This window comes from Amycolatopsis sp. NPDC057786, from assembly GCF_042797905.1.
GTDB lineage: Bacteria > Actinomycetota > Actinomycetes > Mycobacteriales > Pseudonocardiaceae > Amycolatopsis.
In genome coordinates this window covers 146,350-204,020 of record NZ_JBHVKW010000001.1, presented here as the reverse complement: position 1 = coordinate 204,020, position 57,671 = coordinate 146,350, and the positions used below count along the sequence as shown (strand labels likewise).

General features: G+C 66.4%; 46 protein-coding genes (2 of these 46 only partly in view). 34 read left to right on the top strand and 12 right to left on the bottom strand.

What is annotated here, in order from left to right; translation table 11 throughout:
- Both ACFVM3_RS00990 and ACFVM3_RS00985 read left to right on the top strand, forming a co-directional pair.
- On the top strand, window positions 1-1,262 hold the 3' portion of the coding sequence (locus ACFVM3_RS00990) for a M1 family metallopeptidase (RefSeq protein ID WP_378434374.1). The gene continues 259 nt to the left of window position 1, outside the view; only the last 1,262 of its 1,521 coding nucleotides appear in the window; the start codon falls outside the window, past its left edge; the stop codon is at window positions 1,260-1,262.
- Window positions 1,263-1,284: 22 nt separating this feature from the next.
- A complete protein-coding gene (locus ACFVM3_RS00985; protein ID WP_378434372.1) occupies window positions 1,285-1,737 on the top strand; it encodes a DUF3592 domain-containing protein in 453 nt (150 codons plus the stop codon).
- 200 nt (window positions 1,738-1,937) lie between these two features.
- Here ACFVM3_RS00985 and ACFVM3_RS00980 read toward each other — a convergent pair whose 3' ends face one another.
- Window positions 1,938-2,768 carry an inositol monophosphatase family protein gene (locus tag ACFVM3_RS00980; RefSeq protein ID WP_378434370.1) on the bottom strand — a complete coding sequence of 277 codons (831 nt, stop codon included), beginning with the start codon at window positions 2,766-2,768 and terminating at the stop codon, window positions 1,938-1,940.
- Between the two features lie 159 nt (window positions 2,769-2,927).
- Here ACFVM3_RS00980 and ACFVM3_RS00975 point away from each other — a divergent pair, with 159 nt between their 5' ends.
- The 21 genes from ACFVM3_RS00975 to ACFVM3_RS00875 all read left to right on the top strand — a co-directional run bounded on the left by ACFVM3_RS00975 (window position 2,928) and on the right by ACFVM3_RS00875 (window position 25,910).
- A complete protein-coding gene (locus ACFVM3_RS00975; protein WP_378434368.1) occupies window positions 2,928-3,998 on the top strand; it encodes a glycosyltransferase family 4 protein in 1,071 nt (356 codons plus the stop codon).
- Window position 3,999: 1 nt separating this feature from the next.
- Window positions 4,000-5,103 (top strand): glycosyltransferase family 4 protein, encoded by a 1,104-nt coding sequence (locus tag ACFVM3_RS00970; RefSeq protein WP_378434366.1) that lies wholly within the window; start codon window positions 4,000-4,002, stop codon window positions 5,101-5,103.
- A 69-nt stretch (window positions 5,104-5,172) separates the two neighbouring features.
- Window positions 5,173-5,943 carry a BTAD domain-containing putative transcriptional regulator gene (locus ACFVM3_RS00965; RefSeq protein ID WP_378434364.1) on the top strand — a complete coding sequence of 257 codons (771 nt, stop codon included), beginning with the start codon at window positions 5,173-5,175 and terminating at the stop codon, window positions 5,941-5,943.
- A 68-nt stretch (window positions 5,944-6,011) separates the two neighbouring features.
- Window positions 6,012-6,716, top strand: a complete 705-nt coding sequence (locus ACFVM3_RS00960; protein ID WP_125678879.1) for a demethylmenaquinone methyltransferase — start codon at window positions 6,012-6,014, stop codon at window positions 6,714-6,716.
- Window positions 6,713-7,999: a geranylgeranyl reductase family protein gene (locus ACFVM3_RS00955; RefSeq protein ID WP_378434362.1), complete on the top strand. Its 1,287-nt coding sequence runs from the start codon at window positions 6,713-6,715 to the stop codon at window positions 7,997-7,999. Before ACFVM3_RS00960 ends, ACFVM3_RS00955 begins: the two co-directional genes overlap by 4 nt.
- Window positions 8,000-8,492: 493 nt before the next feature.
- The gene (locus tag ACFVM3_RS00950) at window positions 8,493-8,900 is read left to right on the top strand and encodes an NADH-quinone oxidoreductase subunit A (protein WP_192748015.1); all 408 of its coding nucleotides are present in this window, start codon (window positions 8,493-8,495) and stop codon (window positions 8,898-8,900) included.
- Window positions 8,901-8,906: 6 nt separating this feature from the next.
- Entirely contained in the window at window positions 8,907-9,455 is a 549-nt protein-coding gene (locus ACFVM3_RS00945; protein ID WP_005151847.1) for an NADH-quinone oxidoreductase subunit B family protein, read from the top strand.
- Window positions 9,456-9,460: 5 nt separating this feature from the next.
- Entirely contained in the window at window positions 9,461-10,222 is a 762-nt protein-coding gene (locus tag ACFVM3_RS00940; RefSeq protein ID WP_378434360.1) for an NADH-quinone oxidoreductase subunit C, read from the top strand.
- A complete protein-coding gene (locus ACFVM3_RS00935; RefSeq protein ID WP_378434359.1) occupies window positions 10,219-11,550 on the top strand; it encodes an NADH-quinone oxidoreductase subunit D in 1,332 nt (443 codons plus the stop codon). Before ACFVM3_RS00940 ends, ACFVM3_RS00935 begins: the two co-directional genes overlap by 4 nt.
- On the top strand, window positions 11,547-12,419 hold the full coding sequence (gene nuoE, locus ACFVM3_RS00930) for an NADH-quinone oxidoreductase subunit NuoE (protein WP_378434357.1): 873 nt from the start codon (window positions 11,547-11,549) through the stop codon (window positions 12,417-12,419). The genes ACFVM3_RS00935 and nuoE overlap by 4 nt, the downstream gene beginning before the upstream one ends.
- Entirely contained in the window at window positions 12,419-13,699 is a 1,281-nt protein-coding gene (gene nuoF / locus ACFVM3_RS00925; protein ID WP_016330964.1) for an NADH-quinone oxidoreductase subunit NuoF, read from the top strand. The genes nuoE and nuoF overlap by 1 nt, the downstream gene beginning before the upstream one ends.
- Window positions 13,696-16,176, top strand: a complete 2,481-nt coding sequence (locus ACFVM3_RS00920; protein WP_378434355.1) for an NADH-quinone oxidoreductase subunit G — start codon at window positions 13,696-13,698, stop codon at window positions 16,174-16,176. The genes nuoF and ACFVM3_RS00920 overlap by 4 nt, the downstream gene beginning before the upstream one ends.
- Window positions 16,173-17,510, top strand: coding sequence for an NADH-quinone oxidoreductase subunit NuoH (gene nuoH / locus ACFVM3_RS00915; RefSeq protein WP_257489347.1), 1,338 nt, complete (start codon window positions 16,173-16,175; stop codon window positions 17,508-17,510). The genes ACFVM3_RS00920 and nuoH overlap by 4 nt, the downstream gene beginning before the upstream one ends.
- Window positions 17,497-18,036, top strand: coding sequence for an NADH-quinone oxidoreductase subunit NuoI (nuoI, locus tag ACFVM3_RS00910; protein ID WP_125678873.1), 540 nt, complete (start codon window positions 17,497-17,499; stop codon window positions 18,034-18,036). Before nuoH ends, nuoI begins: the two co-directional genes overlap by 14 nt.
- Complete coding sequence (locus tag ACFVM3_RS00905; protein ID WP_378434353.1) at window positions 18,033-18,878, top strand: NADH-quinone oxidoreductase subunit J; 846 nt, start codon at window positions 18,033-18,035, stop codon at window positions 18,876-18,878. The genes nuoI and ACFVM3_RS00905 overlap by 4 nt, the downstream gene beginning before the upstream one ends.
- Window positions 18,875-19,174, top strand: a complete 300-nt coding sequence (gene nuoK, locus ACFVM3_RS00900) for an NADH-quinone oxidoreductase subunit NuoK (protein ID WP_005151882.1) — start codon at window positions 18,875-18,877, stop codon at window positions 19,172-19,174. The genes ACFVM3_RS00905 and nuoK overlap by 4 nt, the downstream gene beginning before the upstream one ends.
- 10 nt (window positions 19,175-19,184) lie before the next feature.
- Window positions 19,185-21,083, top strand: a complete 1,899-nt coding sequence (nuoL, locus tag ACFVM3_RS00895; protein WP_378434351.1) for an NADH-quinone oxidoreductase subunit L — start codon at window positions 19,185-19,187, stop codon at window positions 21,081-21,083.
- Complete coding sequence (locus ACFVM3_RS00890; protein WP_378434349.1) at window positions 21,083-22,633, top strand: NADH-quinone oxidoreductase subunit M; 1,551 nt, start codon at window positions 21,083-21,085, stop codon at window positions 22,631-22,633. The genes nuoL and ACFVM3_RS00890 overlap by 1 nt, the downstream gene beginning before the upstream one ends.
- Window positions 22,634-22,636: 3 nt before the next feature.
- On the top strand, window positions 22,637-24,202 hold the full coding sequence (nuoN, locus tag ACFVM3_RS00885) for an NADH-quinone oxidoreductase subunit NuoN (RefSeq protein ID WP_378434347.1): 1,566 nt from the start codon (window positions 22,637-22,639) through the stop codon (window positions 24,200-24,202).
- Window positions 24,203-24,300: 98 nt separating this feature from the next.
- A complete protein-coding gene (locus tag ACFVM3_RS00880; RefSeq protein ID WP_378434345.1) occupies window positions 24,301-25,107 on the top strand; it encodes an alpha/beta fold hydrolase in 807 nt (268 codons plus the stop codon).
- 32 nt (window positions 25,108-25,139) lie between these two features.
- Entirely contained in the window at window positions 25,140-25,910 is a 771-nt protein-coding gene (locus ACFVM3_RS00875; protein WP_378434343.1) for a helix-turn-helix domain-containing protein, read from the top strand.
- On the opposite strand, the gene ACFVM3_RS00870 is transcribed toward ACFVM3_RS00875, so the two are convergent.
- The 4 genes from ACFVM3_RS00870 to ACFVM3_RS00855 are packed head-to-tail and all read right to left on the bottom strand — an operon-like array spanning window position 25,863 to window position 28,929.
- A complete protein-coding gene (locus tag ACFVM3_RS00870; RefSeq protein WP_378434341.1) occupies window positions 25,863-26,615 on the bottom strand; it encodes an ESX secretion-associated protein EspG in 753 nt (250 codons plus the stop codon). The two genes, ACFVM3_RS00875 and ACFVM3_RS00870, sit on opposite strands and share 48 nt — an antisense overlap.
- A gap of 27 nt (window positions 26,616-26,642) precedes the next feature.
- Complete coding sequence (locus ACFVM3_RS00865) at window positions 26,643-27,857, bottom strand: PPE domain-containing protein (RefSeq protein ID WP_378434590.1); 1,215 nt, start codon at window positions 27,855-27,857, stop codon at window positions 26,643-26,645.
- 38 nt (window positions 27,858-27,895) lie between these two features.
- Window positions 27,896-28,507 (bottom strand): DUF3558 domain-containing protein, encoded by a 612-nt coding sequence (locus tag ACFVM3_RS00860; protein WP_378434339.1) that lies wholly within the window; start codon window positions 28,505-28,507, stop codon window positions 27,896-27,898.
- The gene (locus ACFVM3_RS00855) at window positions 28,507-28,929 is read right to left on the bottom strand and encodes a hypothetical protein (protein WP_378434337.1); all 423 of its coding nucleotides are present in this window, start codon (window positions 28,927-28,929) and stop codon (window positions 28,507-28,509) included. Before ACFVM3_RS00855 ends, ACFVM3_RS00860 begins: the two co-directional genes overlap by 1 nt.
- A 299-nt stretch (window positions 28,930-29,228) precedes the next feature.
- Between ACFVM3_RS00855 and ACFVM3_RS00850 the strand changes: the two genes are divergently transcribed.
- Genes ACFVM3_RS00850 through ACFVM3_RS00840 form a run of 3 tightly spaced genes read left to right on the top strand, consistent with a single transcriptional unit; the run spans window position 29,229 to window position 32,328 of the window.
- Window positions 29,229-30,377: a hypothetical protein gene (locus ACFVM3_RS00850; RefSeq protein ID WP_378434335.1), complete on the top strand. Its 1,149-nt coding sequence runs from the start codon at window positions 29,229-29,231 to the stop codon at window positions 30,375-30,377.
- A 26-nt stretch (window positions 30,378-30,403) separates the two neighbouring features.
- The gene (locus ACFVM3_RS00845; protein ID WP_034310707.1) at window positions 30,404-31,591 is read left to right on the top strand and encodes an AAA family ATPase; all 1,188 of its coding nucleotides are present in this window, start codon (window positions 30,404-30,406) and stop codon (window positions 31,589-31,591) included.
- Window positions 31,588-32,328 (top strand): HNH endonuclease, encoded by a 741-nt coding sequence (locus tag ACFVM3_RS00840; RefSeq protein ID WP_378434333.1) that lies wholly within the window; start codon window positions 31,588-31,590, stop codon window positions 32,326-32,328. The genes ACFVM3_RS00845 and ACFVM3_RS00840 overlap by 4 nt, the downstream gene beginning before the upstream one ends.
- Here the strand turns inward: ACFVM3_RS00840 and ACFVM3_RS00835 are convergent.
- Together ACFVM3_RS00835 and ACFVM3_RS00830 are read right to left on the bottom strand one after the other, a co-directional pair.
- The gene (locus ACFVM3_RS00835; RefSeq protein ID WP_378434331.1) at window positions 32,304-32,939 is read right to left on the bottom strand and encodes an SRPBCC family protein; all 636 of its coding nucleotides are present in this window, start codon (window positions 32,937-32,939) and stop codon (window positions 32,304-32,306) included. The two genes, ACFVM3_RS00840 and ACFVM3_RS00835, sit on opposite strands and share 25 nt — an antisense overlap.
- Before the next feature lie 111 nt (window positions 32,940-33,050).
- A complete protein-coding gene (locus ACFVM3_RS00830) occupies window positions 33,051-33,710 on the bottom strand; it encodes a hypothetical protein (RefSeq protein WP_378434329.1) in 660 nt (219 codons plus the stop codon).
- Window positions 33,711-33,889: 179 nt separating this feature from the next.
- Between ACFVM3_RS00830 and ACFVM3_RS00825 the strand changes: the two genes are divergently transcribed.
- Complete coding sequence (locus ACFVM3_RS00825; protein WP_378434327.1) at window positions 33,890-34,195, top strand: DUF6204 family protein; 306 nt, start codon at window positions 33,890-33,892, stop codon at window positions 34,193-34,195.
- Here ACFVM3_RS00825 and ACFVM3_RS00820 read toward each other — a convergent pair.
- Complete coding sequence (locus tag ACFVM3_RS00820) at window positions 34,176-36,263, bottom strand: UvrD-helicase domain-containing protein (protein ID WP_378434325.1); 2,088 nt, start codon at window positions 36,261-36,263, stop codon at window positions 34,176-34,178. The two genes, ACFVM3_RS00825 and ACFVM3_RS00820, sit on opposite strands and share 20 nt — an antisense overlap.
- A gap of 111 nt (window positions 36,264-36,374) precedes the next feature.
- Between ACFVM3_RS00820 and drmD the strand changes: the two genes are divergently transcribed.
- The 3 genes from drmD to ACFVM3_RS00805 are packed head-to-tail and all read left to right on the top strand — an operon-like array spanning window position 36,375 to window position 45,873.
- Window positions 36,375-39,572 (top strand): DISARM system SNF2-like helicase DrmD, encoded by a 3,198-nt coding sequence (gene drmD / locus ACFVM3_RS00815; protein WP_378434323.1) that lies wholly within the window; start codon window positions 36,375-36,377, stop codon window positions 39,570-39,572.
- Window positions 39,572-43,528, top strand: coding sequence for an Eco57I restriction-modification methylase domain-containing protein (locus tag ACFVM3_RS00810; protein ID WP_378434321.1), 3,957 nt, complete (start codon window positions 39,572-39,574; stop codon window positions 43,526-43,528). The genes drmD and ACFVM3_RS00810 overlap by 1 nt, the downstream gene beginning before the upstream one ends.
- Before the next feature lie 17 nt (window positions 43,529-43,545).
- Entirely contained in the window at window positions 43,546-45,873 is a 2,328-nt protein-coding gene (locus ACFVM3_RS00805) for a DUF262 domain-containing protein (RefSeq protein ID WP_378434320.1), read from the top strand.
- 6 nt (window positions 45,874-45,879) lie between these two features.
- Here the strand turns inward: ACFVM3_RS00805 and ACFVM3_RS00800 are convergent, their stop codons facing one another.
- Window positions 45,880-46,656, bottom strand: a complete 777-nt coding sequence (locus ACFVM3_RS00800; protein WP_378434318.1) for a nucleotidyl transferase AbiEii/AbiGii toxin family protein — start codon at window positions 46,654-46,656, stop codon at window positions 45,880-45,882.
- Entirely contained in the window at window positions 46,649-47,293 is a 645-nt protein-coding gene (locus ACFVM3_RS00795; protein WP_378434316.1) for a type IV toxin-antitoxin system AbiEi family antitoxin, read from the bottom strand. The genes ACFVM3_RS00800 and ACFVM3_RS00795 overlap by 8 nt, the downstream gene beginning before the upstream one ends.
- Window positions 47,294-47,421: 128 nt before the next feature.
- Between ACFVM3_RS00795 and drmA the strand changes: the two genes are divergently transcribed.
- Window positions 47,422-50,979, top strand: a complete 3,558-nt coding sequence (drmA, locus tag ACFVM3_RS00790) for a DISARM system helicase DrmA (RefSeq protein ID WP_378434314.1) — start codon at window positions 47,422-47,424, stop codon at window positions 50,977-50,979.
- Window positions 50,980-51,014: 35 nt separating this feature from the next.
- Window positions 51,015-52,829, top strand: coding sequence for a DrmB family protein (gene drmB / locus ACFVM3_RS00785; RefSeq protein ID WP_378434312.1), 1,815 nt, complete (start codon window positions 51,015-51,017; stop codon window positions 52,827-52,829).
- Here the strand turns inward: drmB and ACFVM3_RS00780 are convergent.
- Both ACFVM3_RS00780 and ACFVM3_RS00775 read right to left on the bottom strand, forming a co-directional pair.
- Entirely contained in the window at window positions 52,826-53,944 is a 1,119-nt protein-coding gene (locus tag ACFVM3_RS00780) for a hypothetical protein (protein WP_378434311.1), read from the bottom strand. The two genes, drmB and ACFVM3_RS00780, sit on opposite strands and share 4 nt — an antisense overlap.
- A complete protein-coding gene (locus tag ACFVM3_RS00775; protein WP_378434309.1) occupies window positions 53,944-54,468 on the bottom strand; it encodes a DUF4365 domain-containing protein in 525 nt (174 codons plus the stop codon). The genes ACFVM3_RS00780 and ACFVM3_RS00775 overlap by 1 nt, the downstream gene beginning before the upstream one ends.
- 901 nt (window positions 54,469-55,369) lie before the next feature.
- Here ACFVM3_RS00775 and ACFVM3_RS00770 point away from each other — a divergent pair.
- On the top strand, window positions 55,370-56,395 hold the full coding sequence (locus ACFVM3_RS00770) for a polyprenyl synthetase family protein (RefSeq protein WP_378434588.1): 1,026 nt from the start codon (window positions 55,370-55,372) through the stop codon (window positions 56,393-56,395).
- Between the two features lie 15 nt (window positions 56,396-56,410).
- Window positions 56,411-57,671, top strand: the 5' portion of a protein-coding gene (locus ACFVM3_RS00765) for a hypothetical protein (protein WP_378434307.1). 53 nt of this gene lie beyond the right edge of the window; the window shows 1,261 of its 1,314 coding nt (coding positions 1-1,261); it begins with the start codon at window positions 56,411-56,413; its stop codon lies beyond the right edge, outside the window.

Below are 57,671 nucleotides of genomic sequence, written 5' to 3'. Positions count from 1 at the left end.
ACTTCGGGCTGAAGGTGTCGAGCGTCCGGGTCAACAACCGGCCCGCGAAGTTCGCGACGTCGACCGACGGCACCGGTGAGCTGACCGTCACGCCTGCCTCGCCGCTGAAGAAGGGCCAGACGGCGACCGTCGTCGTCGCCTACGCGGACACGCCGTCGAAGGTGAAGATCGACGGCTTCACCGCCTGGAAGAAGACCCCGGACGGCGCGCTGGCCGTCGACGAGCCGCAGAGCGCGGCCTGGTGGTTCCCGTCCAACGACCACCCGACCGACCTGGCCACCTACGACGTCTCGGTCGAGGTCCCGAACGACGTCGCCGCGTTGTCGAACGGCACGCTCGTGCGCAAGACGGTGCAGCGGCCCGGCTGGACGCGCTGGAACTGGCGCAGCACCAAACCGCAGGCGACGTACCTCACGTCGCTGGAGGTCGGCAAGTTCGAGGTCAACCAGCAGACCACGCCGGACGGCCAGCCGTTCATCACCGCCTACGGCGCCGATCTCGGCGAATCGCTCGGCGCGGCCAAGGCCAGCATCGAGCGGACGCCGGAGATCACCGAATTCCTCGCCTCGAAGTTCGGGCCCTACCCGTTCGAGGCGCAGGGCGGCGTCGTCACCACCGGCATCACCTTCGCGCTGGAGAACCAGACGCGGCCGGTCTACGGCGCCAGGGCCTTCCGGTCCGGCTCCAACACGTCGATTGTCGCGCACGAGCAGGCGCACCAATGGTTCGGCAACAGCGTCACGCTCGGCAAGTGGAGCGAGATCTGGCTGAACGAGGGCTTCGCCTCCTACGGCGAATTCCTGTGGTCGGAGGAGGCAGGCGAGGGCACGGCCGACGAACTCGCCCAGTACATCTACGACTCGGTGCCGGCCGAGGACCCGTTCTGGCAGGTCCTGCCCGCCGACCCTGGCGCGGACAACCAGTTCGACGCGGCCGTCTACGACCGTGGGGCGCTCGCGGTGCACGCGTTGCGCAAGGCTGTGGGCGACGACACGTTCTTCCGGATCCTTCAGACCTGGCAGCAGGTGAAGAAGGCCAAGTCGGCGGTGATCCCGGAGTTCATCGCGCTGGCGGAGAGGATCTCGGGCAAGCCGCTGTACGACCTGTTCCAGACGTGGCTGTACACCAAGGGCAAGCCCGCCGTGGGCCCGAACGGTGTGCCCGCCGCGGCTCAGCGGTCCGCTGTGGCGCCTGTCGCACCGAAGTCGTACCCGCAGATCAAGGCGACCCACGAATTCCTCGCCGAGCGACACGCCCACTGACGGGTAGCGCTACGCTCGCGGCGTGACGGCCAAAACGGAGCGGGTGAGGCGCATCGGGTGGTATGCCGCCCTCGTTGTCGCCTCACTCGTCACCGTGCTCGGTGTCTCGCTGCTGTTCGCCGCCATCCGGAACGACAGCGCGATCGAAGCGCAGCTCGGGCAGGCGACGGCGCAGGTCGAGTCGGTGGCCTTCGACCGCACGATCATCAACTACGCGACCCCCGACGGCATCATGCACAGCCCGGCCAACGGTGTGCTCTACCCGGCCGGGCTGGCCGCCGGGCAGCTGGTGAACATCGAGTACGACGTCGGCGACCCGGAACTCGCGCGGGTGGCCGGTCGCTCGGCGGCGAACACGCTGCTGCCGCTGGGCAGCATGATCTTCTTCACCTGGCTGATCGCCGGCCCGCTGCTGTGGTGGATCCGGCGGCAGCGCCTGGCTTACCGGCGCTCGCTCGCCGAGTCGTCCGTCTGATCACACGAGTTACGCCCCCAATCACGCGAATCTCGCGCCCAATCACGTGAGTTCCGTGCTCAGTCGCGCGAGCTTGCCGTGCGGAACCGGCGAACACGTGTGATCAGACGGACGACTCGCGTGATCGGAAGGCGAACTCGCGTGATCAGGGGCGTAACTCGCGTGCTTGGAGGCGTAACTCGCGTGATCAGAGGCGTAACTCAGCCGACCGACTCCTGCCACCAGCCCAAGACCTCGTCGGCCACCCCCGGCGCCGCGACCAAGAGCGCGTCGACAGGCAGGGCCGCGCCCTCCCCGTGCCGGTCCAGGACCACGGCCCCCGCCTCGATGGCCAGCGCGACCGATCCGGCGACGTCCCATTCGCGGTAGCTGTGCAGCACCGCCGCGGCCGCGTGCCCCAGCGCGACCTGCGCGATCGCCAGCGCCGCCGAGCCGAGCACCCGGACCCCGGCGTGCGCGGCGGCGGCCCGTTCGATGAACTGGCCCATCCCCGGCCAGACACCCTTGCGCGTGAGTTCCGTGCAGACGATCGCCCCGGCGATCCCGCACCGGTCGGTGAGCGTGATCGGTTTGCCGTTCGCCCGCGCGCCCCTGCCGCGCGCGGCGGCGTAGATCTGGGCGCGGTACGGGTCCGCGACCACACCCACCACCGGTCCCGAAGCGTCGATCAGCGCGAGGCTGTACGCGCACCAGGGGACACCGGCGACGTAGTTCGCGGTGCCGTCGACCGGGTCGACGACCCAGCGGTATTCCGCGACGTCGGCTCCGTGGTCGGCACCGAATTCACCGCCGACGACGGGGATGCCGGGGAATTCCGCGGTCAGCACGCGGCGGGTGTGGCGTTCGAGGATGCGGTCGGTGTCGGTGACCCAATCGAAGGGCGAGTCCTTCGGATCGGGTTGGGCGCCCCGGCCCGCGGTCGCGGTGATCACGTCGGTCGCGTCGTTGGCCAGCCGACCGGCCACTTCGAGGGCCCTCGACACCAGCCCCGGCTCGACGGGCTGAGGCGGCCTTGAGGACAGGAGGGTCATGCCTGACTAGTGTGGCCGAGCCTGGTTTACGGAACACGACCTTGAGATGACATGTCGTCTGTTCCGTTTTTGTTGGCGTGGGTGTCACAACCGGATGCGACAGTGATCCGCGTGCGAGTCGCGATAGTCACCGAAAGTTTCCTGCCCCAGGTGAACGGCGTGACCAACTCCGTCCTCCGCGTCGTGGAACACCTCCGCGACCGCGCGCACGACGTGCTGATCATCGCCCCGGGACCGGGTCCCGTGGAGTACCTCGGCGCCCCGGTCGTGCGCATTCCCGCCCTCGACTTCCCCGGTGTGAACTCCCTCCCGGTCGGCGTGCCGACCAGGACGGTGCTCACCGCGCTGGCCGACTTCGGCCCGGACGTGGTGCATCTGGCGTCGCCGTTCGTGGTCGGCGCCCGCGGGCTCGCCGCGGCCCGGCGGCTGCGGGTGCCGTGTGTCGCGGTGTACCAGACCGACATCGCCGGATTCGCCGCCGCGTACGGCTTCGGCATCGCCGCCCGCGCGGCCTGGCGCTGGGTACGCCGCCTGCACTCGCGGGCCGACCGCACGCTCGCGCCGTCGACGGACTCGGTGGAACAGCTGAAACTGCACGGGATTCCGCGGGTGCACCGCTGGGCGCGCGGCGTCGACATCGAGCGGTTCTCGCCGGTCCACGCCGACCCCTTGTTGCGGGCCGAGCTCGCGCCGAACGGTGAGCTGCTGGTCGGCTTCGTCGGCAGGCTCGCGCCCGAGAAGGAGGTCGAGCGGCTGACCGCGCTCGCCGGGGTCGACGGGATCCGCGTGGTCGTCGTCGGTGACGGGCCGGAGCTGCCGATGCTGCGCGAACGGATCCCGGGGGCGGCGTTCCTCGGCGCCCGGTACGGCGAAGAGCTCTCCGCCGCGTACGCGAGCCTCGACGTGTTCGTCCACACAGGACCGCACGAGACGTTCTGCCAGGCGATCCAGGAGGCGATGGCGTCCGGGCTGCCGGTGCTGGCGCCGGACGCGGGCGGCCCGAAGGATCTGGTCCTGCCCGGCCGTACGGGGTACCTGCTGCCCGCGGACCGGGCCGGGTTCGCGACGGCGCTGGTGGACAAGGTGAACGACCTGCGCGACGAAGCGCTGCGCGCCAGGCTGGGGGAGAAGGCGCGCAAGGTCGTCCTCGGACGGACCTGGCCCGCGGTCTGCCACGAACTGGTCGGCCACTACGAGGCCGTCCAGGGCAAAGTCGCGCGCGCGGCCTGAAATGCACATCGTCCAGCTGGCCAACTTCTACGGACCACGCTCGGGCGGGCTGCGCACGGCCCTGCACCACCTCGGCGCCGGATATGTGGCGAGCGGCCATCAAGTGACCCTCGTGGTGCCTGGGCGGCGCTACGCGGACGAGACGCTCCCCTCGGGAGTCCGCCGGTTTTCCCTTCCGGCACCCCAGATCCCGGGCACCGGCGGCTATCGCGCGGTCGATCCGCACCGGGTGCGCGCGGTGCTGAAACGCCTGGAACCGGACAGGCTCGAAGTGTCCGACAGGCTCACCCTGCGCGGCATGGGGGTCTGGGCGCGACGCAATGGCGTGCCCAGCATGGTGATCTCGCACGAGCGGCTCGACAGGCTGCTGGAGCAGTTTCTGATGCCGGAGCCCGTCGCGCGGCGCGTCGCGGACGTCGCGAACCGGCGGATGGCGCGGCGCTACGACACCGTCGTCTGCACGACGGCGTTCGCCCGCGCGGAATTCGACCGGATCGCGGCGCCGAACGTGCGCCGGGTGCCGCTCGGCGTCGACCTCACCACGTTCACCCCGGCCCGGCGTGACGACGGCTGGCGGCACACGCTGACCGGGAACGCCGACGCCCTGCTTGTCCACTGTGGACGCCTGTCACCGGAGAAGCACGTCGAGCGCAGCGTGGACACCGTCGCCGAGCTGACCGAGGCGGGGCACCGCGTGCGGCTGGTGATCGCCGGCGACGGCCCTCGGCGGCGTGCGCTGGAGCGGCGGGCGCGCGGGCTTCCGGTGACCTTCCTCGGCTTCCTGTCCGGACGCGGTGACGTCGCGCGGCTGCTGGCCAGTGCCGACGTTTCCCTCGCCCCCGGTCCACACGAGACGTTCGGGCTGGCCGCGCTGGAGGCGCTCGCTTCTGGGACGCCGGTGGTGGTCTCGGCGTCGTCGGCGCTGCGAGAGATCGTGCGACCCGGCTGCGGCGAGGCCGTCGACGATCTCGCCCCGGCGTTCGCGGGCGCCGTCACCGGTCTCCTGGAGCGCCCTGAGGACGCGCGGCGGGCGGCGGCGCGGGCTCGGGCGGAGGAATTCGCCTGGCCGAGAGCGGTACAGGGAATGCTCTCCGCACTCAAGTGATCACTTTGTATCTTCTTTGTACAACCGGCATTCATCGTCCCCTCACGCCATCGAGCGAGAGGACGGCACGTGAGGTTCGAAGTACTGGGAACGTTCAGCATCTCCACCGGTTCGCGGTCGGTCCCGCTGCACGGCCGGATGAGAAGGACGCTCCTCGGCGTGCTGCTGGTCCGCGCGAACACCTTCGTGCCGGTGAACGTGCTCACCGAGGCCCTGTGGGAAAGCAAGTGGGAGCCGCGCGCGGTGCCGAAACTGCACTGGCATGTCCACAAGCTGCGCCAGGCCCTGCCCGAAGGCGACCGGCTCGGCTTCGACAACGGCGGCTACCGGCTGGAGGTCCACCCCGGCGAACTCGACGTCGAGACCTTCGAGACGCTGGCGAGCCAGGCGCTCAAGTCCGCGGACCCCGCGCAGCGCGCCTCCCTGATCCGGCAGGCCCTCACGCACTGGCACGGCGCGCCCTACGAGGGCCTCGACGTCCCGTTGCTTTCGGACGAGACGATGCGTCTCTCGGAGCACCGGCTGGTCCTGCTCGAAGAGCTCTACCAGGCCGAACTGGACCTCGGGCGGCACGCGAGCGCGGCCGTCGAGCTGGCGGATCTGGTGCGGCGGAACCCGTTGCGGCAGCGTGCCCAGTACCTCCTGATGGACGCTCTTTGGCGAGCCGGGCGCACGTCCGACGCGCTGGCGGCGTACCGGCGTGCGCGCCGGGTCTCGGTCGATCAGCTCGGCCTCGAACCGGGGCCGGAACTGCGGTTGCTGGAGCGGAGGATCCTCGCCGGCGAGGTCGCGGGGGCCGGTGCGCACCGTGCCCCGGCGTTGCTTCACCGGGCCAGATGAACCTACGGGGCGTCGCTTTGCTCCCGCTTGGCCGCGATCCCTCAGGGTGAGCGAAGTAGTGTGCGGGTATGTCCCGAGCGAGTCTTGACAAGGATCCGCACGAAGTCGCCGCCATGTTCGACGACGTCGCGGACGGCTACGACCGCGCGAATTCGTTCATGACCTTCGGCTTCGACCGCCGCTGGCGCACCATCACCGGCCGGGTGCTGGACGCCAAACGCGGCGAGAAGGTGCTGGACCTCGCGGCGGGCACCGGCGTGTCCACCGTCGAGTACGCGCGCAACGGCGCGTGGTGTCTCGCGGCGGACTTCTCGGTCGGCATGCTCAAGGCGGGCAAGCACCGCGGCGTCCCGATGGTGGCCGCCGACGCGATGAAGCTGCCGTTCGCCGACGAGAGCTTCGACGCGGTGACCATCTCGCTCGCGCTGCGGAACTTCGTCGACACCAAGGCCGCGCTCACCGAGATCGCGCGCGTGGTGAAGCCGGGCGGCCGTTTGGTGATCTGCGAGGTGTCGACGCCCACATTCCCGCCGATCCGGTTCCTGCACCGGAAGTTCATCGCGAAGCTGCTCACCTGGGTCGGCGCCAGGACCTCGTCGAACCCCGAGGCCTACTCCTACCTGGCCGAATCCATGCTGGCCTGGCCGGATCAGCGGACGCTGGGCGAGATCATCGCGAGCGCCGGGTGGACCGAGGTGGAGTGGCTGAACCTCACGTTCGGCGTCGTCGCCATCCACCGCGCGAAGAAGCCCTCCGTAAACTCGCGGCCATGACACGTCGCAACCCTGACCACGACGCCGAGGTCATCGTCGTCGGTGCCGGACCGGCCGGCTCCACCGCCGCCACGTACCTCGCCCGCGCGGGCGTCGACGTGCTGCTGCTGGAGAAGACCGAGTTCCCGCGCGAGAAGGTGTGCGGCGACGGTCTGACCCCGCGCGGCGTGAAGCAGCTCATCGACCTGGGGATCGACACCAGCGAGGACGCCGGCTGGGTGCACAGCCGGGGCCTGCGGATCCTCACCGGCGAGCTCACGCTGGAGCTCGACTGGCCGGACCTGACCAGCTACCCGCCGTACGGCGTTTCGCGAACCCGTCAGGACTTCGACGACCTGCTGGCGAAGACCGCGGTCAAGGCGGGCGCGCGGCTCTACGAGCGCACCACCGTCACCGGCGCCATCACCAGCCCGACCGGTCGCGTGATCGGCGTCGAGGCGAAGGTCGGCCCGGAGAAGACGCCGGTGAGCTACCGCGCTCCGCTGGTCCTGGCGTGCGACGGAGTCTCCGCGCGGCTCGCGCTGAGCGTCGGCATCCAGAAGAACGAGAAGCGCCCGATGGGTGTCGCGGTGCGGCAGTACTACAAGAGCCCGCGCCACGACGACCCGTTCATCGAGGGCCACCTGGAGCTGTGGGACCGCTCGGACCCGCGCGACCCGAAGCTGCTGCCCGGCTACGGCTGGGCGTTCCCGCTCGGCGACGGAACGGTGAACGTCGGACTCGGCATGCTGTCGACGTCGGCCGCGTTCCGCAGCACCGACTACCGCGCGCTGCTGCGCCAGTGGCTCGACGGAACGCCCGAGGAATGGGGCTACCGCGAGGAGAACGCCATCGGCAAGGTCGGCGGCGCCGGTCTCCCGATGGGCTTCAACCGCACCCCGCACTACCGCGACGGACTGTTGCTGCTCGGCGACGCGGGCGGCATGGTCAGCCCGTTCAACGGCGAGGGCATCTCGGCCGCGATGGAGTCCGCGCAGCTGGCGTCGGAGTTCGTCGTGCAGGCGCTGGCGCGCCGCGAAGGCCCTTCGCGCGAGCGGGCGCTGGAGGGCTACCCGCGCGCCGTCGCGGAGCTGATGGGCGGCTACTACCGGCTCGGCAACGTGTTCGCGAAGCTGATCGGGAAGCCGAAGGTCATGCACGCCGCGACGAAGTACGGACTGCGCATCAACTCGATCCTTCCGTTGGTGTACAAGGGACTTTCGGGCTGCTACGACGCCAAGGGCGGGGACGGCGTCGACCGTCTGATCGCCGCTCTGGCCCGCGCCACCCCCTCTCCGCGCTGACGCTGGGCTGAAAGGGCCCTTCACCGCATCTCACGCGGTGAAGGGCCCTTTCGTCGCGTCTGACGCGGGAAACCCCACACGTCTGGACCAGTCACGGGTACTCCGGGCAGTGGTATCGGTCACAGGACAAATGTGGTCAAAGGGACCCCTGAAGCCGATCTTGGGAACGACGTCGCAGGTCATCGGTACCGCACGCCGGAAGAAACCGTACTGGCCGTGCGGTCAAGTTAGGGCAGCCTTATAGCACGGGGCCTAGGGACAAGAATGTGAGTCACGTCCTACACTCGCCCCATGCTTTGTGAATCGCTTCACATCCTCGACGGGAGGCTTGTGAACTATTTCACAAGCAAGGGGGCCGTCATGCACGGCCCGTAAGGGTTGCCTTACCCCCGGCGGTGTGACCCAGGTGACTTAGGGTGCCGACCGAGGGAAGCGGTGAACCCCGACTCGAAAACCGCAGCGGCGCGGAAAGGATGGCGAAAACCCCGTGCTGATGTTGCCCGTGCTGACCCAGGCGAGCACCCCCTCGGTGCCCAACCTGGACATGTACCTCCCCCTGGTCCTCTTGTTCGTCCTCGCTCTCGCGTTCGCGGTGCTTTCGGTGCTGCTCGGCCCGCTCGTCGGCCCGAGCCGGGCCAACAAGGCGAAGCTCGCGGCCTACGAATGCGGTATCGAACCGTCGCCGCAGCCGGTCGTCGGCGGCGGCCGGATGCCGGTCGCGTACTACATCACCGCGATGCTGTTCATCCTGTTCGACATCGAGATGGTCTTCCTCTACCCGTTCGCGGTCTCCGCGGACGCGCTGGGCATGTTCGGCCTGGTGGAGATCGTGCTGTTCATCGCGACGGTCGGTTTCGCGTACGCCTACGTCTGGCGTCGCGGCGGCCTGGATTGGAACTAGAGAAGCATGGGCCTCGAAGAAAAACTCCCCAACGGCATCCTGCTCGCCAGCCTTGAAGGCCTGGTCAACTGGGCGCGCAAGAACTCGATGTGGCCCGCCACCTTCGGTCTCGCCTGCTGCGCGATCGAGATGATGACCGTCGGCGGTTCCCGCTACGACATCGCGCGTTTCGGCATGGAGCGCTTCAGCGCGACGCCGCGCCAGGCGGATCTGATGATCGTCGCCGGCCGCGTCACGCAGAAGATGGCGCCGGTGCTCCGCCAGATCTACGACCAGATGGCCGAGCCCAAGTGGGTGCTGGCGATGGGCGTCTGCGCCTCTTCCGGCGGGATGTTCAACAACTACGCCGTGGTGCAGGGCGTCGACCACATCGTCCCGGTCGACATGTACCTCCCCGGCTGCCCGCCGCGCCCCGAAATGCTGCTCGACGCGATCCTGAAGCTGCACGCCAAGATCCAGGACGAGCCGATCAACGCCCGCCGGGCCGCGATCCGCGCGGCCAGCGGTGAGCGCACCGAGCTGATCGCCTCCTCGATCAAGTACGCGAAGAAGTGAGCGACGTGCCTGAAGAAACTCCCGAAGTCCCCGAAACCGGCGGCGAGCAGTCCAGCGCCGACCGTCCCGAGGGCGGTCTCGAACCGCAGGGCACGCGGCCTGCCGAGCCGGTCGTCACCGGTAAAGAGCGCCAGGGCATGTTCGGCGTGCGTGGCACCGGCGACACCTCCGGTTACGGCGGCGTCCGCCTCCCCGCGTACAGCCCGCCCCCGGCGGAGCGCCCGTACGGCGGCTGGTTCGACGAGTTCGCCGACGAGTTCTACGCGGCCTTGGCGGACAACAAGATCCCGGCGAACGCGATCCTGCAGACCACGGTCGACCGCGGCGAGATCACCTTCTACGTCGCCCGCGAGCACCTCGTCGAGATCGCCAAGGTCCTGCGTGACGACACCGGTCTCCGTTTCGAGCTGCTCAGCTCCGTCTCCGGCGTGGACTACGGCGTCGACGTCCCGCAGCGGCTGCACTCGGTCTACCACTTCACGTCGATGACCTACCGCCGCCGCATCCGGCTCGAGGTCACCCTCGACATCGAAGACCCGCACGTCCCGTCGCTGGTCGGGGTCTACCCGACGGCCGACTGGCAGGAGCGGGAAACCTGGGACATGTTCGGCATCGTCTACGACGGGCACCCGGCGCTGACCCGCATCCTCATGCCGGACGACTGGGACGGCCACCCCCAGCGCAAGGACTACCCGCTCGGCGGGATCCCGGTCGAATACAAGGGCGCGGAGATCCCGCCGCCGGACCAGCGGAGGTCGTACTCGTGAGCATTCACGACGAAGCAACCGAAGTTCCCGAAGCCGACTCCCGCGACACGACCGAAGGCCGCGTCTACACCGTTTCCGGCGGTGACTGGGAAGACCTCATCGAGGACTCCCGCCACGACGAGCGCATGGTCATCAACATGGGCCCGCAGCACCCGTCGACGCACGGCGTGCTCCGGCTCGTGCTGGAGATGGAGGGCGAGACCGTCACCCAGCTCCGCTCGGTCATCGGCTACCTCCACACCGGGATCGAGAAGAACTGCGAGTACCGCACGTGGACCCAGGGCGTCACCTTCGTGACGCGCATGGACTACCTCGCTCCGCTCTCGACCGAGATGGCGTACTGCCTCGGCGTCGAGAAGCTGCTCGGTATCCAGGCCCCGCGCCGCGCCGAACTGCTGCGCGTGATGCTGCTGGAGATCAACCGCATCGGTTCGCACCTGGTCTACATCGCCACCGGCGGGATGGAACTCGGTGCCACCACGGCGATGACGCTCGGTTTCCGTGAGCGCGAAGAGGTCCTGCATCTGCTGGAGCACCTCACCGGGCTCCGGATGAACCACGCGTTCATCCGGCCCGGCGGTCTCGCGCAGGACATGCCGGACGACTACCAAGAGGTCGTCAGCGCGTTCGTCAAGACGATGGACGAGCGGCTTCCCTTGTACGACAAGCTCTTCACCGGTCAGCCGATCTGGCGCAACCGGCTCAAGGGCGTCGGGTACCTGCCGGTCGACGCCTGCCTCGCGCTCGGTGTCACCGGCCCGGTGCTGCGCAGCGCCGGTCTCCCGTGGGACATGCGCAAGACCGAGCCGTACTCCCGCTACGACGAGTTCGAGTTCGACATCCCGACCTCGACCGAGGCGGACTGCTGGGCGCGCTACCTGCTGCGCGTCGAGGAGATGCACCAGAGCCTGCGGATCATCAAGCAGTGCCTGAAGAAGCTCGAGCCGGGCCCGGTCATGGTCGAGGACAAGAAGGTCGCCTGGCCGGCGCAGCTCTCGATCGGCAGCGACGGCATGGGCAACTCGCTCGAGCACGTCCGCAAGATCATGGGCCAGTCGATGGAATCGCTGATCCATCACTTCAAGCTGGTCACCGAGGGCTTCAAGGTCCCGCCGGGCCAGACCTACACGTCGGTGGAATCGCCGCGCGGCGAACTCGGGGTGCACCTGGTCTCCGACGGCGGCACCAGGCCGTTGCGGGTCCACGTGCGCGAACCGAGTTTCGTGAACCTGCAGTCGATGCCCGCGATGGCCGAAGGCGGCCTGGTGGCGGACGTGATCGCCGCCATCGCCTCGATCGACCCCGTCATGGGGGGAGTGGACCGTTGAGCACCCAGCCCGGAACGACACCGACGCCCGAGCCCGGCACCAGCCTGGCCGAGCAGACCCATATCGCCGCCGGTGGTGACGTCGACGTGATCGCGATCGCGCCGGATCCCGCCGAGGCGGAGGGGATCCTGGAGAACGCGAAACTCGAAGACATCTTCGACGCCGACACCTACGCCAAGGCGCAGGACCTGATCTCGCGGTACCCGCAGTCGAGGTCGGCGCTGCTGCCGATGCTGCACCTCGTGCAGTCGGTGCAGGGGTACGTGAGCCAGGAGGGCATTGCCTTCTGCGCGCAGAACCTGGACCTGTCCGACGCCGAGGTCAGCGCGGTCGCGACGTTCTACACCATGTACAAGCGCCGCCCGTGCGGCGAGCACCTGGTGAGCGTCTGCACGAACACGCTGTGCGCGGCCATGGGCGGCGACGCGATCTACAAGAAGCTCCAGACGCATCTCGGTTCCGAAGAGAAGCCGTTGGGGCACAACGAGACCGCGGGCACGCCGAACGAGCCCGGCTCGATCACGCTGGAGCACGCCGAATGTCTCGCGGCCTGTGACCTCGCCCCGGTCATCCAGGTCAACTACGAGTACTTCGACAACCAGACCGAGGACAAGGCCGTCGCGCTGGTCGACGCGTTGCAGGCGGGCAAGAAGCCCGCTCCGACGCGCGGCGCGCCGCTGACGAACTTCAAGGGCGCCGAACTGCAGCTCGCCGGGTTCTTCCCGGAGGACGCGCAGCAGTACCGCACGGACGTCGACGGTCCTTCGCAGGCCGTCGAAACCCTGCGGGGAGCGCAAGTCGCGCAGGAGCGCGGCTGGACCGCTCCCGCCATGAAGGACGTTCCGCTCCCCGAAGTGGAGAAGAAGTAATGGCCGATCCCATCACCCCGGTCCTCACGAAGCGCTGGCTTTCGCCCAATTCCTGGACGATCCAGTCCTACGAAGCCCTCGAGGGCTACACCGCGATCCGCAAGGCGCTCAAGGCCACTCCCGAGCAGATCGTCCAGCTGGTCAAGGACTCCGGCCTCCGCGGCCGTGGCGGCGCGGGCTTCCCGGCCGGCATCAAGTGGTCCTTCATGCCGCCGAACGAGGACAAGCCGCACTACCTCGTCATCAACGCCGACGAGGGCGAGCCGGGCACCTGCAAAGACATCCCGCTGATGATGGCGGACCCGCACTCGCTGATCGAGGGCTGCATCATCGCCTCGTACGCGATGCGCTCGCACCACTGCTTCATCTACGTCCGCGGCGAGGCGCTGCACTGCATCCGCCGCCTCAACGCGGCCGTGCGCGAGGCGTACGAAGCGGGCTACCTCGGCAAGAACATCCTCGACTCCGGATTCGACCTCGACATCACCGTGCACGCGGGCGCCGGGGCGTACATCTGCGGCGAGGAGACGGCGCTGCTGGACTCGCTGGAAGGCCGTCGCGGCCAGCCGCGGCTCAAGCCGCCGTTCCCGGCCGCCGCGGGTCTCTACGCCGCGCCGACCACGGTGAACAACGTCGAGACCATCGCCAGCGCGCCGTACATCGTCAACGGTGGTTCGAGCTGGTTCCGCGAGATGGGCCGCGAGAAGTCGCCCGGCCCGAAGATCTACTCGATCTCCGGCCACGTCGAGAAGCCCGGCCAGTACGAATGCCCGCTCGGCACCACGCTGCGCGAGCTGCTGGACATGGCGGGTGGCATGAAGGACGGCATCCCGCTGAAGTTCTGGACGCCGGGTGGTTCGTCCACGCCGATGTTCACCGCCGAGCACCTCGATGTTCCGCTGGACTTCGAGGGCGCGGCGGAAGCCGGGTCGATGCTGGGCACGACGGCCGTGCAGGTCTTCAACGAGACCGTTTCCGTGCCGTGGGCCGTGATGAAGTGGACGCAGTTCTACGAGCACGAGTCCTGCGGCAAGTGCACGCCGTGCCGTGAGGGCACGTACTGGCTGGCGCAGATCCTGGAGCGCATGGTCGAGGGCAAGGGCACCGAGGAGGACATCGACACCCTGCTCGACGTCTGCGACAACATCCTCGGCCGGTCGTTCTGCGCACTCGGCGACGGCGCGGTCTCGCCGATCCAGAGCGGGATCAAGTACTTCCGGGATGAATTCCTGGCTTTGTGTCAAGCAAACAAGCGCGAATTGGTGGGGGCGCAGGCATGACGATCGCACCCGACAAGCCCGAGACGTCCACAGAGGACACTCCGGTTCCCGAGGGCCACGTCAAGCTGGTCATCGACGGTGAAGAGGTCATCGCGCCCAAGGGCGAGCTGCTGATCCGCACCGCCGAGCGGCTCGGCACGGTCATCCCGCGCTTCTGCGACCACCCGCTGCTCGACCCGGCCGGCGCCTGCCGCCAGTGCCTGGTCGAGGTCGAGATGGGCGGCCGTCCGATGCCGAAGCCGCAGGCATCGTGCACCATGACGGTCGCCGACGGCATGGTCGTGAAGACCCAGCTGACCTCGGCCGTCGCGGACAAGGCTCAGCAGGGTGTGATGGAGCTGCTGCTCATCAACCACCCGCTGGACTGCCCCGTCTGCGACAAGGGCGGCGAATGCCCGCTGCAGAACCAGGCGCTCGCGCACGGCCGCGCGGACTCCCGCTTCGTCGACACGAAGCGGACGTTCCCGAAGCCGCTGCCGATCTCCTCGCAGGTGCTGCTGGACCGCGAGCGGTGCGTGCTCTGCCAGCGCTGCACCCGGTTCTCCCGCGAGATCGCCGGCGACCCGTTCATCGAGCTGCTCGAACGCGGCGCCCACCAGCAGATCGGTACCGCCGAGACCGCGGACGTGCTGGACCTGGCTTCGCGGACCACGTCGGGCCAGCCGTTCCAGTCGTACTTCTCCGGCAACGTCATCCAGATCTGCCCGGTCGGCGCGCTGACGTCGGCCGCGTACCGGTTCCGTTCGCGGCCGTTCGACCTGGTGTCCGCGCCGAGCGTATGCGAGCACTGCTCGTCCGGTTGCGCCGAGCGGACCGACTTCCGCCGCGGCAAGGTCATGCGGAAGCTCGCGGGCGACGACCCCGAGGTCAACGAAGAGTGGATCTGCGACAAGGGCCGGTTCGCCTTCCGCTACGCCACCGCCGATGACCGCATCCGCCGTCCGCTGATCCGCAACGCCGACGGCGTGCTCGAAGAGGCTTCCTGGACCGACGCGCTGCGCGCGGCCGCGGCCGGGCTCGCCGAGGCGCGGGACGGCAAGGGCGCCGCGGTGCTCACCGGTGGCCGCCTGACCGTCGAGGACGCCTACGCGTACTCGAAGTTCGCGCGGATCGCCTTGGGCACCAACGACATCGACTTCCGGGCGCGTCCGCACTCGGCCGAGGAGCTGGGTTTCCTCGCGTCGCACGTGGTCGGGACGACGCCGGAGAGTGGCGTCACGTTCGGCGAGATCGAGCGGGCACGCACGGTGCTGTGCGTCGCGTTCGAGCCGGAGGACGAGGCGCCGATCGTGTTCCTGCGGCTGCGCAAGGCGGCCCGCAAGAACCGCACCCGCGTCGTCCACTTGGGACAGTGGACCACCTCGTCGGTCCGCAAGACCTTCGGTGAGCTGCTGGCCTGCGCGCCGGGCGCCGAGGCTGCCGCGATCGACGGCATCGCGCAGCACGCGCAGGACGTCGACCAGGCGCTTTCGGCTGAGGGCTCGGTGATTCTCGTCGGCGAGCGTGCCGCCGAGGTCCCGGGTCTCTTCTCGGCCCTGCACCGGCTGGTGGAGCGCACCGGCGCCCGGCTCGCGTGGATCCCGCGTCGCGCGGGTGAGCGCGGTGCCCTGGCGGCGGGCGCGGCGCCGACGCTGCTGCCCGGTGGTCGCTCGGTCGCCGACGCAGAGGCTCGTGCCGAGATCGAAAAGGCTTGGGGCGTCACGCTTCCCGCCACGGAAGGCCGCGACACCACCGCCATCCTCAAGGCGGCGGCCGAGAACGGCCTCGACGGCCTCCTGGTCGGCGGCGTCGACCCGGACGACCTGCCGGATCCGGGCCTGGCGTTGCGGGCACTCGTGAACGCGAAGTTCGTGGTGAGCCTGGAGCTGCGGCACAGCGCGGTCACCGAGCACGCGAACGTCGTCCTCCCGATCGCCCCGGCGGTCGAGAAGGCGGGCAGCTACCTGAACTGGGAAGGCCGCCGCCGCGAGTTCGCCGTCACCCTCGAAGGCACCGGCGCCCTGCCGGACTGCCGGGTGCTCGACACCCTCGCCGTCGAGATGGACGCGGACATCTTCACGCAGACGCCGGCCGCCGCTGCCGCCGATCTGGCCAAGCTGCCTGCTAGGAAAGGCTCCTTCCTTGCAGAATTTGCAAGTAAAGGACCTTTCATGGCACGCGCGGAGGCGGGGAACGGCAAGGTCCTCCTCGCCACCTGGCGGCAGCTGATCGACAACGGTTCGCTGCAGGACGGTGAGCCGCATCTCAAGGGCACGCAGCGCGAGGTCGTCGCCAAGCTCTCGGCGAAGACCGCCGAAGGCCTCGGCAAGACCGTGAAGGTCTCCACCGAACGCGGTTCCATCACGTTGCCGATCGAGGTCGCGGACCTGCCGGACGGCGTCGTGTGGCTCCCGGGCAACTCCGACGGCTCGGCCGTCCGCGCCTCTCTCGGCGCGGGGCACGGTTCGGCCGTCACCCTCACCGGAGGTGAGAAGTGACTCCGTTGCTCAGCCAGATGCCGGACGCCGCCGAGCGGGCGGCGCTGCTGGCCGACGACCCGTTGTGGCTGATCCTGATCAAGACGGTCGTCATCCTGCTGATCGGCCCGATCCTGACGATCTTCCTGATCGTCTGGGAGCGCAAGGCGGTCGGCCGGATGCAGAACCGTCCCGGCCCGAACCGGGTCGGTCCCGGCGGCTACCTGCAGTCCCTCGCGGACGCGATCAAGCTGCCGTTCAAGGAACAGATCATCCCGGACACCGCCGACCGCAAGGTTTACTTCCTCGCGCCGGTGATCTCCGCGGTGCCGGCGCTGATCGCGCTGGCCGCGATCCCGTTCGGCCCGGTGGTCTCGATCTTCGGTGAGCGCACCACGCTCCAGCTGGTCGACCTGCCGGTCGGTGTGCTGGTGATCCTGGCCTGCTCCTCGATCGGCGTGTACGGCCTCGTGCTGGCCGGCTGGTCTTCCGGTTCGCCGTATCCGCTGCTCGGCGGACTGCGAAGCGCGGCTCAGGTGATCTCCTACGAGATCGCGATGGGTCTCTCCATCGTCGGCGTGATCCTCTACGCCGGTTCGATGTCGACCTCGCAGATCGTCGAGTCGCAACAGACCGGCTGGTACTTCTACCTGCTGCTGCCGAGCTTCGTGATCTACCTGATCTCCATGGTCGGCGAGACCAACCGCGCGCCGTTCGACCTCCCCGAAGCCGAATCCGAGCTGGTCGGCGGTTTCCACACCGAGTACAGCTCGATGAAGTTCGCGATGTTCTTCCTCGCCGAGTACGTCAACATGGTGATCGTCTCGGCGTTCGCGACGACGTTGTTCCTCGGTGGCTGGAAGTTCCCGTTCGTCGGCGCCGACCACGCGCTGAACCAGGGCTGGCTCCCGCTGATCTGGTTCTCCGCGAAGCTGTTCATCCTGCTGTTCGGCTTCATCTGGCTGCGCGGCACGCTGCCGCGGCTGCGGTACGACCAGTTCATGCGGCTGGGCTGGAAGGTCCTGGTGCCGGTCAACCTGGTCTGGATCGTCGTGATCGTCACGGTCCGCGCGATCAAGAACTCGGGTGGCCTGTCCACCCCGCAGATCCTCATCGGCGGCGGCGCGCTCATCCTCGTCGTCGTCATCCTGAGCCTGCTGCTGCCGGACAAGAAGGTCCCGGACGACGACTACGTCCCGGTGACCGGTGGCGGGTTCCCGGTGCCGCCGCTCGACCTGCAGGTTCCGGAGAAGACCCCGCGTCAGAAGGCCATCGCGAAGGCCGAAGCCCGGGCTGCCAAACGCAAGCCCGCGGCGGTTTCCAGTGGAAGGGAGGCCGGCGATGGGGATGTTTGATCCCATCAAGGGTTTCGGTGTCACCTTCGGGATGATGTTCAAGAAGGTCGCCACCGAGGAGTACCCGGAGGCGGGCGCCCCCGCCGCTCCGCGCTACCACGGCAGGCACCAGCTGAACCGCCACCCGGACGGGCTGGAGAAATGCGTCGGCTGCGAGCTGTGCGCGTGGGCGTGCCCGGCGGACGCGATCTTCGTCGAAGGCGGCGACAACACCGAAGAGGCGCGTTACTCGCCCGGTGAGCGGTACGGCGCCGACTACCAGATCAACTACCTGCGCTGCATCGGCTGCGGGTTGTGCGTCGAGGCCTGCCCGACCCGGTCCCTGACGATGATCAACTTCTACGAGCTGGCCGACGACGACCGGCAGCGGTTGATCTACACCAAGGAAGACCTCCTCGCGCCGCTGCTGCCCGGTATGGAGCAGCCGCCGCACCCGATGCGGCTGGGCGACAACGAGCAGGACTACTACGTCAACGGCCCGGAACTCGCACGGAAGCCCGCTGAGCCGAAGGAGCCGGTCCAGTGATCACGGCTTTCCTCGCACAGACCGACGTTTCGGCAGGCATCACCACCGGCGAGACCATCGCGTTCTGGGTGCTCGGCCCGCTCGCCCTGCTCGGCGGGCTCGGCATGATCTTCTCCCGCAACGCCGTGCATTCGGCGCTGTGGCTGGTCCTCACGATGCTGTGCCTCGGCGCGCTGTACATGATCCAGCAGGCGCCGTTCCTCGGCTTCACGCAGATCATCGTCTACACCGGCGCGATCATGATGCTGTTCCTGTTCGTGCTGATGCTGGTCGGCCGGGAGAGTTCCGACTCGGTCGTCGAAGTGCTGCGCGGACAGCGGGTCATGGCGACCCTGCTCGGCATCGGTGTCGGCGGGCTGCTCGCCGCGGGTCTCGCCCGCGCAATGGCCAACGTGACCCCGGCCCTGCCGGTCGACCCGGCGAACGTCGACGGTGGCGGCCCCGGCGGGCTGGGACGGCTGATCTTCACCAAGTACCTGTTCCCGTTCGAGCTCACCTCGGCGCTGCTGATCACCGCCGCGCTCGGCGCGATGGTGCTCGCGTTCACCGACCGGCACGCCAAGGGCGGCAAGAAGAACCAGAAGGAACTCGTCGTCGACCGGTTCACCGGAAAGCACGACCGGCCTTCGCCGCTGCCCGGCCCCGGTGTCTTCGCCACGGCCAACTCGGTCGCCACCCCGGCGCTGCTGCCCGACGGCTCGATCGCCAGGGAATCGCTCTCGGAGATCATCGAGTCGACTTCGGCCGCACAGCTGGAACACGAGCGGAAGCAGGTCGCCGGGACGGAAGACGGACCCGACGCCCACGCGCTCGTGGGTAAGAAAGAAGGGGACGAGGAATGACCCCGACGTACTACCTGCTCCTGTCCGCGCTGCTGTTCGCCATCGGCGCGGTCGGGGTGCTGGTGCGCCGCAACGCGATCGTCGTGTTCATGTGCATCGAGCTGATGTTGAACGCGGCGAACCTGTCCCTGGTCACGTTCGCCCGGATCAACGGGTCGCTGGACGGCCAGGTGATGGCGTTCTTCGTGATGGTCGTGGCCGCCGCGGAGGTCGTGGTGGGGCTGGCGATCATCATGGCGATCTTCCGCACCCGGCGCTCGGCCTCGGTCGACGACACCAACCTGCTGAAGTACTAGGAGCACCGAGTTGACCGCATCATCGTGGCTGCTGGTGGCTTTTCCCGCCCTCGGCGCCCTTATCCTTCTGCTGGCCGGTAAGCGGGCCAGGGGCTGGGGACACCTCCTCGGCAGTGCGACCGTCTCACTGTCCTTCGTGTACGGCCTGTTGCTGTTCTTCACGGCCGACACGAAGGCAACCGCGGACGTCAAACTGTTCTCGTGGATCCCGGTTTCGGCGCTGCAGGTCGACTTCGGGCTCCGGATCGACGCGCTTTCGCTGACGTTCGTGCTGCTGATCACCGGCGTCGGCATGCTGATCCACTTCTACTCGATCGGCTACATGGCCGAGGACCGCGACCGGTCGCGGTTCTTCGCCTACCTCAACCTGTTCGTCGCCTCGATGCTGATCCTGGTGCTGGGCAACAGCTTCGTGACGCTGTACCTCGGCTGGGAAGGCGTGGGTCTCGCCTCTTACCTGCTCATCGGCTGGTACCAGGACCGTCCGTCCGCGGCCACCGCGGCGAAGAAGGCGTTCCTGATGAACCGCGTCGGTGACGTCGGGCTCGCGCTGGCGATCTTCCTGATGTTCAAGTACGTCGGGAGCACCGGTTACGCCGAGGTCTTCGGCGCCGTCGGCCAGATCCCGACCGGCGCGGTCACCGCGATCGCGATCCTGCTGCTGCTGGGCGCCTGCGGTAAATCCGGTCAGTTCCCGCTCCAGGCGTGGCTTCCCGACGCGATGGAGGGCCCGACCCCGGTCTCTGCCCTGATCCACGCGGCGACGATGGTCACCGCCGGCGTCTACCTGGTCGCCCGCGCGCACGAGATCTTCAACGCCACCCCGGACGGCCGCCTGATCGTCACCCTCGTCGGTACGGTCACGCTGCTGATCGGGTGCATCATCGGCTGCGCCTACGACGACATCAAGAAGGTCCTGGCGTACTCCACGGTCAGCCAGATCGGGTACATGATGCTCGCCGTCGGCCTCGGGCCGATCGCCTACGCGCTCGGCATCATGCACCTGGTCGCGCACGGTTTCTTCAAGGCAGGGCTGTTCCTCGGGGCCGGTTCGGTCATGCACGCCATGAACGACGAGGTCGACATGCGGAAGTTCGGCGGGCTGCGCAAGCACCTGCCGGTCACCTTCTGGACCTTCGCGCTCGGCTACCTGGCGCTGATCGGCATCCCGCCGCTCTCGGGCTTCTTCACCAAGGACGCGATCATCGAAGCGGCGCTGTCCCAGGGCGGCTGGCGCGGCTGGGTGATGGGCGGCGCGGCACTGCTCGGCGCCGGGCTCACCGCGTTCTACATGACGCGCCTGATGGTGATGACCTTCTTCGGCAAGGAACGCTGGAAGGAGATCAAGAGCTCCGACGGCCGCGACTTCCACCCGCACGAGTCTCCGGCGATCATGAAGTGGCCGATGATCATCCTGGCGATCGGCTCGATCGGCGCCGGTGCGTTCTTCGCCCTCGGCGACCGGTTCGCCGAATGGCTTTCGCCGGTGGTCGGCCCGCTCGAAGAGGGTGGCCACAGTGTCATCCCGCACGCGCTGGTCCCGATCCTCACCGTGGCGCTCTCGGTGCTCGGCGCGGCGGCGGCGTGGCTCTTCGTCGGCCGTAAGGACGTTCCGGTGGAACGCCCCGAGCGGGTCTCGGCCGTGGTCAAGGCCGCGCGCAACGACCTGTACGGCAACACCTTGAACGAGACGCTGGTCGCCCGCCCGGGCACCTGGCTCGCCCGCGCGCTGGTCTACGTGGACAACCGCGGGGTCGACGGCGCGGTCAACGGCCTCGCCGCCGGGCTCGGTGGCGGATCCGGGCGCCTGCGCCGCCTGCAGACCGGCTTCGTCCGCTCGTACGCACTGTCCATGCTGGGCGGCACATTCCTGCTTCTGGCGGCACTCCTGCTGGTGAGGTTCTCCTGATGACCTGGGTTCTCGCATCCATCCTGCTGCCGCTGCTCGGTGCGGCGGTCGTCGCCGGGATGAAGAAAAACGACAGGCTGGCGACGATCACCGCGCTCGTGGTGTCGCTCCTGACGTTCCTGCTGGTGATCCCGATGTGGGCGAGCTATTCGCCGGCCGGGGACCGCATCCAGCAGAAGTCCTCGATGGACTGGATCCCGAACTTCGGTATCCACATCTCGTTCGGCATCGACGGCATCGCGCTGGTGATGATCGCGGTCATCGGCCTGCTGGTGCCGATCGTGGTCGGTGCGCTGGGCCTGACCGACAAGCTCCCTGCCGGGCGCTCGGCGGGCGGGTTCCTGTCGCTGATCCTGGTGCAGGAGGCGCTGACCATCGCGGTGTTCGCCGCGACCGACGTCTTCCTGTTCTACGTGCTGTTCGAGATCATGCTGATCCCGATGTACTTCCTGATCGGCGGCTACGGCGGCGCGAACCGGCAGTACGCGGCGGTCAAGTTCTTCCTGTACTCGTTCCTCGGCGGCCTGATCATGCTGGCCTCGGCGATCGGGGCGTATTCGCTGGCGTCGGACGAGCTCGGCAAGGGCACCTTCGACTGGGAAACGCTCGTCACGGTCGTCCGCGACGCTCCGCTGGGCACGCAGATCTGGCTGTTCATCGGGTTCTTCCTCGCGTTCGCGATCAAGGCCCCTTTGGTGCCGTTCCACACCTGGCTGCCGGACGCCGCGGGCCAGGCGCCCATCGGTGTCGCGGTCCTGCTGGTCGGCGTGCTGGACAAGGTCGGCACGTTCGGGTTCCTGCGCTACTGCCTCCCGATGTTCCCCGACGCCAGCAAGGAACTCGCGCCTTGGGTGCTGGTGCTCGCCGTCGCGGGTGTCCTTTACGGCTCGATCCTCGCGGCCGGGCAGCGCGACATGAAGCGGTTCATCGCCTACGTGTCGATCGCCCACTTCGGCTTCATCGCGCTGGGCATCTTCACCTTCAACGAGCAGGCGATGGTCGGCTCGGTGTCGTACATGCTGAACCACAGCCTCGCCACCGGCATGCTGATCGTGGTCGTCGGCCTGATCGTGATGCGCGGCGGGTCCACGCGGATCTCCGACTACGGCGGTATGGCGAAGGTGACCCCGCTGCTCGGCGGCATGCTGCTCATCGCCGGTCTGTCCACGTTGTCCCTGCCCGGCACGAACTCCTTCATCAGTGAGTTCCTGGTGCTGCTGGGGTCCTTTGTGGACTACCCGGTCTACACGATCATCGCGACGGTCGGCATGGTGCTGGCCGCGGCGTACGTGCTCTGGCTCTACCAGCGCGTCATGCAGGGACCCGTCCGCGGTGACGCCCTGATCGGCGCCGGCGGAGGCCCCGGCACGGCCATGGCTCCGGAACTCGGGGCCACCAAAGCCATCAAGGACCTCGGCGGCAAGGAGATCGCGATCCTGGCGCCGATGGTCGTGCTGATCATCGCGCTCGGGTTCTATCCCAAGCCGGTGCTCGACACGATCACCCCGTCGGTGCAGCAGACCATGTCTGCCGTGCAGGGAGGCAAGTAAACCGTGCTCTTCTTGACTCAGACGCCGGCGGTGCAGCTGCCGTCGATCGACTACTTCGCCGTCACGCCGATCCTGATCATCCTCGGGGCCGCGTGTGTCAGCGTGCTGTTCGAAGCCTTCCTGCCCAAGCACATGCGATGGCCGTCGCAGGTCTTCCTGTCCCTGGTCGGGATCGGGGCGGCGGGCGTCTTCCTGGTCTGGTACGCCAGCTCCTCCGCGCCGAAGAACGGCATCACGACCTTCAGCGGCTCGATCGCCGTCGACCGGCCGTCGCTGTTCCTCTGGGGCACGCTGCTGGCGCTGGCGCTGGGCGCGTTGCTGTTGATCGCGGACCGCTCGGTCGAGCCGGGCGGCGCGTTCGTCGCGCAGGCCGGTATCCGCCCCGGCACGGTCCAGGACCGCGCGCAGGTCGGCACCACCGGGATGCAGACCGAGGTCTTCCCGCTGACGCTGTTCGCGCTCGGCGGCATGATGGCGTTCGTCGCGGCCAACGACCTGCTCACCATGTTCATCGCGCTCGAAGTGCTGAGCCTGCCGCTGTACCTGATGTGCGGGCTCGCCCGCCGTCGCCGCCTGCTTTCGCAGGAGTCGGCGGTCAAGTACTTCCTGCTCGGCGCCTTCTCGTCGGCGTTCTTCCTCTACGGTCTCGCGCTGCTGTACGGCTACGCGAACTCCGTGAAGCTCTCGGACATCGCCAACGCCGCCGCCGGTTCGGATCGGTCGGACACGCTGCTGTTCGCCGGGCTCGGGCTGGTCGCGGTCGGCCTGCTGTTCAAGGGTTCGGTCGGTCCGTTCCACACCTGGACCCCGGACGTCTACCAGGGCGCGCCGACCCCGGTCACCGCGTTCATGGGCGCCTGCACCAAGGTCGCCGCGTTCGGCGGGATCCTGCGGGTGTTCCAGGTGGCGTTCGAGTCGACGAGCTGGGAATGGCGCGGCGTGCTCTGGGCCGTCGCGATCATCTCGATGCTGATCGGCGCGGTGCTGGGTCTCACGCAGACCGACGTGAAGCGCATGATCGCCTACTCGTCCATCGCGCACGCCGGGTTTCTGCTCATCGGTGCGATCACGATGACCGAGGAAGGCCTGTCGAGCACGCTGTTCTACCTGCTGGCCTACGGTTTCACCACGCTCGCCGCGTTCGGTGTCGTCTCGCTGGTGCGTGACGCGAACGGTGAGGCGACGCACCTGTCCGCGTGGGCGGGTCTGGCGAAGCGGTCTCCGGTGCTGGCCGGCGTGTTCACCTTCCTGCTGCTCGCGCTGGCCGGTATCCCGCTGACCAGTGGTTTCGTCGGGAAGTTCGTGGTGTTCTCGGCGGCCCTGTCCGACGGGATGGCGCCGCTGGTCGTCGTCGCCCTGGTCTTCAGCGCCGTCGCCGCGTTCTTCTACCTGCGCGTGATCGTGTTGATGTACTTCTCCGAGCCCGCCCCCGACGGCCCGACCGTCACCGTGCCCGGCGCGTTCACCACCACGGCGATCACGCTCGGCGTCATCGTCACGCTGGTGCTCGGCCTGCTCCCGGCGTTCGCCCTCGACTGGGCGGGTTCCGGCGGTTTCGCCCTCAAGTAGTCCCGGCTTCGCGGAAGGCCCCCTCGCTGACGTGAGGGGGCTTTTTCGTGTCAGTGCGACGTCAGAGCGGTGTCAGGCCGCACCTCGATAGTTGCCTCATGACCAAGAACAGCACTGCCACGATCACCGCCCCCTGGACCGGAATGGTGCCGGTCGACGACACCGCGCTCGCCGTCACCGACACCGGTGGCCCCGGCATCCCGGTCGTCTACCTGAACGGCCAGTTCGCGACCCAGGGCTACTGGCGGCGGGTCCTCGCCGACCTGGGCTCGGACTTCCGCCACATCACCTACGACGAGCGTGCCCGCGGCAAGTCGCGGCGTTCGGCCGACTATTCCATGGAGGCCGCCGTCCGCGACGTCGACGCCGTCCTCGAAGCCAGGGGAGTGGAGCGCGCGCTGGTGGTGGGCTGGTCCTACGGCGCGGTCGTCGCGGCGCACTGGGCCGCCCGGAACCCGGAGCGCGCCCTCGGCGCGGTCCTGGTCGACGGCGCGTTCCCGTACGACTGGCTCGACGACGCCATGGAGCAACGGATCCGGAAAATGTTCAAGCGGCTCAACCTGATCATGCCGCTGCTGCGCCCGACCGGGCTGGCCCCGCGAATGACCGCGGCCCAGCAGGCGGAGAGCAACATCGAACTCGGCAAGCTCTCGCGGGAGGCCGAGCTGGGCCCGGTGCTCGACGGCATCACCGTGCCGACGCGATACGTGCTCGCCTCGGGCACCTCCTTCGGCAGCAAGGGAGACGAGCAGGAACAGATCCGGACCGGGCTCGACGCGGTGACCGTGCGCAACCCGAACATCAAGGTGAGCGCGAAGGTCGAGAGCAACCACGGAGCCTTGCTGCGCAAGGACTTCCCGGCCATTTCGGAAGCCGTTCGCGAGGTCGCCCGGCTCGGCGAATGACTTGCTCCGCCGCACCGGGCAGGGTGCTCCCGATGCCGAAGCCCACACCCCAGGCGAGAGCCCTCGCCGACGGACTGCGAGCCGCGCGGAAGGCCGTCAGACTGGCCGCGACCGAGGTGGCCGACAAACTGGCGTGGTCCCAGTCGACGATCAGCCGGATCGAAACCGGCCTGCGCGCGGCGTCCGCCGAGGAGGTGTCGGCGCTGCTCGCGGTGTATCAGGTGACAGGGGAGCGTCGAGAAGCGCTGCTCTCGCTGTCTCGGGACAGCGGGCCGTGGTGGTTCGCCGACGCTTCCCTCCAGGTGAACACGCTCGCACAGTACGAAAAGGAGGCCACCAAGATCGTTGCCTTCGGGGCGACGCTCCTGCCCGGTCCGCTTCGGACGCCTGCCTACGCGAGGGCTGCGAACTCTTCCGCCACAGTGCTGGGCCAGAAGAGATTTGTCGCCTATATCGACGAAGCGACGCTGCACCGTCAGGTCGGTGGGCCGCTGGTGATGGCGAATCAGCTTCGGCATCTCGTCACGATGGCGGAGCGGTCCACCGTCGAACTCCGGGTCATCCCGTTCGCCGCCGGAGCGCATGCGGGCGATGCCCACGTTCTGCTGGAATTCGGCGACGCACCGCCGGTGGTGTACCTGGAACATCGGCGGTGCGGGCTGTTCCTGCACCGGCCCTGCGATGTCGAGCCCTACCTCCGGTCCACTGTGGACGCCGTCGCGCTGGATCCGGCGCGGTCGGTGCGCCTGATCGAGTCAGTGGTCGAGGCTTGCTCGCAGCGCGGCGACTTTCTGGGCCAGTAACGCGGGTTCTCCGGGCAGGACGGTGATGTACCGGTTCCGGGGAGAACCGCTCACGTGCATGGCCACCCGTCCGGAGCCGAGGTCCAAATAGGAGAGACCGTCCGTGGCCTCTGTGCGCTTTCCCCCGTCAGGGCGCATGGCCGCGGCGAAGAAACCGACACCGAAATAGGGCTGCTCGAACACCTCGTCCAGCTGGCGTGCTTCGCGGCTTCGGGACTCGGGCTCGTCGTAGAGACCGTCCCCGCCGCTGCTGTTGAAGTCGTCCTGAGGCAAGGAGAACGGGGCGAACCGCGCCGGCGGATACTCGGGCAGGTTCATCACGAGCGCGGCCGCGTGGTCGGTGGTCCGTACGCCTTTCAGCCACACGCGGTTCCCCTCGCAGATCGCGGTCACCGCGGCCCGTCCGCGTACGGCGACGAGCACGTTGTACTGTTCCGTCTCCGTTCGCAACGTCGCGTAGTACTCGGTGTTCGGCCGGTCGAGTATGTGCAGGACGTCCTCGAAGTCGCTGGTCAGCCGCTTGCCCTCGGTGAACCCGAGCCCGCCGAGCTCCTCGAACGCCGCCCTGTCCTCGCCGTTCCGCGACGACGGCGGGATATAGCGCAGCCCGCCCGCGAAGATCAGATGCGGATCTCCGCAGCCGGCGTGACGGAACGCGGTCAACAAGGTGTCGAGCGTGATCTCGACCGGGCGCGCGAGCACCACGTGTCTCCCTCCCCTGGGACTGTGGTGCTACTTCTTCTTCTCGCCGATCACCGGCGGCATCGGCTTCTCGGTGTAACCGCCGAAGGTCTCGTCGGGGTCCGGGTTCTGGAGGTACGCGGGAGCCTTCTTCTCCTTGTCCTCCTCGCCCTTCCCGCGAGCGGCGCCGGGCGCCATCGGCATCCCGTTCGCCCCGCCACGACCGGCCGAACCGGCAGCGCCCGCCGCACCACGGCCTGCCACGCCCTCGCCAGGCATGCCGGCGCCGCTTCGGCCACCCATGCCGGGCTGCTGTCCGGGCCCGCCTACTCCACCTGTCCCGCCTGGTCCGCGGAAGCCGCCGCCCGGCCCACCTGGTGACCTGACGCCCGAACCCGGAACCCCGGGGCCGCTCGTTCCCGGGCCGTACCCGGGTGGGAAGGCGCCGGGCGTGTTGTACGTGGGATTCGGCTTGCCGTTCGGCCCGAAGTCGAGGTTCGCCGCCGGTGGCACGACCGGAGTGGTCTGCGGCGGCGTGTACGAATTCGCGCGGGTCCCGTCGTCCGGCAACTGATAGCCGGGATGGTGCTGGCCCGGCTGGGGACCTTGCCCAGGCTGGGGCGCGGTGACACCCGTGCCCGGGCCGTTGGGGCCACTCGGCCCGCCGGTCCCGCTGGGCCCACTCGGACCTCGGTAGGGCTCGCCGACACGGTCTTCGCGTCCGTCGGAGCCGTCACCGAAACCCCTCACGGGCGGCTGCCCGCCGCCTTCGGCCAAGGCGACGCTGCCACCGGGGTCGGTGAGCTGCGCGTACTGGGCGGGCAGCTCGTCACCGTTGGCGGTGCTGGCGGAGTGGTAACTCGCGAAGGTGTCGATGTTGTGCTGGCTGTCGGCCTGGTACCCCTGGACCTTGCTCCAGTAGCTGACCAGGCCGCCGCTCATGGCGGACTTGACGTCCTCGGCAGTCGGCGCGGGCTGCTCGGGCGGCACCGGCTTGACCGAGTTCTTGGCCGTGCCGAAGGCGTCCATCTGCGCGCTGATCGCCGACTGGGCCACGGCTACATGCATGGTGTCATCCATGGCGGCTTCGACGAGAGGCTTGGTTGCGGCAACGGCCGCATCGCTGGCACCGCCTTGCCAGCCGCTGGCGGTCTTCTGACTGAGGGTTGTGATTCTCTGTATGCGCTCCTGATGCCGAGAGGCCAAGCTCGAGGCACCCGCTTGTGCCCTGGACAGCGAGTCGGTGCCTTCACCGGTGGTCACCATTTCGTAGATCTGGCTTGCTGTGAGCGGTCCAGCCGTCATCAGTTGCCCCCTCGGATGGTGGCCAGCACCCTGACTGCGGCTTCACGGGCAGCGTCGCACGGATCCTTCGTGCCGATGTTCGCCGATGACTGCAGCATCGGGATGCCAATCGTTTGGGTGTCGCTGATTCCGAGTGCCACTGAGCACTCGCCTTCAGCACGTTTGTCCTTGTCGCCGTAGGCAGTTACCGGATAGCCCTCGATCGCTTCCAATGGTTCGAGTAGCTGATAGGTCGTGCCCTTGGCCGCGTAGAAGGCAGCGGTACCGCTGTCCGGAATGTCGGGGAAGATCACGTCGATCCGTGGCCTGGTGGTGGAGGGAATGGACCACCTGCAGGCAGGGCCCGCCAAACCCGCCCGAGGAGCGGTCTCGATGTTGGGACCGAGGAGCTCTTCGACCTGGTTTTTGGCGAGAGCGGTGCAGGGGTCCTGTTTGAACCGGGTCACATCGATCGGGTGCTCAACCTTGGGAACGCCGGGGGGCGGGCTTGCCGAGGGCGACGAGCTCGGGCTGGTCCCGCCGCTAGAGGGTTCGGGGGAACCCTTCTGCGGGGTGGAGCAAGCAACGAGAGCGAGGGCGGCCAGGGTGACGATGATGGTGGTGCGTCGCATCAGAGGATGCCTTTCGGCTGTTGGTTGACGGCGGAGGCGGCACGCTCGTCTTCTGAGGCGTACTTGCCGAGAGCGGCGACGTACTTGGCGGCCATGTTCTCGCAGTAGGCAACACGCTGGTCCAGCGCTTCCATGAGAGCTCTGCCGGATTGCCGTGTGATCTCGGCGTTGTCCCCGCTCGCGTACTCCCGTCCCGGAGGCTGGGCCACGGCGATCAGCTCTGCATCGAAACGGTCATCCTGATACTCCTTGGCCAGGTCCGTCCACTCTTTCACCAGCTCGTGGAGGGTCGCCTCGTCGTACTTGAACCCCGCGCCCTGCGCGACAGGCGCCCCATAGGAACCCCCGCTGGGCCGGAATCGATCGACCTCGCTCCAGCGGAGGCCCGGCTCATAGGTCGGCGAACCCTCAGGCACGGCCATGCACCCCCATGGCGCCGAACCGTCCCCCGTTGAATAGCCGAAGCCGCCCCGAAGTCACCGTCGTCATCTGCCCCTCCCGTGGCTACAAGGCGCGTCTCCCCGATGCACCCTGCGTAATCCGACGCCGGGAAGATTACCAGGGTTCCCGAGGCGGTGAACCCGGCTGCATAAAGTCCCGTTCCCCGCTGAATAGCTTCGGCGAACCTGGTGACTATCCGTGAAAATCAATCGTGTGAACTTGCCCCTGGAAACCGGGTTCTTCCTGGTGGACCCGAGGGCGAATTCGCACACTCTGCGTAATGAAGTTTCGAAGAGTGATTCTCGGCGCAGTGCTCCTCGGGCTGCTGGCGGCTTGTGCGGATTCCGTGGATACGCCCCCGCCGCCACCGCAGTTTCCGAAATGGCAGCCGAAACAGCCGCGTCCCGCCGATCGGGACGCGAAGGCTGTCGACGCGGCGCTGGCCGCCCTCGACTTCTGCGAGCTGATCGACCTGGCCGCCTACGACCGCAGGAAGGGAGGCGATACCAGGCCCGTGACGCGCGAGCCCAAGGTGAAGTACGGCAGGAAGACGTGCACTCTCATGCGTGGCGGCTACGAGGCGCTGCTTTACGTCCAGGACGTCGACCCTGGTCACGCGGCACTCCGGAACGACGGAGCCGTCGTCGACCTCGGTGGAGTGAAGGCCTACCAGGTCGAATCCCGTCGCGAGGGGGCGGTCGGCGGCTGTGCGATCACCGTGCCGGTCAGTTTCCAGCGCGCGGTTCAGTTCGAGTTGGGGCTCCAGAGCCGGAGCAAGGACTGCGGACTTCTCCGCGACTTCGCCACCGCCGGAGCCGCGAAGTTGCCCCGTGACCTCGTCTACCCGCCGGACGCCCAGGACAGCGCCCGGGTCGGCGCCTGCGCCGACTGGGTCTCCACCAGCAAGGGCGAGACCTGCGATCCGGCGGTCGAGGCCCAGGTCCCCGCGGGTGCCGACGCGATCCTGGCCGCCGGCGCCGCCGATCCGAACGTCGAGTGCGCGGTGTTCCGTGACGCGGTCAAGAAGACCTTCGGGCCGGAGTTCGAGCCGATCGCGACGCCGGGGTCCTGCTACTTCGTCGAACCGCGCCATCGGGTGCAGATCGAGGCCGGGGCCACCGTGAACGGCGGCGCGCCCGGCGACTGGCACGCGGATCCGAACGGCACCTTCAAGGACCATCGTCAGCACTCGTTCAGCGGGAATCCGGGAGTCACCCTTCGCAACAAGGACGACAGCGGATTCCTCATGTACGTCTCGCCGTTCGGGAATCTCGGCTCGCGCGGGCATGTCCGGTTGCTGCTTTCGTCGCAGCGGGAACGGGGGATCGACGAATGGCCGCGGTCCAGGGCGCTCCCGGCCGTGGAGATCGCCAAGGCGCATGCCGTGATGGAGCTCGTGATGGCGACCCACTTTCGGGTGGCCAGGTGACGTCCGCCCCGTCGTAAGCTTTCTCCATGTACATCGAGCGGGTCCGGCTGGAGAACATCCGCGGCTTCAGCGGCGCCCGCGCCGTCGACCTCCGGCTGCCCGGCCCCGGCTGGGTGGTCCTCGCGGGGCGCAACGGTTCCGGCAAGACCTCGCTCCTTCGCGCCATCGCGGTCGCGGCGGCGCCGGACGTCGCGTGGGGCCTGTTGTCGGACGCCGGCAGCTGGATCTCGAACGATCAGACGTCCGGGTCGATCGAGCTGTCGGTGATGCGAGAGGAGGGCCCGGCGCCGGTCGAAGTCCGCTGGCTCGATTCCGGCCTGCTGCCGATCTCCGGCCTTCCGCCGGGCCAGCCGTTCTGCGCGGCGTACGGGCCGTTCCGGCGGCTCGCGGGCGGGAGCGGCGAGGCCGAGTCGTGGATGCGCGGCGCGGGATCGCTGGCGCGGATGGCCAGCCTCTTCCACGAAGACGCCTCGCTCGCCGAGGGCGTCACCTGGCTGATCAATCAGCATCTCCGGGCCCTGGAAGGAAAAGCGGGCGCCCGTGAGCTGAAGGACGCGGCGCTGGAGATCCTCGGTGACGGTCTCCTGCCCGGCGGCTACCGGATCAGGGACGTCGATTCGGACGGGCTCTGGGTCGAGTACCGGGGCGACCGGTTCCCGCTGCGCGAGATGAGCGACGGTTACCGCACGGTGACCGCGCTCGTGGTCGACCTGCTCAAACAACTCGACGGCGCCGGCCTCGACCACGAGAGTCCCGGTGTCGTGATCATCGACGAGGTCGACGCGCATCTCCACGTGTCGTGGCAGAAACGCATGGGATCGTGGTTCAAGGCGCATTTCCCGCGGATCCAGTTCATCGTCACCACGCACAGCCCCTACGTCTGCCAGGCCGCCGACCCTGGCGGCCTCATCCGGCTTTCGGGGCCCGACGAGGACGTCCCGCCGCGCGTGGTCTCCGAGGAGCTGTACGAGCGGGTCGTGTTCGGCTCCGGCGACGACGCCGTGCTGTCCGACCTTTTCGGCTTGGACACGCCGTATTCGCCGCAGGCGGTCGAATTGCGGGAGCATCTGGCGGAGCTGGAGTTCCAGGTGGCTTCCGGCCGCGCGGACGCGAACGGCGTCCGGGAATGGGAACGCCTGCGGGGCATGCTGAGCAGTTCGCCGCCGAGCCGGGTCGACGAGGTGGCCAGGCGGTTCGAGGCCGACGATCGGTGATCGGGATCCGCCGGATCGCGCTGCCGGGGCGGGTGGTGGCCGATCTCGAAGAGCTGACGGCGCGGATCCCTTCCGGTGACACGAAAGAAGCCCGGCGACTCTGGCGGGTTTCGCGTGCTGTGCGGCGTTCCCTGCGGGCGGGTCTGGACGTGATGGCCGCCGGCCGCGGCTACTGCATGTACTGCGGCGACGGTCTCGGGTCCACTGTGGACCATTTCGAGCCGATCGCGCGGAATCCGGGGCGCGCGTTCGACTGGCTCAACCACGTGCTCGCCTGCGAGTACTGCAACAGCCACCACAAACGCGACCTGTTCCCGGTGGACGAAGACGGCAACAGTCTGCTCATCGATCCGACCGCCGAAGATCCGCTGGAGCACCTGTTCCTGGTGCTGTCGATCGGGACCTACCGCGCGCTGACCGACAAGGGCGAACAGACCATCAAGGTGTGCGGGCTCAATCGCGCGCAACTGGCGCGGGGGCGGGAAACGGCGGTCAACCAGGTGAGCGCGCTCGTCATGGGCTGGTGGGCCGCGCGCGAACTGGGAGACGACGGGAAGCGGCGCGCGATGGTCTGGACCCTGCTCGACCAGCCGCACGCCGACGTCCTCCACGCGATGCTCCGGCAGGCGGGGATGCCGGGAGCCCGCGCCGTGTTCCGGGCGGACGACGGGCTCATCGAGCTGCTTCGCGCCCCGGAACTCGCCGAAGATCTTCAGCTCTCCGGCGGCGCGGTGTAGGCGGCCAAGGTGGCGTCGGCGCGGGTGCGGGCGGTGGCCGCGTCCGTCCCGTTGGCGACGTCGGCCTCGTACCAGGCCTCGTTGCTCAGTGTCATGAACCGCGCGCCCTCTTCGCCGGTCATCCAGGCCATGGCGGCCTCGGGGTCGACGGCCTCGCCGGATTCGAGGTGGAGCGCGAGCCCGTGCAGCATCATGTCCCAGCCGATGCCCACGGCACCGGGACCGAACTGGTTCCAGTGCTCGTTGGGGACGGCGGTGTGGTCGAGTTCGAACCGGGTGCGCCCGTCGGCTTCGGGGCTCAGCCGGAGCTCGATCCAGCTGACGTCGCCGCCGTATTCCCAGGTCGCCGCGAAGCTCTTCGGCGGGTCGCAGCGCTCGATCGTTCCGCCCGCGTTGCCTTCGAGCTGGTACTTGCCGCCGACGCGCAGATCGCCGCTGATCGGCAGGAACCAGCGCGGGATGCGCTCGGGATCGGTGCAGGCGTCCCAAAGGTCGTCGAGGCCGGTGTCGTAGACCTGGCTGACGGTGGCCGTCACCGCCTCGCCCGCTTCGACCACGCGCTTGCCCAGCCTGCGCTGGACGGAGTTGATCTGGCTGGTCACGTCGACCATCGGTGCCTCCTCGGCTCGGTTGCCGACAAGATATCAGTAGTGACTTATATAAGCCAGAATGGAAAAGGGGCGCCCGGTGAGTCCCGGACGCCCCTTTCCCGGCGGGTTGGCTTACGGAGTGGGGGAGCAGGCAGTGCGCCCGACGACCACTTCGCCGGTGATGTTCGAGCCGGGGGCGAACTTGATCCGCAGCATGGTCAGCCCGATGCTGCCGTTGCCCGGCAAGGTCTGCTCGTTGAAGATCGCTTCGGCGAGCAGGGTGCCGTTGGACTTGGTGATCGGCTTGACGTGGCCGACCGGCACCGGTGACGGAAGGGTGCCGAGCCCTGTCGCGCCACCGTAGGTCCAGCTCGCGTTGGTGCTGGTCTGGGTCGCCGTGCAGCTGACCGAGTAGGACCTGATCTTGATCCGCGGCCCGCCCGTCGAGACCAGCGCCGACAGCTCGAAGTTCTGCCCCTTGGCCTCCGACTTCGTCGTGGTGACGTCGTTCTCGGGGTCGACGACGGTGGTCGTGCACGTCGACGTGCCGCCACCGAACGTGATCCCGGTCCTGGTCACGACCCCGGACGAGTTGCTCGTCGGTCCCTCGACCGCGCAGTCGGCGAGCGAGGCGATCGAGATCGGCGCCGAGGTCCCCTTGGTGAAGGCGGCGGAGCCGAGCGAGGCCACACCCGCGGGGTTCGACGCGGCGGCCGGGGTCACCCCGGCACCGAGACCCGCCAGCAGCAGCGCGCCGACCAGGCCTGCCCGGCTTGCGATGGTGATGCGCATTCCACGTCCTCCTCACGTGACGGAGAGCGAGCCGGTTGGCCGTTCTTCCTTTGTCATCACTATCTGCGTGTCGGATTCGCCCGTTGCGCGCGTGACGGTCGTTTCACTCGACCGTGGATCATGGGCACCCGTTGGATATCCGGGTTCGTATCCGGATACAGGTCTGTATATTCGAGGGCATGCCGACCTACCGCGTCCTCGTCAACGGCAAGTTCGACCACCCGGACGCCGACACCCGCGCCAGGCTGCTCGCCGAGCTTGATCGGCACCAGGCGATGGGGTTCACCGAGGACGGCCTGCTCACCTACAGCGCGCACCTCGGCGCGTTCACCTTCCGCATCACGCTGCGGGGCGAAGAGGAACGCGACGTGCTCGACGAAGCCGAGCTGAAGGTCATGGAACTGCTGGACGCCAAGGGTTATCCGTACCGCGACGTCGCGGGCAAGGCGACCTGCATGGACGACATCAAGATCCGCCGCCGTTAGACCACGTGTCCGGAATGAACGGGCTTGGCTCGCCGACGTGTGAGACGTAGAGCATGTCCCGGTGCCTGGTCGTGGCTACGAACAGTAGACAGCGCTCACGCTGAGTGTCTTGCTCGTGCGTCGCTGGATCGTCGTCTGCCGAAGTAACGGCGGCTGGTAGCGGCACGGAGTCGTGATCGACACCGACAACGGCACCGCACCTGAACTCGAGCCCCTTCATCCCATGCATGGTTTCGACGCGCACTTGGTCGAATCCAGCGTCCTTCAGGGCCTCGCGTACCTCTTGTACCCCGGCGTGGGTTCTGGCGGCTACTCCGATGGAATTCGGCTCGATGCCATCTTGCAGCCATTGCTGGACTTGTTCGACGAGCCCGGTGAGCTCCGACCTCCGGTCGGGGAAACGGCGGGGGACTGGTCGGCGCCCATGAAGCTGTGAGCGGTATCCGATCAAACCGTCAGGCTCATCGTCCAGGCCGGTGGCCGGAGTCTTGTCGAGCAGCTTCCGTGCCCAGTCCAGGATTTCCTGAGTTGTCCGGTAGCTGACGACAAGGCGTTTGCTGCGTCCACGGACCTTGATGCCGAGGCTGTTCAGTGAGACGCGGTTGTCGTAGATCCGCTGGTTGGGGTCACTGACGATGAACAGGTCGTCGGGCTGGCTAGGGACCAGTTGGCGCAGTAACCGCCACTGGCTCGGGTGGAGATCCTGCCCCTCGTCAACTAGGACATGCCGATAGTGAGTGCGTCGCTGGGCCGCCAGGATTCGAGTCGCGTCGGCGACGATCTGGGTATGTGTCCGCTGGTCCTTCTCCCTTAGGCGATCCAGGAAGAAGGAGATGCCAGTCCATACCGTCTCGCGCGGAACACGTAGCCTGCCACGTCCGCGACGCTCGCAGACGAGGTACGTCTCGCGATCAGGCAGGTCCTGGGCGAGGACAACTTGCTCCCACTCGCTCTCCAGGAACTTCGCCGATACTGCTCCGGCTATGTGCCGGGACGCGGCTTGCCAGAGCCGATTCTTCTCCCAGCCGTCTATGATTTTGGGATGTGCGCGTTCGTGATGACGAACGATCTGATAAGCCTCGCTGTTGACGGTTGACACGCGAATTCGAGACAGGAGGTTCTGGTCTTTGACCAGAAGCCCGAGCTGCTCCCGCAGCGCGTCTGCGAGATTGTTCGTGTAGGTGGTGACCAAGATGTCAGTCGATTTGCCGGCATGCAGCCGTCGGGCCAGAAACGCGGCCCGGTGCACGAGGGTCACAGTCTTGCCAGTGCCGGCGCCACCAGTTACCAAGGCCGGACCAGTAAACATCGCGCGGTAGGCCACGTTCTCCTGGCGAAAATGCAGGTAGGTGCGCCACAGTGCGAAGGGATTGCCGAGCATGTCCGCGAGTTCTTCCGGCCCGGAGACGGTCGTGAACTTGTCAGGCATTCGTTCGATGGCCGCGCTGAGATCCGTTGGATCGATCTCGGCAGCGGGCTTGTCGTTGAATCGACGGTCACACAGCAGTTGCCAGGCCTCGTCTGCGGTGTACCCCATTGCCAACGTTTCAAGCGCTTCGTACTGCGCCTCGGGCAACAGGTTGGCCAGAGGGGCGAGGTGTGCGTCCGACACCATCACCCTGACCAGGGGAAGGATCTGGGCATCGATACCGAGCTTGATCAGCTCCTTGTCCTTGACATGTCCGAACAAGCGCTCATGAGCTGTGGAGGCGTCAGCACGGAGGACCGGTTCGATATGCTCCAGCGCGGTCTGATCTCTGGCTTCAAGTACGCCGAACGCCTCGTTCACTGTGAACACTTTGCCGACTGCGTATCGGATCGCGTCGTCGTGTGGCAACACAGTGAGGAGGACGTAGGTGTCACCGGAGTCGGGTGCGAGGACCACGCCGCGCCAGAATTTGTTGATTCTGATCGTGCGAATCTGCGGATCCCGCGCACCTTCGAGCTTCTCGAGATGGATTCCGGCGTGAGTGTGCTCGCTGAAGGTCGACAGGACTTTCCGTACACCGGTTTGGACGGATCTCTCCAAGGTGGCGTAGTTCTTCAGAAAGTCCGCGGCGATCGACAAACTTGGCACCTGGCCCCCTCGGCTCGGTAACGCTCCCTGCGCAGGCTACGACTGTTCGGTCACGCATGGTATCCAGGTGTGAGATCTTGTAGTGGATTCAGGGGAGGCAACGTGGGGTCGGCTGCTCAAACGGCGGAGGGTGGGGAAGCCACGATCGGTGTTCCAGCACCTGGGCAGCTGGTCACGGTGAGAAACCGGCAGTGGATCGCGGCGGAGATCGTCCGTAGCGAGGTCACCAGCGGTGATCCGCACGTGATCGCCGATCGTGCGACGCACCTGGTCACGCTGGCCAGTATCGAGGACGACACGCGGGACGAGGAGTTACGGGTCGTCTGGGAGCTGGAACCCGCCGCCGCGGTGCACGACTCAGCGGTACTGCCAAGCCCCGAACAAGGCTTCGACGAGCCAACCGAGCTGGCGGCTTTTCTGCACGCTGTGCGCTGGGGGGCGATTGCCTCGGCCGACACGACCGCGCTGCAGGCGCCCTTCAGATCCGGGATCCAGATTGAGGACTATCAGCTCGATCCGGTTGTCCGAGCGCTCTCCATGCCGAGAACCAATCTGCTGATCGCCGACGATGTCGGCTTGGGAAAGACGATCGAAGCTGGGCTGGTCATGCAGGAACTCTTCCTGCGGCACCGGGCTCGCACCATGATGATCGTCTGTCCGGCCGGGCTGACCTTCCAGTGGCGCGACGAGATGCGGGAGAAGTTTGGCCTCGACTTCCGGATCGTCGACGCGGACCTGTTGAAGAAGCTCCGGCGGCAGCGGGGGCTCTACGTGAACCCGTGGACGCACTATCCGCGGCTGATCGTCAGTGTCGATTGGCTGAAACGGGACCGCCCTATGCGCTTGCTGCGCGAGGTGCTGCCCGTGTCGCCGCGCTATCCGCGGGCTTTCGACCTGCTCGTGGTAGACGAGGTGCACAGCTGTGCGCCATCAGGGAGGGGCAAGTACGCCGTCGACTCCCTTCGAACCAAAGCTATCCGCGCGCTCGCACCACATTGCGAGCATCGACTCTTCCTGTCTGCCACTCCGCATAACGGATATCTCGAGTCCTTCACCGCGTTGCTGGAGATGCTCGACGACCAACGATTCGCCAGAGGGGTAAAGCCGACTGACGAGCAACTGGCGAAGATCATGGTACGTCGGCTCAAACGGACCTTGCCGAAGAAATGGGACGGCAGTGACCGTTTCAGCGGTCGGAAGATCCACTACCTCGAGCTTGACTATTCCGAGGATGAACGCGACGCACATGCTCTTCTAAGGCGCTACTCGGCGAGCCGTCGGGACACGGTGGCGGGTCACAAGGCCTCCAAGTCGGCGGCTGACTTTGTGACCACGCTCTTGAAGCGGCGCATGTTTTCGTCGCCCAAGGCTCTGGCGGAGACGGTCGAGACGCATTTGGAGACCATGGACGGCCGCGAGCGAGATCAGCAGAAGGCCGGTGGTCAGCAGATTCTCCGGACCACGATCGAACGGCTCGACGAGACCGCGGAGGACGACGCGGCGTACGCCGAGGCCGAGACCGCGGCGCTCACCGCGGCGCGGAACTGTGCGCCTCCGCTGACATCGGACGAACGGGCCATGCTCGTTGAGCTCAAGAGCTGGGCACTTGGCGCACAAGACCGGCCCGACGCCAAATTCCGGGAATTGCTCGGCTGGCTGGACCCGATCGTGCGATCTGACGGTGATTGGACTGACCAGCGGGTCATCGTGTTCACCGAGTACCGGGATACCCAGCGCTGGCTGGAGGACAGGCTGATCTCGGCCGGCTATCCGGCTGAACGGCTGGAGCTCCTTTACGGCGGACAGGACGAGCAGAAGCGCGAAGAGATCAAGAACCGGTTCACCGCCGAGCCGGAGTTGGATCCGGTCCGGGTCTTGATCGCGACGGACGCGGCGAGCGAAGGTATCAACCTCCAGCGACACTGCCATCGTGTCCTGCACTGGGAGATCCCATGGAATCCCAATCGCCTCGAACAGCGAAACGGCCGGGTCGATCGGCACGGGCAGCGAGCGGCGGAGGTGGAGATCCGGCATTTCGTGCCCGCAGGCTGGCAGGACACCACGTTTAGTGAGGGATCACTCGAGGACGAGCTGGACTTCTTGCGGATCGCGGTGGAAAAGGTCGACCGCATCCGGGAGGACCTGGGCAGTGCGGGTGACGTGATATCCGCGCAGGTGGAGCGCAAAATGCTCGGGGGAGAGCCGGAGTGGGTGGCGGTTGACGACGAGATTGCGAAACGAGCCTCCCGTGCACGCTTGAAGGTGGAACGTGACCTGGCCCGTGACCTCCAGCGACTGACCGAGACTCTTGCCGGGAGCCGCGCTGAGCTGGACCTCACGCCGGACACTGTCGAGCAGGTTGTCCGGACCGGTCTCCGGCTGGCACATCGGCGTGACTTACAACCGGCTACGGCTCCAAAGGGTTTTGCGGCGCCGGTGTTCCGGCTGCCGGAGTTGCCCGGTGCGTGGGCGGCCGCGCGCAACACCGGGCTGTACCACCCGCTTACCGGCAACGAGAGGCCGGTGACCTTCGACCAGGACGCCGTCACCGGACACGACGACGTTGTGCTGCTCCATCTAGGACATCAGTTGGTACAGATGTGTCTGCGGCTCCTTCGTGCGGAACTGTGGGCGCAGGCGAGAGGCAGTGGCGCGAGCAAGCTCAGCAGGGTCACCGCCAGGGTCGTGCCTGGCGACGTGTTGCTCATGCCTGCTGTGGTGGCCCACGGTCGGGTGGTCGTGACCGGCGCGGAGGGGACCCGGTTGCACGAAGAAGTCATGGCCGCTGGTGGGTTGATCGACGAGGGCAAACTTCGGCGGGCCAACGCCGAGGACATAACGTCATGGCTCGCGGCCGCGTCGAGCACGCCGGTGCCCGAAGAGTTCCGGTCCCGGTTGGCCGACCTGTGGCCGGAGTTGTCCGATCCGCTCGCCAAACTGCTTTCCCGCCGGGCCGCGGACCGGACACGGAGTATGGAAGCGTTGCTACGTAAACGTTGTGATGAGGAGGTCGCTGGGATCAGCGCTGTGCTCGATGAGCTGGCGCAGTCGATCAGGCAGGCCCTCGACGCGACCGACCAGTGGCAGCAGGGCAGCCTGTTCAGCCTGCTTGACCAGGAAGAACGCGATCAGCTGCATACCGATCATGACTCGTTGATCAACAGGTTGGAGATGATCCCGGACCAGCGTGAGGGCGAGAGCGCCGCACTACGCCGCCGCTACGCCGATCCGGTCGCTCGTTGGTTCCCAGCGGCGGTCGAATTCCTTGTCCCGGAGTCACTCGTCAAGGGAGGCTTGTGATGGTGGCCAAGCCCAAGGTGCCGCGCCCACCCACTATCGCCGAGCAGCATTCGGAGTGGCTTTCACTGGTTCGTCCCGAAGGTCCGTTCCTGGCGTTGCCGGTGCTCACGACGGTGTTTCCGCAGGGCCTCGACGTCATTCCCAAGGAAGCTCTGCGCCGTGTCCGCCAGGCATGGACCGAAGTGTCCGAGCTTCCTGACCTGCGTGGATCGGCATGGCAGGACCTGGTCTTGACCGAAGTGCTCGGCTTTCCAGCTGCGATGCTCAGCGACAGCGTCGGATCGGCGGAGTTCGGGGCGACGCGCCCGGACGCCGCTCTCGGCGTCGGTGGAGCGACCCGTATGTACCTCTACCGCAGGCCCTTCGGCGAGCCGCTGACCGCGTCGGTTCGCGGCGTGCCCGCCTTGTCCGAACGCGCCGCGCAGGTCTGCCGTGATACGCGAATCCCCCTGGCGCTCCTGACGAATGGGCAGCTCTGGGTGCTGGTTCATGCGCTGCCGGGCGAGACCACCAGTACTGCGGTGTTCGACGCCGACCTGTGGTCGGAAGAACCCGCACTGCTGCGGGCGTTCGCGTCTCTTTGCGCAGCTACCCGTGTACTACCGGCGCCGACTCTGGCGGACGGAATGCCTTCCACCAGTTTGGCCGGGATCTTCGCGCGCAGCGCGGACGAGCACACGCATGTCACCACCACATTGGGGCTCCAGGTTCGGCAGGCCGTCGAGCTGTTCGTCGCTGAGCTGGCGTTACGGGACCGGGAAACTAGCGGTGCCGTCCTCGCCGATGTGCCTGAGCGGGATATCTATCGCGGCGCACTGACCGTGCTGATGCGGCTGGTCTTCGTGCTTTCGGCAGAGGAACAGCGGCTGCTTCCCGTAACCGATCCGATCTACGCACAGGGTTACGCCGTCTCGACGTTGCACGAGCAGTTGACGATCGAACGCAGTATGTACGGCGATGAGGTCGCGGATCGCCGACGAGCGGCTTGGCCGAGGCTGCTGGCATTGTTCTCTGCGATCCACGACGGCTGCGAGCATCCGGATCTTCGAATCCCGGCATACGGCGGATCTCTGTTCAACCCGCGCACGTATCCGTGGCTGTCCGTGGCCGAGATCAGCGATCAGGTGATCCACGAGATCCTGGACGCCTTGCTGGTGTTGAAACACAAGGGCAAGGCTCCCGAGCCGCTCAGCTACGCGCGGTTGGGTGTCGAGCAGATCGGGCACGTTTACGAAGGTCTGCTGGAGTTCTCCTGTTTGAAGGTGACGGAGCCGTACGTCGGGCTTCGCGGCAAGGTGGAGCCCGAGTTGCCCTTGCGTGAAGTCGAAGACATGGACGACGAGGCGCTCCGTGCATTGTGCGATGCGACGCCGAAGCAGTTCGGTAAGTGGCAGGCCGCGGAGCCGACGCTTGACGAGCTCGCCGACCTGCGAGCCGCGTTCGACAACGACGACGAACTCGCCGAGCGGGCGCGGCCGTTCTGGGGACTGCTACGCCCGGATCTCCGTGGCAAGCCAACGGTCTTTCCCGCCGGCTCAGTGCTGTTTACGCAGGTCGGTGACCGCCGTTCGACGGGCACGCACTACACACCGCGCAAACTGGCGGACGAAGTCGTCGAACACACCTTGGCGCCGCTATGCCATGACCCCGGACCGGCGCAGGGTGCCGCTCCGGTGGACTGGCGGGTTAAGCCTGCCGACGAGCTGCTTCGGCTGAACGTCGTCGACCCGGCAATGGGCTCTGGTGCGTTCCTCGTGTCGGCCTGTCGTTACCTGGCGGAACGCGTGGTCCAGGCTTGGGAACGAGACGGCGTGCCTGCCGAGATCTCCTCGCTGCTGGGCTCCGGTGACGAGCGTGATGGGCTGCTGCTGGCTGCGCGGCGAGTGGTGGCTTCTCGTTGCCTGTACGGCGTCGATCGCGACGACATGGCGGTCGAGCTGGCGAAACTGTCGCTGTGGTTGGTGACTCTGGCCAAGGACAAGCCTTTCGGTTTCCTCAACCACTCGTTGCGGTGTGGGGATTCGTTGGTGGGTCTGGTGTCGGATCGCCAGGTGGCCGCCTTCCATCTGGATGCTTCGGCTGGAACTGAGCACAGCACGAACCTATTCCGCTACCTCAACGAGCACCTCGCTCTTGTGCTCAGTGACGCGGCGGATCTTCGGAGGCAGATCGAGTCGAGTGTTGTCCAGGATGCGCGAGACGCCGCGGAGAAGGCGGAGCAGCTCGCCAACGCTGAATGGATGACGCGCAAGCTGCGGGTCGCAGCTGATGCGGTGGTTGGAGCCGCTTTGTCCACCGCCGGGCAGGCGGTCTTGTATGACGGCCGGTTGGACATGGTAGCGACCGATGTCGACCTGCTACTGAGTGAAGAGGTATCGCATTCTTCAGTTGAACAGGAGCTGCGGGCACAGGTTGATTCTTGGTTACAAGGGGAGAGGTCGACGCCAATCAGGCCGTTGCACTGGCCGCTGGAGTTTCCTGAGGTGATGAGCCGAGGCGGCTTCGACGCCGTCGTCGGCAACCCACCGTTCATCGGTGGGCAACGGCTGACCAGCGCGATTGGGAAGGACGTTCGTGAGTACCTGGTCGATCACATCGGGCGAGGGCGGCGGGGGAGTGCTGATCTCTGTTCGTACTTCCTTCTGCGCAATGTGGACATCGCGTCCGGCGGACGGGTCGGCATAATCGCGACGAACACTATTGCTCAAGGTGATACTCGCGAGGTCGGACTCGACCAGGTAGTTGCGCGTGGCCGGAACGTATACCGTGCAGTCAAGTCGCAGCGATGGCCGGGCACGGCTTCGCTTGAGGTTTCGCTGGTGTGGTTGGGTGCTACGGCGCTGGGTGAGGCCATCGAGCTCGATGGCCGTCAGGTCCATGCCATCACCCCATCCCTGGACCCGCGATCGCGAGTCCAGGGATACCCGCATCGATTGGCTGCCAATGCTGAGCAGTCATTTATCGGGTCTTATGTCCTTGGTATGGGTTTCATCATGTCTCCGGAGGAGGCGCGCGCTCTCATCGAGAAGGACTCCCGCAATAAGGAGGTTCTCTTCCCCTATGCGGGGGGTGAGGATCTTAACTCGAGTTTCGATGGTTCGACTCCGCGCTGGGTGATCAACTTTCGCGACTGGAACATCGAGACGGCTCGTCAATATAGGGATTGCTTCTCGATTGTTGAAGAGCGGGTGAAGCCTTTTCGATTAGAAAATAACCGAAAAGTATACCGAGAATATTGGTGGCAATACGCGGAAAAGCGTCCTGCCATGCAAGAAGCGATTGCTGGCCTTGATAGACTTCTGGTTATCGCCAGGGTTAGTAGTACGGGAATCGCAGTCCTTGTGTCGGCTGGTCAAGTGTTGAACGAAAAGGTTGTCATTTTCGCATCCAATGCTGTTGCGCGATTGGCTTTGTTGAATTCGCAGATCCACATTTTATGGGCTTGGAAGTACTCGGCGACCTTGAAGAAGGACCTGCAGTACACCCCATCTGATTGCTTTGAGACTTTTCCGCAGCCGGAGTTGACGGAGCGGATGGATCGGGTAGGCAAGGAGCTGGACGAGTTCAGGCGGTCCGTGATGCTGGGCCGTCAGCTCGGACTGACCAAGCTGTACAACCTGGTGCACAACGAGTCTGTCACGGACGAGGACATCCAACGTCTGCGAGACATCCACACCGAGATCGACCTGGCCACCGCCGAAGCCTACGGCTGGGACGACCTCGACCTAGGCCACGGTTACCACCAGACCCGGCAGGGGAAGCGATTCACGATCGCGCCGGACGTCCAGGTGGAGGTGCTCGATCGGCTCCTTGAACTCAACCACGAGCGGTACGCCGAGGAAGTACGCCAGGGCTTGCACGACAAGAAGAAGGCAAAGCCGAAGCGCGCCAAGAAAGCTGTCGAGGAACAGCCATCGTTGGATGGTCTGTTTCAGCCCGACGGCACGCTCTTCTGAGTAGTAGGAGGAACTCCGTGGAAAAGAAGTTCACCAGCGACGAGGTTCCGCTGGCGCAACTGCTCGACCAGGCCAAGGCGGGAGCGCTCCAGCTCCCTGACTTCCAGCGAGGTTGGGTGTGGGACGACAACCACATCTCCAGCTTGCTGGCGTCGGTGTCGCTGTCCTATCCGATCGGCGCCGTCATGACCTTGCAGACCGGCAACCCTGACGTCCGGTTCCGGCCGCGGCCCCTCGAGGGGGTTGAGCTGGCCGCGCCGGTCGAGCCGGAGTTCTTGCTCCTGGACGGCCAGCAGCGCATGACGTCGCTGTACCTCGCGCTCCGCTCAGGCGCTCCGGTGCAGACCAAGGACGCGCGTAACAATGTGTCACGCAGCTACTTCGCGGATATCAAGGCCTGCATCGACCCGGCGAAGGACCGAGATGAGGCTATTGTCAGCGTGCCGGAAGACGGTGTTATCCGAACATTCCGAGGCGAGACAATCTTGGACGTGTCGACTTCGGAGGCGCAAATCGCCGCCGAAATGTTCCCGCTCGGCAGCATCATGGACTACGCCGCGACCATGGAGTGGCAGCTCGCCTACCTCGGCAAAGGTCCTGGCCTGCCTGAAGAACGCCTGAAGACTTGGACTGCTTTCAACGGGGCCGTGATCAATGCGTTCGTGCACTACCAGGTGCCGACCATCGCGTTGATCCGTTCCACGCCGAAGGAAGCGGTCTGCCAGGTCTTTGAGAAGGTCAACACCGGTGGTGTGTCGCTGACCGTGTTCGAGCTGCTGACCGCGACTTACGCGGCCGACGACTTCAACGTGCGTGCCGATTGGGACGCACGCAAGAATGAGCTGTCCGCTCATCGGTTGCTCAGCGGTTTCGAGGCGACGGACTTCTTGCAGATTCTGACACTGCTCTCGACGTTCGATCGGCGGAAGACGCACCTTGCTGACGGCCTTGGGGATGACAAGGCACCCGCAGTGTCGTGCAAACGTCGGGACATGCTTCGTCTTGAGCTTGCCGACTACCGGAAGTGGGCTGACGACGCCACAAAGGCGCTTCAACGCGTTGTGCGGTTTCTGCATGGCGAGCACGTCTATCGAGCGAACGACCTCCCTTATGCGACCCAGCTCGTCCCACTGACTGCGATTTTGGTTGTGCTCGGAGACACTGCCGAAGGTCTTGGCGTCCGTCAGAAACTGCAACAGTGGTACTGGTGCGGTGTATTCGGCGAGATGTATGGAGGGTCAACCGAGACCAGGTTCGCCAACGACCTGCCGGACGTTGTCGCGTGGGTCACCGATGGCGGGCCTGAGCCGAGGACCGTTCGCGAGGCCCAGTTCCAAGCCGAACGGCTCCTGACTTTGCGCACTCGCAACAGTGCTGCTTACAAGGGCATTTATGCGATGCTGATGAAACGAGGTGGCCGTGACTTCCGCACAGGGGAGACGATCGACGTTCAGGCCTACCTTGATGATGCGATCGATGTGCACCACATCTTCCCCCAGCGCTGGTGCTCGGCGAACGGCATCGCGGATGCCATCGCGAACAGCATCGTGAACAAGACCGCGATCGATGCCCGGACCAACCACCGGATCGGAAGCAACGCACCCAGCAAGTATCTGGCCCGGATCCAGAGTGGCGACAAGGTCAGCGCCACGGACCTCGACGCGATTATCCGTTCACACGACATCGACACCGTCGCGTTGCGCGGCGACGACTTTCCGGCGTTCTTCAACTCTCGGTTCGAACGGTTGCTCAAGCAGATCGAGGAAGCGATGGGTAAGCCGGTGAACCGGTCGGCGGACCGTGCAGAAAGCCCGTTTGTGGACACGCATACCAACCCGGACCGGGTTCGTGAGGACATTCGGAAGGTGATCGCCGCAGGGGAAAGCAAGGTCGTCGAATTCAAGTCCACCGGGCGGAAGAACATGCGTACCGGCGTAAAAGACGACGCCATGGAGTGGGGCGTTGTCAAGTCGATCGCCGGCTTCATGAACGCCTATGGCGGAACGCTCCTCGTCGGTGTGGCCGACGATGGCTCGATCGTCGGTATCGAAGAGGACTTCACTGTTCTTGGGAAGAAGAACCCTGACGGGTGGGAGCTCTGGCTCACCGAACTCATCGGCGCACGGATGGGTAAGGTGGCGGCCGCCGGTCTTGATCTTCGGATGGGCGAACTCGGTGGCCGTACCGTCGCGCGGATCGATGTTCCGCCAGGCGCCAAGCCGCAGTTCGCCACACAGGCGAAGGGGGACAAGAAGCCCGTCTTCCTCGTCCGGATCAACAACTCGACGCAGGAGCTCTTCGGAGATGACCTGGTGAATTACCAACGGTCTCGCTGGACCGACTGACCGATCTCATTCCGTTTCGTCGTCAGCCCAGCCCAGGGCGGCCCCGTAGCTGGTCCGCACCAGGTCGAGGCAGCTCTGGGCTGTTGGCAGCGTTCCGGTCTGGTGACCAAGCTGGACTGCCCAATCGAATGCGGGAAGGCTAGTGAACCCGTAGCGTGCGACTCGCCAGCCGGTCACCTGGTGAACAAGGTCCGCTGCCGCTGAGGTGAGGGCCCCGATACGGGCCAAAGCCGCCAGATCGTAGAGGTCCCGAGTAGCCGAGCGATCAAGCCAGGCCACGGTCTTCATCGCGGCGAACGATGTCAGTGTCGGCACGGGCAGCGACGCGGGGGCAACGTCGGTGTAGCGCATCTGCAGCGCTTTGACTTCTGCCGGCCATTGTGCAAGTTCTCGATGTTCAGCGGTGCTCAGCAGCTGGATCCGCACCTGGAGGCCGTCGCGGGTAACCAGGCGAGCAGGATCGATCGCCCGTACGTCGGCTGGTGATGGGTCCCAGCGTGCGCCTGGAAACTCCCGGCGCAACAGCCGTGGGAGCTCCTGTAGCGTGTCGGCGACCTTCTTGCGCTCGGAGGTATACAGGTCGATGTCTTCGGACAATCTGCCACCGGTCGACGGGTCGGGGAGCCATGTTCGGGCAAGTGCGGTGCCGCCGAAGAACACGATCGGTTGATCGAGCTGGCTGAGGGCCACCAGCACGTGACTGATCAGGTGATCTCTCTTAACTTGGCTCTCGGCGACGCCGAAAGCGTCCGCTGTGGCGATGAGTTCAGCAGGGTCAAGCATCTGATTTTCTCCCTGTCAACGCGGTGATCGTGGCGAGCGCCCTTGGGCGGTGTTGCGTCGTGGCCAGTTCCTCGAGAAGTGGCCAGTCGGCACGCAGCATCAAGGCTTGGATCGCTTCATGTGCGTTCGTCTCGCCAATGCCGCCGAGAGTGGGGCGCGTGGCCAGGTCAAGGGCTGTCTGCTCGAGAGTGGTCACCCAGCCGATGCCGAGTTCGGTCTCTGTTCGCTCGACGTCGAGCTTGCTCACGTCGCGTTTCACGAAGACTATTCGTGCGTTCGCTGTCGGCAATGGCGGACGCTGTTTGGGGATGGCGAGAACCGCGACCGCGAGTCGTCGCGGGACAGCGCCGTGGATGTAGGCGGCGCTGATCCCCATCAGGGCTGCCGACGAGACCCCGTAGTCGACCTGCCCGACGCCCATAGCCACTGCGTTGAGATCGGGGGTCCAGCGTGAATCGCCAAGCCGATTCAACGGCGGGAGCGCGTAGTAGCCGTTGGCGACACGATGAAGGACTCCGGAACGGGCCATGCGCGCGACCTCGGCGCGTGGGTGTGCGTAGAGATCGGCGAGATCTCGTGGCCGGATGACCCGCTCGGAGCGCTGCGCCAGCTCGGTCGGAAGACTTGTCCTAGTCATCAGTACGACCTCCGTAGGGTTAAAGCCTACGTTCATCGTAGTCGATCCCGTGCGTATCCAGCGCGCTCACGCTATGTATTGGGGGAGTCGTCCTCGGATTGTCGCTGATCGTCGCTACGGTAGGTCGCATGACTGAACAGCCGGTACTCGGTGTCCCTTCGGCGAAGGAGATCCGTGACGAGCTGCAGCAGCTGGTGCTGAATGACCTGCTAGGTCCGCTTGACGGGCCGGAGGAAGAGTTAAGCGGCGGCGAGAGCCCGATCGACCGATACCTCCTCGGTAGGCTGGCGCCGAAGGATGTGGCGATCGAGCCCGAGCAGCAGGACGACTTTTCCCGGGTTGACGCCGGCGACGCCGTGGAGCCGGACCCTCAGCCGACGGCGCCGAACGTCGTCAGCCTCACACCCTCCGCGCTGGGCTTCACCGCTCATGTCGACGGGAAGGCGACAAAGCTGCTGGTCACCGCGAAATGGGGGCGGTATGAGCGAGGCACGTCCGAGCGCGAGGAGACAGCGGGCAAGCAGGTATGGCGGCGAGAGCAAATGGAGGGCTCGGTCGTCGTACCGCTGACCCCAGGCCTGATACCCCGCTTGTCGCCGAGTTCGGACCAACCGGATGTGGTCGTTCGCGGCCGAGTTCGGAGGCAAGATGGAAATTGGCTGGTTTCGCTGTTCCTGGACAACGAACAGAGCCAGCCCGAACGACGACGACATGTTCCTTCATGGCTGTTCCAGGTTGAGTTATCCGCTGTCGGCGAGGACGCGCGACCGGTGTTCCTGCCCAGGCACGAACGGCCGAGGAACATCGACTCCGCGGACCAGGCCGAGCGTCGGCGCCTGGCTATGGCCTACCGCTTCCATCCAGAGTTCGCCTTTGGCAGCGGAACAGCGGTCCATGCCGTCGCCGACCCCAGCGACCCCATGCGCGCGACAAAGATCAATACCAGCACCGTGCCCGAGTACGAGGTTCCGCACACTGGTGTGCCGACCGTTGACGATGATCCCGATCTCCCTGAGCTCGGAGATGTCGAACTCGGGATGAAAAGACTGAGTGAGCTCGCCGACCGGTCAGCCGAATCGCTGGTCGCCGTCTTACGTCCGTTGGTCGTTGGTTATCGCGCCTGGATCGACCGCAAAGCGACGGCGATCGGAGACTCGGACCAGTACTTGTGTGACTACCTCGAAGAGGCTCGCGAAAGCTTGGTCGCGGCGGGCCGTGCGGCCGATCGCATCGAAGCCGGCATCGACGTCCTTGCCTCCGATGACTGCGCACGCCGCGCGTTCGGGTTCGCGAACCGTGCGATGTATCTCCAGCGGTTGCACACCCAGGTCGCTGCCAGGCGACGCAAGGACCAAACCGCGGATTTCGATCGGACAGTGTCCCTCGTGGACCAAAATACGACGCAGGAATGGCGGCCTTTCCAGCTTGCCTTCATTCTGCTCAATCTGGCGTCGCTGGCAGATCCCGCGCATCCGGAGCGGTCGACCGAAGACACCGCGGTGGCGGATCTGCTGTGGTTCCCGACAGGCGGCGGCAAGACCGAGGCCTACCTGGGGCTGACCGCGTTCACCCTTGCCATTCGTCGGCTACAGCCGCAGTACGGCACGCTCAACGCGATGGCCGGAGTTGCCGTGCTGATGAGATACACGCTTCGGCTGCTCACCATTCAGCAATTCGAGCGCGCGACGACACTGATCTGCGCTGCCGAAATCCTCCGTCGGGAAGACGAACAAACGTGGGGCGATACTCCGTTCCGGATCGGCATGTGGGTCGGCGCGAGAGTCACGCCGAACAGCACGAAGAAGGCCGAGGACTGGCTGAAGCAACGTCGGAACATCCGCGGTTCGGTGACCCGGGCACAAGGCTCTCCACATCAGCTGTCCAGCTGCCCTTGGTGTGGCAGCCGGATTGAGCCTGGCCGGGACATCGAGGTCAACAACATCTATCGACGCACCCTCGTGACCTGCCCTGGCCTCAGCTGTCCTTTCGGCACACTCGCTGCTGCCAATGACGGACCTGGCCGAGAGGAACGGAGGGGGCTGCCGGTTCTGGTGGTGGACGAGGAGATCTATCGGCACCCGCCGGCGTTGTTGATCGGAACAGTGGACAAGTTCGCCCAGCTGCCCTGGCGGGGCGAGACTACGACCCTGTTCGGGCGAGTCAGTCGAAGGTGTGAACGCCATGGCCTCGTGACCGATGACCTTTGGAACAACGACGGCTGGGACGAAAAGGAGCGGCACGGGCCGCTGCCGGAGGCGCCGGCTTCGCAGATCGTGGGTATTGCGGCGTTGCGCCCACCTGACCTGATCATCCAGGACGAGCTGCACCTGATCTCCGGGCCCCTTGGCTCACTGGTCGGACTCTACGAATGTGCCGTCGATGAGCTTGCGACCTGGGTGAATCCGGACACTCGACGCAAGGTCAGGCCAAAGGTTATCGCCTCGACCGCGACTGTACGACGTGCCGACCGGCAAATAGGGTCGTTGTTCGATCGCAAAACGGAGATCTTCCCGCCGCCGGGACTCACTGTCGATGACAACTTCTTCGCCAGGCAGCGTGATGTGTCCAGCCAACCCGGCCGTCGCTACGTCGGTATTTGCGCTCAAGGAACCCGGATCAAGTCAACCTTGATCCGGGTCTATGTCTCGGTGCTCGGAGCGGCGCAGAAGCTGCATGAGCGGTACGGCCGCAACGAGATCACCGACCCGTACATGACCTTGGTCGGCTACTTCAACAGCCTTCGTGACCTCGGTGGCATGCGGCGGATCGCGGAAGACGACGTGCGCAGCAGGCTGAAGCGTGCGGCTGAGCGTGGGTTGGCCACCAGATACGTATCCGACGACGGGATCCGGGAGCTCACCTCCCGGCTGTCCTCGGATGAAATCCGTCCGCTGCTCGACCGGCTGGAGGTCGAATTCCCTCGAAGCAAGGACAAGGGCGCCCCCTCTCCGATCGACGTCCTGCTCGCCACGAACATGATCGCGGTGGGTGTCGACGTCTCCAGGCTCGGCATGATGGTGGTCTGCGGTCAACCGAAATCGGCGGCCGAATACATCCAGGCCACCAGCCGGGTCGGCCGCAGTTCACCAGGGCTCATTTTCACCGTCTACAACTGGGCCCGGCCTCGCGATCTTTCACACTACGAAAGTTTCGAGCACTTCCATGCGACGGTCTATCGCCATGTCGAAGCGCTATCGGTGACGCCGTTCGCGGACCGTGCGGTGGACCGCGGCTTGACCGGTGTACTGGTTTCGCTGATCAGGGAGTCCGAACTCGCCTACAACGGCAACCGGAGTGCGGAAGACTTCGACAGCACATCCAAACTCGCCGCGTACGTCGCCCGGTATCTCCGTCAGCGGTCTCGGAGCACGACTGATGACGATGCCGAACGCCGGGTGGAAAAGGCGTTGGACGAAAGACTGGCCTACTGGAACCGGGAGCGCCTTACCCCCGGGCGCCGGTTGGCGTACGAACAGCCCAGCCGCTCCGACGACATCGTCGGTCTTTTGCAACCCCCGACAGGTGGGAGCTGGAGGCTCGCCACCTGCCCCAGGTCACTGCGCGATGTCGAGCCAGGTGTTCAACTGTTGTTACAACCTCCTGGTGGTGTGGCCGCGGACACCCCACCACCATTCGCCGCACGGGTACCCGCGGCGGAGACCGAACCGGAAGGCAGCGATTCGTGACCACCGCGGAACCTCAGGCGCACCGAGTCGGGGCGATGCGGCCGAACCAGCTGCTGCACACCTACGGAGCCGGCGCGATGGCGGACCTGCCCAATCTGTCCGTGGTGATGCTGGGTCTCGATTTCTGGAACCTCGAGCGATCTCGCCCCGTGCAAGAAGAGCGCTTGCTGACCGCGGTACGGGCGAAGCTGGGCCGCCAGGTCACCGCCTTGCGGTTGCCGCCGTATTTGCCTGAGACGTCTGACCCCTTCGGGCAGTGGACCAAGGTTGGAGTGCCAGTCGGCCTGTTCCCAGGCTGGCTTCGATGCTCGCGCTGCAATCGGCTGGCTGAAGCCACCAGTGGCCTGTTCGATTTGGAACCAGACCCGGTGCGGCCCGATCATGTTCGATATGCGCATAAGTGCTGGGGCAGTGGGAAGAAACGCCCGGCGGCCCTGCCGGCTCGCTTCGTGCTGGCATGCGAAAACGGTCACCTCGACGACTTTCCCTGGCACTTCTATTCACACCGGGGTGTCCAGCCCGATTCCGGGCATTCCCTCAGGATGACTGAATCCGGCAGTACCGGTGAGGCCGCCAACGTGTTCGTTACCTGCGAGTGTAACGCTCGCAGGTCGATGTCCGAGGCATTTGGTGAGGCGGCTGAATTCAGTCTGCCGGGTTGTCGAGGCCGTCACCCTCATCTTCCGGGCAAATTCGACGAGTGTGGGCAGCCCGTTCGCGCCCTCGTGCTCGGTGCTACCAACAGCTGGTTCCCGACTCAGCTGAGGGCCTTCACCGTACCCAGGGACCGTGACCCGCTCATGCACGTGGTCGCGGAGTTCTGGAAGGAACTGGAGATTCTCGCCAAATTGCCTGAGGAGGTGGCCAAGCAGATCATTCCGAATCAGAACTGCTGGCCTGACCTCGAACGCTACGGCATTGACAAGGTATGGCGCGCAGTCGTCGAGCGTGCCCGGCATAGGCCGCGCAATGAGCGACGTGGAGACAACGTCGACCTTTACCAACCGGAGTGGGACGCCTTCACCAGTGACCGGTCGGCGAATCAGCCCGATTTCACCACAGTGCGAGAGCCGGTCCCGGAGAACACCGGCTCGTGGTTGAACAGGTTGGTCTTGGTACCGCGGCTGCGGGAGGTGGCCGCACTCTACGGATTCACCCGGATCGACGCGCCGGAATGGGAGGTGCAAGACACTCCGGACCAGCGACGAGCGCCACTGTCGCTGTCAGAGCCAACGTGGGTTCCCTGTGCGGAAACCAGGGGTGAGGGGTTCTTTCTGCGGTTCGATGAGGAGCGTGTCGCCCGCTGGGAAGCCCGGCCAGAGGTGCGTCAGCGTGAGGGGAACGTGCTGCTGCCCGCACACCGGTTGTGGTGTCGTCAGCGAGACGTCGACGCCGCGGGCTGGCCAGGGATGCGGTATGTCCTCCTGCACACGTTCGCGCACACGCTCATCCGGGAGCTCGCCCTGGACTCGGGGTACAGCGCGGCAGGAATCGGCGAGCGGATTTACGCGCGTTCAGCCGCGGAGAATGGGCAGACACCTATGGCTGGGATCTTGCTGTATACGGCGGCGCCGGACAGCGAAGGAACGCTGGGCGGACTCGTGTCGTTGGGTAAGACCGAAAGGCTTGGACAGCTTGTCGATCAGGCGCTCGAGGCGGCTGAACTCTGCAGTTCCGATCCGCTCTGTTCGGAGCACGACCCGCGGGTGCACGGAAGGCTCTACGGCGCCGCCTGCCATGCGTGTTTGTTCGCTGCGGAAACGTCATGTGAGCGAGGAAACCAGTACCTGGACCGAGCGTTGTTGGTCGATACCCTCGGCACCGCAGGGTGTGGCTTCTTCACCGATTAGTCGGCAAGGACCTCGAACTGGTCGATTCGACTGATCTCGTACTGGCGCCCAGTGTGCCGGAGCGCGCCGGTGACCCGGACGTTTCGTCCGTCGCCATGGGTAGCTACAGCCAAGGAGTATTGCTGTGGATTCAGTCGCATGACGATCCGGTCTTCTTCCCGGCGCTGGTCTTTGCCCTGGATTGTGCCGGCCAATTGAACCTTGCCGAGTTTGTCTGTCGGACGAGGGCGTTCCAGATGAGTGATGCGTCCGATCACCACGACTGCTTCGGTAACCGGCAGCATCCGTAGGTGTTTCGCCGCGCGTTTGAGGGTCGAGATTGCGCGAGAGTCGAAGCGGACGAGCGGGGTATCCGCTTCGGTCGGTGAGGCCGCGGCCCAGGAAAAGGAAAGCTCGAACATGCTCTGCCGCTGCCCTCCGATGGCCACCAGGGCGTCACAGAGATTGGCCGAGACCCCGTCACCGATCCGTTCTTCGAACTCGATGAAGTTGTCCCCGTACGTTTCCGCCGCCGCGTCTCGGGCGGCGGATGCCGCTTGGTGGAGTAAAAGGAGCACGTCACGCGCGGACACGGCAGGTTTTAGGCTCGCGTCGGCGAGCGGACTTTCCACTCGTAGCACGTAGCTGCCGACACTGGTTTGTCCTAGGCGGAGCTGATCGATGACTGCCTTTGCCGCCAGCGGCTTCTGGCTGGGCAGAACACTGGGACGGTCTGGAGACGCGGCTGCCGTTGCGGCGGCCAAGAGGATGTCATGAACCCCTCTGACCGCGCGCAAGCCCTCGCTCAGCGGAATCGTCCCGCTCGGTGTATCAGGGACGGTCCTGATTTCGTAGACGTCAACCCGAGTGGAGCGGAGATCTCTGAGAATTTCATGTTCCGGCCGCTCCTCGACAAAAGCCAGCGTCCTGACGATGTCGGCGACGCGCTCGGCGTAGTCCCGTAACTCCGAGGTGGCAGGCACGAGGAGCTCGACTTCGGATTCCTCGACGATGGTCGTCCAAACGATCGCGCGGCTGTACGTGCCTGATTCACGCCAGCCTGTTGAGCGCAGGTAAGTGACGATGGCGGAGAGGCCAACAGTACGGCGTTCATCGTTGGGGCTCTCGTAGGACATCAGGCACCCACCGGCAGCGTCGCGGCCGACTTCATCACCGCGTGGAGGGAGTCGACCGTGAGGAGATTCCGAACAGGGACGTCCACTCGCACCTTGCTGTCCGGTTTGAGATTCGATGTCGGATGGTCGCGCAGCGACATCCAATAGGCGGCATGTCTGAGTTCGGTGCTGGAGGGGGCGTGATCCACGTAGTCGTGCCAGTCATCGGGGACTATCACCAGTACCAGGAACCGGGGGACCATGAAGTCGGTGCCGGCGAGTTCGTTGTAGTGACGGGTCCGAAGTTCGTACTTCCAGTAGCCCTGTTGCTCGACAGCGATGCGTTTCGACCAGCTCTTGACCTGCACCTCGATGTTCGGGTGGCGGAGCTGACCGAGTTTGCCCTTGTGGCCGATCGTCAGATCGAAACCTCGACTGTCGATGTCTTCTCTCGCGACGGTCAGCCCGGCTGCCGACGCGAGGACATGAACGAACGACTGGCCGAAGGCCCCTTGATGTTCTGGTTTGCTCAGCACCAGTCCCATGCCCACCGTCTCGACTTCGAATTGGGGCCAAGGGTAGTCGATCTTTCGTCATTGTGGACGACAGAATATTGCCAGAGTTGGTTGCCGATCAGCCTGTCGAAGTTCCCGTGCCCGACCGATCGCGCCCACGGGGTGAAGTTCGGCGCGAGGGCGTCTCAGGACCGTTGACGTGGATCGACTTGCTCTCCTTGGCTGGAGTTGGTCTCACGCCAGTTCGATCATGCGCGGAGATGGCCTTATCACTTGAGGAGATCTTGATGCGGTTCGAACGCAAGGGCCGCGTGGGTCTTCGACCGAGCGGCCATGGTCTCCTGAGCACCTCTGTCTGCGCTTCGTGGGAGCGAGACCAGGGTGGGAGAAAGGGCGCGCAGTTCCACGTTCATGACGTCCGCTGTAGACGTCCTGAAGGTCAAGCGGCAGACACCGGTGAGATAGCCGCAGTCGGAGACCTAGCCGCATCTGTGCCTTCGTGCGGCCAGCACTTGGGCAAGTCTGCCGCAGTCGGACCGGCTCTCCGTCATGAGGCCAATCGGGATGGTGGTCCGGATGAGGTAGCCGGCTCGCCGTCTGGCCTATCCAGCAGCCGGCGAGGGCGGGTGCGGGAGCCTTCGCGATCGACGCCACGGTGCGGACGGAGCCGTGCAGGTTCCGCTGGGCCGACCCCTTGTGTTTGGCTGTCTGTTGAATGGCCGGGCTCTGCTGCCTTGCCCTCCGGACCGCAGCGAGGGAGCGTCGGTTCGCATGGACGACGATGCTCGGGCCGCCTCGCTGGATCGTTCGGATCAGCACTGTCATCTTCGTCACCGTTTCCCCTGGACAGCACGTCAACAGGCCTCAGCTGCTAGCCACTACGCTGGGAGCAACCCCGAACGGTGTCAAAGAGAGCGGAGCCGACGTGTCTGTGTCTTCACCTGCCCCAGGTGGTGCCATCGAGGACCTGCGCGCGTCCGTGGGACTCCAGATCGCCGACGAGCAGCTCCTGCGCACCCTCGCGACCGGTCTCGCCGACGTCGAGACCCTGCTCCGCGAGGTCGTCCGCAGTGACGTCAAGGCCGTCGAGGACGCCGCTTCACATCTGGTCGAGGCGGGTGGCAAACGTTTCCGTCCGCTGTTCACGCTGCTGGCCTCGCAGTTCGGGCCGAAGCAGGGCGACCAGGTGGTCACCGCCGCGGCGGCGGTCGAGCTGGTGCACCTCGCGACGCTGTACCACGACGACGTGATGGACGAGGCGACGATGCGCCGCGGCGCGGAGAGCGTCAACGCCCGCTGGGACAACACCATCGCCATCCTGACCGGCGACTTCCTGTTCGCGCACGCTTCGCGGCTGGTCGCCGACCTCGGCACCGACGCGGCCCGGATCATCGCCGAGACCTTCGGCGAGCTGGTCACCGGCCAGATGCGCGAGACGGTCGGCCCGGCCGACGGCGACGACGCGGTCGAGCACTACCTCACGGTCATCGCGCAGAAGACCGGCTCGCTGATCGCCACCTCCGGCCGGTTCGGCGGGATGATGTCCGGCGCGCCCGGCCACTACATCGACGCGCTCCGCCGCTTCGGCGACATCATCGGGACGGCGTTCCAGATCTCCGACGACGTCATCGACATCGCGTCCGCCTCGGACGAGCTCGGCAAGGCGCAGGGCACGGACCTGCGCGAAGGCGTCCGCACCCTTCCGATGCTGTACGCGCTGGCCGACCCGGCCACCGATCCGCGCCTGGTCGAGCTGCTGTCGGGGCCGATCTCCGACGACGAGCTCGTCGCCGAGGCCCTGGACCTGCTGCGCGCCTCGTCCGGACTCGAACGCGCACGCGAAACTCTTTCCGACTACGCTCGTCGGGCGCGTGCCGAACTCGCGGCGCTGCCCGCGTCGCCCGCCCGGGACGCCTGCGAATCGGTCGCCGACTACCTGGTCGCACGAACGCATTGACAAAGGGCAGGTTAGATGTCCATTTTCGGACAGGTTTGGCTGTGGAGTCTGCTGGCGTTCGTCGTCGGCGCGCTGCTCACCTGGCTGGTGCTGGTGCTCCCGGCGCGCAAGCGCATCCGTGAGCTGGAAGGCTCCCTGGCCACCGCGCACGCCGAGACGTCGAGACTGCCGGCCGGGGTGAGCCTCGGCGCGGGTGCCGCGGCCGTCGCCGGTGGGACCGCGTATCTCGCGAAGCCGTCGCACGACGAGCTGGACGAGGAGTTCGCGGCCGTCGAGGAGCCGAAGCCCGCGTACCCCGAGACGCTCACCGAGCAGGAGCCCGCGCAGCAGTGGACCGAGCCTGCCGAGGAGCCAGTCAAGGACGAAGACACTGCCGAGGAGCCGGAGCACTCCGCGACGCAGATCTTCGAGCCCGAAGAAGAGTACGAGGCCGAGTACCGCACCGCGACCCAGCCGGAACCGGAGCCTGAGCCGGACCCGGAGTCTTCGGCCGAGCGGACGCAGTACATCCCGGCGGCCTTGCCGGAGCCGGAACCCGAGCCGGAGCCGCAGCCCGAGAACCCATACGTCGCCGCGGCGACCGATTACCTCCAGCCCGCGTCGAAGTTGGACGTCGAGCCCGACCCGGAGCCGGAACCCGAGCCGCAGCCGTCCTTGCCGGGCGAAGGGCCGTACCGGTCCCGCCTGGAGATGCAGCTGGACCCCGAAGGTGTCGAGACCCAGCCGGAGCCGGTTTCGCTGTTCAGCCCCGCGTCGCGCGTGGAGACCGAGCAGGCCCCCGTCGAGACCAACTGGTTCGAGCGGGAAGAGGAGCTTCACGACTCATCGCCCGCGTACGCGTTCGGTTCCGACGAAGAAGCGAAGGCCGGTCTCCTCGACTCGGAGCCCGAGACGCCCGCCGAAGCCACCCAGGTGCTGCCCAAGCGCACGCCGCGCGGAGCGGTGCGCGGCGGTTTCGAGCCGCCGCAGCCGATCCAGCCGTCGATGCGGGCGATCGAACGTCGTGAGCCGGAACTGTCCGGTGGGCAGAGCGGTTCGCTGTTCGAGCCCGCCGTCCAGCCCGGCGACGCGATGCCCGCCCCGGAGCCCCCGCCCGCGCGGCAGGTCGCTCCGGTGACGGAGTCCGTCCCGCCCGGTCCGTTCGGTCCCGGTTCGGCGATGCCGCGGCCGGGTGGTGGCCGTCCCGCCGACGACTTCGCGGTCAAAGCCAGCGTCACCGCCCTGCGGTACTGCACCGAGGACTCGCCGCAGTTCCCGAAGATGGTCGCGGAGGTCT

Excerpts from the sequence above, each read along its gene's own strand:
- ACFVM3_RS00980 (WP_378434370.1), bottom strand. The coding sequence starts at position 2,768 with ATGACCCTCCTGTCCTCAAGGCCGCCTCAGCCCGTCGAGCCGGGGCTG.
- ACFVM3_RS00970 (WP_378434366.1), top strand. The coding sequence starts at position 4,000 with ATGCACATCGTCCAGCTGGCCAACTTCTACGGACCACGCTCGGGCGGG.
- ACFVM3_RS00960 (WP_125678879.1), top strand. The coding sequence starts at position 6,012 with ATGTCCCGAGCGAGTCTTGACAAGGATCCGCACGAAGTCGCCGCCATG.
- ACFVM3_RS00955 (WP_378434362.1), top strand. The coding sequence starts at position 6,713 with ATGACACGTCGCAACCCTGACCACGACGCCGAGGTCATCGTCGTCGGT.
- ACFVM3_RS00950 (WP_192748015.1), top strand. The coding sequence starts at position 8,493 with ATGTTGCCCGTGCTGACCCAGGCGAGCACCCCCTCGGTGCCCAACCTG.
- ACFVM3_RS00945 (WP_005151847.1), top strand. The coding sequence starts at position 8,907 with ATGGGCCTCGAAGAAAAACTCCCCAACGGCATCCTGCTCGCCAGCCTT.
- nuoF (WP_016330964.1), top strand. The coding sequence starts at position 12,419 with ATGGCCGATCCCATCACCCCGGTCCTCACGAAGCGCTGGCTTTCGCCC.
- ACFVM3_RS00920 (WP_378434355.1), top strand. The coding sequence starts at position 13,696 with ATGACGATCGCACCCGACAAGCCCGAGACGTCCACAGAGGACACTCCG.
- nuoI (WP_125678873.1), top strand. The coding sequence starts at position 17,497 with ATGGGGATGTTTGATCCCATCAAGGGTTTCGGTGTCACCTTCGGGATG.
- nuoK (WP_005151882.1), top strand. The coding sequence starts at position 18,875 with ATGACCCCGACGTACTACCTGCTCCTGTCCGCGCTGCTGTTCGCCATC.
- ACFVM3_RS00890 (WP_378434349.1), top strand. The coding sequence starts at position 21,083 with ATGACCTGGGTTCTCGCATCCATCCTGCTGCCGCTGCTCGGTGCGGCG.
- ACFVM3_RS00880 (WP_378434345.1), top strand. The coding sequence starts at position 24,301 with ATGACCAAGAACAGCACTGCCACGATCACCGCCCCCTGGACCGGAATG.
- ACFVM3_RS00875 (WP_378434343.1), top strand. The coding sequence starts at position 25,140 with ATGCCGAAGCCCACACCCCAGGCGAGAGCCCTCGCCGACGGACTGCGA.
- ACFVM3_RS00865 (WP_378434590.1), bottom strand. The coding sequence starts at position 27,857 with ATGGTGACCACCGGTGAAGGCACCGACTCGCTGTCCAGGGCACAAGCG.
- ACFVM3_RS00860 (WP_378434339.1), bottom strand. The coding sequence starts at position 28,507 with ATGCGACGCACCACCATCATCGTCACCCTGGCCGCCCTCGCTCTCGTT.
- ACFVM3_RS00855 (WP_378434337.1), bottom strand. The coding sequence starts at position 28,929 with ATGGCCGTGCCTGAGGGTTCGCCGACCTATGAGCCGGGCCTCCGCTGG.
- ACFVM3_RS00850 (WP_378434335.1), top strand. The coding sequence starts at position 29,229 with ATGAAGTTTCGAAGAGTGATTCTCGGCGCAGTGCTCCTCGGGCTGCTG.
- ACFVM3_RS00845 (WP_034310707.1), top strand. The coding sequence starts at position 30,404 with ATGTACATCGAGCGGGTCCGGCTGGAGAACATCCGCGGCTTCAGCGGC.
- ACFVM3_RS00835 (WP_378434331.1), bottom strand. The coding sequence starts at position 32,939 with ATGGTCGACGTGACCAGCCAGATCAACTCCGTCCAGCGCAGGCTGGGC.
- ACFVM3_RS00830 (WP_378434329.1), bottom strand. The coding sequence starts at position 33,710 with ATGCGCATCACCATCGCAAGCCGGGCAGGCCTGGTCGGCGCGCTGCTG.
- ACFVM3_RS00825 (WP_378434327.1), top strand. The coding sequence starts at position 33,890 with ATGCCGACCTACCGCGTCCTCGTCAACGGCAAGTTCGACCACCCGGAC.
- ACFVM3_RS00810 (WP_378434321.1), top strand. The coding sequence starts at position 39,572 with ATGGTGGCCAAGCCCAAGGTGCCGCGCCCACCCACTATCGCCGAGCAG.
- ACFVM3_RS00800 (WP_378434318.1), bottom strand. The coding sequence starts at position 46,656 with ATGCTTGACCCTGCTGAACTCATCGCCACAGCGGACGCTTTCGGCGTC.
- ACFVM3_RS00795 (WP_378434316.1), bottom strand. The coding sequence starts at position 47,293 with ATGACTAGGACAAGTCTTCCGACCGAGCTGGCGCAGCGCTCCGAGCGG.
- drmA (WP_378434314.1), top strand. The coding sequence starts at position 47,422 with ATGACTGAACAGCCGGTACTCGGTGTCCCTTCGGCGAAGGAGATCCGT.
- drmB (WP_378434312.1), top strand. The coding sequence starts at position 51,015 with ATGCGGCCGAACCAGCTGCTGCACACCTACGGAGCCGGCGCGATGGCG.
- ACFVM3_RS00780 (WP_378434311.1), bottom strand. The coding sequence starts at position 53,944 with ATGTCCTACGAGAGCCCCAACGATGAACGCCGTACTGTTGGCCTCTCC.
- ACFVM3_RS00775 (WP_378434309.1), bottom strand. The coding sequence starts at position 54,468 with ATGGGACTGGTGCTGAGCAAACCAGAACATCAAGGGGCCTTCGGCCAG.